Genomic DNA, 56,481 nt, shown 5'->3' on the forward strand with positions numbered 1-56,481 from the left:
ACGGCCGTTTCTTGCGCAAGCTGATCCAGGCCGAAGGCGAGCGTTATCCGGAACTGTTTGCCGAATGGCGCGAACAGGGCCCGGGCCGCACCTGGTCGGCGCTTGCCGCGCGCTTCGCCCGGCTTGCCTTCGCCGGGCATCTCGCGATCGGCGACCCCGACGTCGCGGCGCGTCAGTTTCTCGCCCTCGTCAACGCCGAACTTCAGATCACTTTCATGCTGGGTGGGATGCCGACCGAGGAAGAAGTGCTGCGCTCCGCCACCAACGGCGTGCGGACCTTTCTCAGCGCCTTCGCCAGGAAGAAGTCGCCAGCCGGCGAACAGGCGGCGCTCGTTCACGCCTGAACGATCAAATCGCCGGCACCCCCTCTTGGCCTCACGCCTTTGCGCCTATATGCGGTTTACGCCGCGCTCAAGCTTGATTACAGCTATGCGGACGATTCAACGGAACCCGACCATCACATGGCCGACGACCACATCCGCTACGACATTCTGGCCCAGGAGGCTCTGCGCGGCGTCATGCGCAAGGTCCTGGCCGAGGTCGCGCGCACTGGCCTTCCGGGCAATCATCATTTCTTCATCACCTTCCTGACCGGCGCGCCAGGCGTGCGCATCTCGTCGAGGCTGCGCGAGCGCTATCCGGAGCAGATGACCATCGTCATCCAGTTCCAGTATTGGGATCTGAAGGTGACGGATGCCGGCTTCGAGGTCGGGCTTTCCTTCTCCGACGTTCCCGAAAAGCTCGAAATCCCCTTCTCCGCCGTGCGCGGCTTCTACGATCCGTCGGTCAATTTCGAGCTCGAATTCGACGTCAAGACGGAGAACGCCGAAGACGAGGCTGCCGCTCCGGCGCCCGAGCCGGTTGCCGTCGTTCCGGAGAAGAAGCCCGAAACGAAGAAGAAGGCCGCCGAGGCCGAGAAGAAGCCGGCGGCCGCCGAGACCGGCGGCAAGGGCGCCGACGTCGTCTCGCTCGACGCCTTTCGCAAGAAGTAGCGCGGCGTCATGGGCGAGGTCGTCAATCTCCGCCAGGCCCGCAAGCAGAAAGCGCGCATCGACAAGGAACGCCAGGCGAGCGAGAACCGGGCACTGCACGGCCGCTCGAAGACGGAGCGCGAGCGTGACCGGCTGACGTCGCAGAAGGCCGAGAAATTCGTGGCCGGCCATCGCCGGGAAAAACCCGACGACCCCGGCAAGCGCTGAGTCCTGCAATGGCCGCGGTCGAAAAACGTTCGGTAACGATCCGCGGTCACCGCACCAGCTTTTCCCTGGAGCAGCCCTTCTATGACGACCTCATCGCGATCGCCGAGCAGCGTTCGCTGTCGCTCGCGGCCCTGGTCGCCGAGATCGACGAGACGCGTACGCGGGACGCGAACCTTTCGTCCGCGCTGAGGCTCTATGTGCTGGCCTGGGCGAAACGCGGCGGTAACGCGACCTAAATCGCGCTGTCGCTGACGCCTTGGGGCGCCTTGCGCTTTACGCCGAAGCTGAGCAAGGCGGTGCGGTCGCGCTCCTCCGCCTGCTTTTTCGACCTTACCCGCATCATGTCTTTCCAGCCGATATAACCGATGAGCCGTTCATCCTCGCGTGAGACGACCGGCAGGTGCGAGATATTGGCGTTGAGCAGCTTGTCGGAAAGCGCCTCCAGATATTCGTCCGGATAAGCGAGTGTGATCTTGCTGCCGGCGAGCAGTTCGCCGAGGGTCGCCTTGCGGTGCTTGCCGTTACGGCGCCAGCGCAGGATCGCCGGCGGATCGATGACGCCGAGCACATGTCCCGCTTCATCGATCACCGGGAAGCTCGGATGCCGGGTGTCCGGCGCGGTCAGGAAGGTCGCCGCGCCATGCAGCGTCATCGTCGCCGGCACGCTCTCGACCTTGGTCGTCATCACCTCCTTGACCCTGGTCAGGGCGAAAGGATCGACGCGGTATTCGCGCACCAGGTGATGCCCGCGCCGCGCCACTTTCTCGGTCAGGATCGAGCGCTTCATCAACAGCACTGTGACGGCATGCGCCGTAGCGCAGGCCGCGATCAGCGGAACCAGCACATGCGTGTTGCCGGTGAGCTCGGTGGCGAAGAAGGTCGCGGTGAGCGGCGCGCGCATGGTGCCGCCCATGGTCGCCGCCATCGCCAGCAGCGGCCAGAAACCGGGGCTCGCTTCGGGCAGGATGCCCGAGAGCACCGCGCCCATCGCGCCGCCCATGATGAGCAGCGGCGCCAGCACGCCGCCCGAGGTTCCCGAACCCAGCGCGACCGACCAGATGACGGCTTTCACCACCAGAAGCAGCAGCGCAGCGGTGGCGACCGTGCGGCCGTCGAGCATATTGGCGATGTTGTCGTAACCGACACCAAGCGCGTGCGGCTCGATCAAGCCGCCGATGCCGACCACCAGGCCGCCGATCATCGGCCACCACATCCAGTGGATCGGCAGCTTCAGGAAAGCGTCCTCGCAGGCATAGACCAGTTGCGTCAGCAGTCCTGAAAGCAGCCCGGCGGCAATGCCGACCAGCACCCAACCGCCCAGCCCGGCGATCGATGCCTCCATGGTGCCGGAGAACGGAAAGATCGGGCCTGGCAGGTGCAGCAGAGTGCGCTCGACTTCCGCGACGATCGCGGCGACGGCGACCGGGATGAAGCTGCGCGGCGTCCATTCGAACAGGAGCAATTCGACGGCAAGCATGATGGCCGCGATCGGCGTGCCGAACACCGTCGTCATGCCGGCCGCGGCACCTGCCACCAGCAGCGTCTTGCGCTCATTGTCGCTGACCGGCAGCGTCTGCGCGATCAGTGAGCCGATGGCGCCGCCGGTCATGATGATCGGGCCTTCGGCGCCGAAGGGTCCGCCCGAGCCGATCGAGATCGCCGAAGACAGCGGCTTCAGCACCGCGACCTTGGCGTCGAGCCGCGAGCGCCCGAGCAGGATCGCCTCGATGGCCTCGGGAATGCCATGGCCGCGGATCTTTTCGCTGCCGAAGCGCGCCATCAGGCCGATGATCAGCGCGCCGATCACCGGCACGATCACTGCGGCGAGCCCAAGGGGCGAGTCCTCGAGCTTGAGTTCGGCCAGAGAGAACTGCCCGAAATAAGCGATGTTGGTGGCAAGCCTGATAAGCTGGAGGAGCACGATGCCGGCGAAGAGCCCGGCGGTCGCCACCACCACGGCGATGGCCGCGATGAGCAGCACACGCGGATCGGTCGTGAAGTCGCGAAGATGGCCGTTGCCGGCGTGAGCGGATTTCATTTTGGGAGCCTGAACTTTCTGGCGGCGCGAAGGCCGTTTCGTTTTCCGGTGGCCTCATATCGTAACACGATATAAATCTTCAAGCCGTTTTCGATCCCTGCTCCGCGTCATTTTGGACAGGGATCGCGACAACCTGTTGAGCTTTTGCGGGAAAGGACCATAAGTCAGGGAATGACGCCGCCGAAATCACGCCCAGCCATCAGCCAGGCCGACTACCAGCGGCTGTCGCAGTTCCGTTACCTGATCCGCCGCTTTCTCGAATTCAGCCAGGTCCAGGCCAATGAGGCGGGCCTCACGCCGCGCCAGCACCAGGCGCTGCTGGCGATCAAGGGATTTCCAAGCGGCGGACCTGTGGCTGTGGGCGATCTCGCCGAGCGGCTGCGCATCCGCCACCACAGCGCAGTGGAGCTGGTGAACCGCCTTGCCGAGGCCGGTCTGGTCACGCGCGATCAGGACAAGAGCGACCATCGCCGCGTCTTGCTGCAGCTCACTCCTTTGGCCGACGATCGCCTGGCAGACTTATCGGCCGCGCATCTCGACGAGCTGTCGCGCATCGAGCCGATGCTGCGGCGCCTGCTCTCGCGCCAGGAAGAGTCGTAGGCTCCCCGGGATATTCGGACCAGTTCCGCCACGCGCGCGGCGTAAAGCTCAACCGCCGTCGAGCGACTTCAACAGATTGTCGATCGTGAACGGATTGGCCTTAGGCTTCGGCGGTGCCGGGGTCGAACCGTCGTTGACGCCGGGCAGCGACCCATCGACCTTCCGTGCTTGCTCGGCCGCCTTGCGTGCTGCGTCCAGCCTCGCCTGCTCCGCCTTCTTGCGATCGGCCTCGGCCTGTGCCTTGGCTGCCTCGTCCGCGGCCCGCTGCTCTGCCTCGGCCTTCGCCTGCGCATCGGCCTGGGCCTTGGCGTCGGCTTCGGCCTGGGCCTTGGCGTCGGCTTCCGCTTTTGCCCTCGCCTCTTCGTCGGCCTTGGCTTTTGCCTCGGCTTCAGCCTGAGCCTGGGCTTCAGCCTCGGCTTTCGCCCTGGCTTCCGCCTCAGCCTTCTGCCGCGCCTCTTCCTCTTGCCGGCGCAGCTCCTCGGCCGCCCTGTCGCGCTCCGTCTGCAGCGCCGCGTAATAGCGCGCCTCGCGCCGCAGCCGCTGCTTCTCGAGCAGCGCCGCCTGCATGGCCTCGACCCGCTGCTGTTCCTTCTCTAGCGCGCGCTGCGTCAGGAATTGCGCCAGCGGACCGCTGTCGAACTGAAGCGCGGACGCCCCGAGGGGGCCGGCCAGGCTGAAATTGACGGCAGGCTCCGAGCCGACCAAAGCCTCGTCGCCGGGGTGATAGGTCAATGTCCCCTTCGCCGTGACGGTGCTCGTGTTGAGATCGGCGGTCACGTCCGCGGACAGACTTGCGCCAGGATTGTCGAGGCTGATCGGCGGCGCTCGTAGCGTGCCGTTGGCGACGGTGAAGGCCACATCCGCGTCCCCCGCGGCAAAGCTGCCCTCCCCGGCGATCTGCGGCACGAAATTCGCCGTCTTGGCAGCGTCGATATCGCGTCCGATCGCATCAGCCTTGGCGATGATGGCACCAAAGCCGTCCGGATTGATGCCGTCCACTTTCAATCCCTTCAGCGCCGCGGTGCCCGATCCGGACAAGGCGGCGATCATGGCATCGACCGATTTGCCGCTGGTCGACAGCGCCGCCGAAAGATCGCCGCGGCCGCCGATACCGGCGCCGGGCAGAACCGCGGAAAGATCGCCGCCGGCGAGCTTCATCTGGCCGGAGAACAGGCCGGTGCCCTCCGTGTTCTTCAAATCGAACAGGCCGGTTAAATCGCCGCCATAGAGCTTCGCCTTCAGGTCGGAGACGTGGATGCCTTCGCGGTCGAGCTTGAGCGACAATGAAGCGTCATGCGCCGTGGCGAAGGACCCGACGGCGAGCGCAGAGGTGTTGAGATCGAGATCGGCGTTGAACGGCAGGGCCGACTTCTGGCTGAACGGCGTAGTCGGCCATCCGCCCTTGGCCGGAGCGAAGGACTGGTCGCCGAACAGCGAGACCGCCAGCGGATCGAGGTCGAGCTCGTCGAGCGCCAGCGCTCCCGCCAGATGAGGCAGCCCGTCCTTGGCATCGATGTTGACGTCGCCCGACACTGCCGCCTTGTTGATCGAACCGGTGAGGCCGCTCAGCACCAGGAGCCCGTTGCCGAAATCGGCGTCGGCCGCCAGCGACGTCGATGTTCCGGTTCCCATGCCGGGCAGACCTACCCCCGTCGTCATCAGCCACGGCTCGATATCGGCAGCATTGAGATTGACCTTGCCCTTGGCGGTGGGGCCTTGCGCGGTATCGGCGACGGTCCCGTCGAAGCTTGCCCTGAAATCGTCGGCCGTCAGGTTGAAGCTGGTGGCGAGACCGCCGGCGACCGAGCCCTTCGCCGAGACGTCGGTGTTCGCGTGGCCGAGCATGCCGAGCGGCAGCGCCGGCAGGCCGTAAAGCGCAAGCAGCGTTGTGGCATTGTCGTTGCCGGCGTTGAAGGTGATCGACACCGGCGCCTGGGAGAGCTTGTCCGCCGTCCCCCTGCCGGAAAGCGAGGCCGAGAAGGCCGAACCGCCTGCCTTGCCCTGGGCTGAGAGCGCCAGGCCGGTGGTGCCGTCGCCATTGTCGGCGGCGCTGGTCAAGAGATCGATGCGCGCGTCCTGAAACAGTTCGGGATAGGCGGCCGCACGGCTGGCCAGTCCCTTGAGCACGCCATTATCGGGATAGTGCTGGGCCGCGACATCGATCAGCGGCTTCAAATCCACAGCCACCACGGACGCGTTGAGCTTGCCTGTCGGACTCTGCGGGAAATCCTTGATGCGGCCCGTGGCGCTGATCGAGGCGCCGGCCAGGCCGCCGATCGAAAGCCGGTCGATCTCGAGCAGGCCCTCGCGCAGCCGCAGCGCCGTGTCGACGGTGTCGGCGCTGAGCCCGCCCGCGCTCACCGGTCCCGCCTTGATCTGGAAATCGAGATCGCGATCGGAAAAGCGGTTGGCGCCCTTGTCGCTGATGAAGATCGAGGCGAAGGCCGCAAGCCCATCCAGGTCCATCTCGCCGCCGGTAAGCCGCATCAGCACCGATGGCCTGGCGCCGTCCGGCTGGCTGGAATCGATGTTGCCGGAAAATTTCGCCTTGCCGAGGATGAGTTCGAGGTCGCTGAAGGACTGTCGGTTCTCACTGAGATCGACCTTGGCCTTGAAACCTGCCGCGGGCAGCCTGCGGATGGCCTCGTCGACATCCTTCGATAGCCACGCGGCAAATCCGGAAGGCTGCCCGACGGCCAGCAGCAACGAGCCGGTAAAGCCGAAATGGTCCTCGACGCTCAGCATGCCGTCGGCTTCGAGCGTCGTGCGGCCCGGCAGCGTCGCGGCAAGCGACTTCACCGACCAGCCGCCTGCGACCGGCTCGGCCGACAGCCGCACGTCGCGCACCGTCGTGTCACCGGCCACCACCGCCGGCAGCCGAACCTCGAGCGTGCCCGGTATGGTCGGCTTCGGCATATGCTGCAGCGTCTGCTCGAATGCCGCGATGCGCTGGTCGAGCGTGAAGCCTGAGCCGGTGGCTCCGCCGACAGCTTCGTCGAATTGCACCTGGGCTCCGCTCGCCTCGACCGCGAAATGCGGCTTCAGGCCGAGATCGACCGAGGCCTTGCCATCGGCCGTATAGGGATTGTCGAGCGGCCCGGTCTCGAAACGGAACTCGTCGACATTGAGCTTCTGGTGGTCGAGCGCGAACTTGCCGTTCAGCCGGAAGCCAGGGTCGGGCTTGCCGGTGCTGATCTTGACCGGCTCGCCGTCATTGCCGCGCAGCTCGACCGAATTCCTGTCGACATCGTTCTTGTCCGCACCCGAGATCTTGAACTGGCCGGAATAGACAGCGGCGCCCTTGACGATGCCGGCATTGCCGTCGGCTTCGATGATCAGCGGATAGGCATCGGGATCGGCTTTCAGCCTGAGCCGCATCTGGCCGTCCGGTTCCACCTTGCCGGTCGAGGCCGAGACGTCGGTGCGCAGGCCATCGAAGCGCAGCGTTCCGTCCATGCGCCATGGACCGGTGAGCGCCTTCGCCGAAATGATCGAGTTGATCTCGGAGATCAGATGGCTGCGTCCGCCCGCGGCATGGCGAAGTTCGATCTGCCCGTCGGTTACCGACAGCTTTTCGATGGCGATCTGGCCGGGTTCGAAGGGCGTCGACGGCCGGATCGCCCAGTCGACGGTGCCGTCGCCGGCGACATCGATGATGGCTTTGGGATGCACCAGCCGCATGTCGAAGATCAGCACCTCGCCGCGCAGGAACGGCGCGAGCTCCGCATCCATGGAAAAGGTCTCGACCGTCATCGCGGGCTTGCCTTGCGGCCCGCCCGCAACCTCGACATTCGAGAAGGTCACCGACGGAAATGGCAGCAGCCGCGCCGTCGCATCGCCCTTTACCGTCACCTTGCGGCCGAGGATGGCGCTCGCCTCGCGCTCGAAATCGCCGCGGTAGCCCGTCCAGTCGACGAAATACGGCACCACCAGCGCCGCGCACAGCACCAGCACGAACAGGCCACCGAAAATCACGAACAGGCGTGCGAGCATCTGTTTCCCGGGTTCAAAGTAAGCCGCACTCTACCCGCATCCGCGTGTCGATAAAGAGGCAATTCAGCGCCCGGCGGCCGCCAATGTCTCCAGTTGCGCGATCGATCGCGGTCAGGATATCTCTTTTGCCGATCTCTGCCCTTTTGGTCATGTCCTTGGCCGCGACAATCTGAACCCAACACGGAGCCGTTCGGTCGCCCGGGGCAGAACGAGTTCGGCACCTTTTCATCGGCTATACGCGCCATCTGTGGGTGATCGAGAAAATGCCGCAGCGCATGTATGTCGGCGAGCCCCGGCGCCTATGACCGGCTGCTCGATTTCTCCACCCCGCACACCGACACGACCTTCTTCGCCGACGCGCCCGATGCTGCAGAAGCTGGTCGAAGGGGCAGAGGATAAGCGACAGCAGGGGCGCTACGACCAGGCGGTCATCCGTTCATGGCTTCGATCAAAGACTTCAGCACCGCTCCTCTTCGCAGGCTTATCTGGAAATCCCTCGCGATGAATTCCAGGGTCGAATCCTGAAACGTAAGAATGAAGTGCCGACAGCCGGAAAACAGCTCTGTCATGTGGCGCGGGTGAACCCGGTTGGCTTCTTCCAGGGAAGCAGTCCACGACGAATTGACGACTTCGAACGCGGAATATGGTCGCAGACCAAGTTTATAGAGACGATGCCCGCTGAGCGCCTCATCGTTTGGCGGACCGAACTGCAGCGCAACATATGGGGCCACCGCCAGGATTGCCACTGTTTCCCCTTCCGAGGTGGCCGAGACTGAGCGCGGGTTCGTGCCGTCGAAGGACGGATCCGGGCTGTTGACGAGATAGGCGATCAGCAGGCGTTCTTCATCCGCGAAGACATGCGGCAGCGGGGCGCCGGCCGACAATAGCGGCAGGTCGATAGGTAAAAGCCTTTCGGCCACCACCATCGCTAGTGACCGCCGCCAGGCAAAATCTTGCCCGGATTCATGATGTTGAGCGGATCGAGCGCCTGCTTGATCGTGCGCATGATATCGACGCCATGGCCGAGCTCGTGGCGCAGGAAGCCGACCTTGCCCTGACCGATGCCGTGCTCGCCGGTGCAGGTGCCTTCCATGGCGATGGCGCGCATGTTGAGCCGGGCGACGAATTTTTCCGCAAGCGCGATCTCGGCCGGATTGTCGACATCCATCAGCACCAGCACATGGAAATTGCCGTCGCCGGCATGGCCGACAATGGGTGCGATAAGCCCCATCTCGGCGATGTCGGCCTCGGTCTCGGTGACGCATTCGGCAAGCCTGGAGATCGGCACGCAGACATCGGTCGACAGCCCTTTGGCGCCGGGGCGCAGCGTCAGCGACGACCAGTAGGCGTCGTGCCTGGCCTTCCAGAGCTTCGTCCGCTCCTCCGCGACACTGGTCCACAGGAACGGTCCGCCGCCATTCTCCTCGGCGATCATCCCGAACGTCTCGGCCTGTTCGGCGACACCCGCATCGCTGCCGTGGAACTCGACGAACAGGCACGGGCTCTCCGGATAGTCGAGCTTGGAATAGTTCTTCATCGCCCGCATCTGCAGCGCGTTGACCAGTTCGATCCGCGCCACCGGAATGCCCATCTGGATGGTCGCGATCACCGTGTTGCAGGCCGCCTCCAGGCTCGGAAACGGGCAGAGGCCGCCAGAAATTGCTTGCGGAATGCCCTGCAGCCTCAGCGTCAGCGAGGTGATGACGCCGAGCGTGCCTTCGGAGCCGACCAGAAGCCGCGTCAGGTCGTAGCCGGCCGAGCTTTTCTTCGCCCGCTTGCCGGTCGTCACCGTCTCGCCGTCGGCCATGACGGCGGTCAGCGACAGCACGTTTTCGCGCATCGTGCCGTAGCGCACCGCGTTGGTGCCGGAAGCCCTGGTGGCCGCCATGCCGCCGAGCGACGCATTGGCGCCTGGATCAATCGGAAAGAACAGGCCGGTGTCGCGCAGGTGCCTGTTGAGGTCCTCGCGCGTCACCCCGGGCTCGACGGTGCAGTCGAGGTCCTGCGGATTGACGGATAAGATCCGGTTCATGCGCGACGTATCGATGGAAATGCCGCCGCCCGGCGCATTGGTGTGGCCCTCGAGCGAGGAGCCGACCCCGAAGGCGATCACCGGCACGCGGTGCGCGGCGCAGGCGCGCACGACCTCCTGCACCTCCGCGGTCGTCTCGACGAAGGCGACGCCGTCCGGCGCCTGGGTCGGGATATAGGTGGTGGTGTGCGCGTGCTGGCCGCGGATCGCCTCGCCGGTCTGGAAGCGCTCGCCGAAGCGCTGCTTGAGGATGCCGAGCACCGCGGCGATGCCTTCCTCGTTGCGTTCTACGGGGTTGAGGTCGCTCAAAGCCATGAATTCCTCCGCGAATGGACCAGCGGCCACTCTTGTTATGCAGCTATGGATGATGCCTAAAGCAATTCGAGGAAAAGTGTGAAGCAGTTTTCCGTCTGCAATTGCGCCACTAGAAACAATCTCACCAGCACGCCCTGCCCAGCAACGATCAAGGAACATCAGATGACGATCCCCGCACCGATCATTTCCGGCCCGATGACGATCGAGGAGGAGTGGATCGACTATAACGGCCATCTCAACATGGCCTACTACAACGTGCTGTTCGACCGCGGCTCGGATCAGGCGTTCGAGCTGATGGGCATGGGGCCGAATTACGCCAAGGAGCGGCGCCTCACCATCTACACGGCCGAAGTTCATGTCTGCTACGTGCAGGAGTTGCACCTCGACCATAAGGTGAACGTCTCGTTCCAGCTCATCGACCACGACGAAAAGCGGCTAAGAGCCTATCAGGAAATCCGCCATGTCGACGGCTGGCTGGCGGCGACCTCCGAGCAGCTTGCGCTGCATGTCGACATGGACGGACCGAGAGTGGCCCCCTTCCCCGCCGACGTGATGGCCAGGTTGGAGGCCGTGCGCGCCGCCCATGCGGCGCTGCCGATGCCCGAGCGCGCCGGCCGCTCGATCGGCATCAAACGCAAGGGCGCTTGAAAACCCGCCCGCCCGCGTTAACCTTACCAAGGTTTTAACGTGAACAAGTCGTTTGAGTCCGTTGAACGACTCACCGGCGCGTTCGAAAACCGCCCTACCGGGTTGCGCACGGGGCGGCTGGCGGAATGCGGTGCGAGGACAGTGCATGAAAACCGACATCAAGGTCGAAGTGGAGCGCTTGGCGGCCGATCCACGCATTACCGACTATGATTTCTGGCGATCGCTGAAGAACGTCAACAATGAGATCTTCCACATCGCCAATAACAACGAACCTATCCCGTTCGACATGATCCGCTGGCGCGCGATTCTGAAGCAGGCGCGCATGAAACGCGGCCACGCCTGAGCCCTCACTTTTTCCTGAACCCGCCCAGAAGCGAGCGCGGCTCGACCGGTGATGACTGGATGATGGCGGTGTTGGTCATCGCATAGGGAATGATCCGGTCGATCACGCGCTCGAGCTCGCTCACCGAGCCGACATGGGTAAGCGCGATGAAGCAGTCCTCGCCGGTCACCCGGTCGCATTGCGCGATTTCCGGCAGCTCGCGAATGATGTCCGCCACCACGGAAAGCTGTCCCGGCACCGGCCTGATTCTGAGCCATGCCGATAGCTTCATGCCGAGAGCGGCTGGATTGATCCTGACCGTGTAGGCCTCGATCACGCCGTTCTCCTGCAGTTTGCGGATGCGCTCCGCCACGCTCGGCGCCGACAGCCCGACCGCGCGCGCCAGTTCCGCCGTGCTGATGCGCGCGTCCTTTTCCAGGAGCCGCAGGAGCTTCAGATCGATCGCGTCCAGATCGGCATTTTCACTTCGAAGGTTTTTCAAGTCAAAACTCTTCCATCACAAGGCGAACGGGCCACCTCGCCGTTTATTGCGCATATGGTCGGCGAGTTTCGCCTGCGATAATGCTCGCATGAAAACGCAAACGCAAATCCCAGCTGCAAACCGGGCTAGCGGTGACACCGATGCGCCTCACGCCCTGGCCGGCCCCACCGCACTTGCCAGAACGGCCGACGCGTTGCCGCCTCATGTCTGGTTCTGCGTCAGCGCCGTGTTCCACTATCTCGGGCCGGCCTTCGCCGTGCTGCTTTTCGCTGAGGTCGGCGTGCTCGGCATGGCTTGGCTGCGCATTGCCACCGCCGCCCTCCTCTTCGCCCCGTTGACAAGGCCCTGGCGCGTTTTCGCGTACGCCGATCGCGGTCGGCGCCTGCTGCTGCTGGCCTTCGGCATCTGCCTGGCGCTGATGAACTGCTCGTTCTATCTGGCGCTCGACCGCCTGCCGATCTCGCTGGTGGCGGCGATCGAATTCGTCGGCACGATCGGGGTGGCGCTGGTCGGCCTGCACAGCCGGCGCAACTTTGCGGCGCTCGCCGTTGCCGTGATCGGCACCTTGCTGCTCATCGATGTGAAATGGTCGAGCGATCCCATCGGCTTGTTCTGGGCTTTTTTGAATGGCGCCCTCTTCGTTGGTTACATCGTGATCGGTCACCGCGTCGCCCAGGCGGGCTTCGGCATCGCCGGCCTCGGCGCCGCCATGGCGGTCGCGTTCCTGATCGTACTGCCCATCGGCCTTCGCGAGGCGCTGCCCGCCTTCTCGTCGCCGCAACTGCTCATGGCTGCAATCGGCGTCGGCGTCTGCTCCTCGGTCATCCCCTATATTTGCGACCAGCTCGCCATGGCGCGGCTGCCGCGCGCGAGCTTCGCGCTGATGCTCTCGCTCCTGCCGCTCACGGCAACGCTGATCGGCGTCATCGTGCTGCGCCAGGTGCCAAGCCTCACCGACTGCATCGGCATTGCCCTGGTCATCGCCGGCGTCGCCTTTCACAAGCCCGCGGCAAGCATGTAGACCGCTCGATTATGTCAGCTTCTCCTTCAGGAAAGCGACCGTCCGCCCCCAGGCGAGGTCGGCGGCCTTCTTGTCGTAGCGCGCGGCCGAGGTGTCGTTGTTGAAGGCGTGATTGGCGCCCTCATAGACATAGACCTTGTATTCGACATGCGCGGCGTCGAGCGCCTTCTTATAGGCATCGATGCCGGCATTGGTCCGGCTGTCGAGACCGGCGTAATGCAGAAGCAGCGGCGCCTTGATCTTCGCGGCGTCCTCGGCCTTCGGCTGCATGCCGTAATAGGCGACGCCGGCGCTGAGATCGGGCGCATGGACGGCAAGCTGGTTCACTGCCCCGCCGCCCCAGCAGAAGCCGACCGCCCCGACCTTGCCGTTGCCGTCCTTGAGGTTCTTGAGATAGGCGACCGTCGCCACACCGTCGGCCGCGACTTGGGCGGCGTCGAGCTTGGTGAACATGTCGCGCGCCTTGTCCTCGTCGGGCGGCGTGCCGCCAAGCGGCGACAGGAAGTCCGGCGCCAGCGCGACGAACCCCTCCAGCGCCACGCGTCGGGCGACATCGCGGATATGCGGGTTCAGTCCCCGGTTCTCGTGGATGACGATGACGGTGCCGAGCTTGCGCTGCTGATCGGCCGGCTTGACTAGATAGGCTTTCATCTCGCCGCTCGAGCCGGGATAAGCGATGTCCTCGCCCTTAACGCGGCTGTCGTTCTCGGCAATGATCGCCGCCTTTGCGGAGTTGGCCGCCAGCATTGGCGCGATTGCGGCCGCGGCGGCGCCCGAGCCCGCCAACTTCGTCAATTGCTCCATGAAGCGGCGGCGATCGAGCGTAAGATGCGTATATTCGTCATAGGCATCGATCATCGCTTGCGTGATGACAGGCTGCGCGATGACGGACTTGGCAACGGGTTCGGTCATGGCTCTCCTCGACGACAATGGGGGACGATTTCGTGGTCGACCCGCAAGATAGGGTCAAGATCCATACGGTCCAGCCATGCGCGGATGACGGTTCGGAGAGCTTCGGCTCGCCTATCACATTTTGGTCATTTCCGAAGCCTTGATGGTGCTGTCACATTAGGCGTCAAAGCTGCCCGGGCGGCTTTGATCCGAACGACGAAAGGGGAATCCCATGAACGTCCAGGACATCATCAGCACCGTTGCCTCGAGGGCCGGCCTCGACGAGCCGACCACTGAAAAGGTTGTCGGTACCATCTTTTCCGTGCTGGAGCATGAGGCGGAAGGCACCAGCATTTCATCCTTCTTCGACCAGATCCCCGGCGCCGGTGCGCTGGCTCAGAAATATGACGTGATGGCCGCCGGTGCTGCCAATTCGGGCGGCGGGCTTCTCTCCTCGTTGCAAGGGGCGCTTGGCGGCGTGCTCGGCGAAAAGGCCGGCGCTCTGATCAACGGCGTCGCCGTCCTCAAGGCGTCCGGCCTCGACATGGCGCAAATCCGGCAGGCCGGCGAGACCTTGATCAAGCAGGCGGAGACCGCCGCCGGTCCCGACCTGACCAACCAGGTGCTGGACCAGGTGCCCAGTTTGCGGGGCCATCTCGGACTTTGAAGCCTGACGCTGCCCAGTCTTATTTCGGCAGCGTATACGCCATCACATAGTCACCCGGCTTGGTGCCGACCGAGCCGTGGCCGCCGGCGACGATGAGGACGAACTGGCGGCCGTCGGCCACGGTATAGGTCATCGGCGTCGCCTGTCCGCCCGCCGGCAGCCTCGCCTGCCAGAGCTGCCTGCCGGTGGTGAGGTCGTAGGCGCGCAGATAGTCGTCGACTGCCGCGCCCAGGAAGGCGACGCCGCCCGCGGTGATCATCGGCCCGCCTATGCCGGGAACGCCGACCTTGAAGGGCAAGGGCAGCGGCGTCATGTCGTAGACGGTGCCGTTGCGGTGCTTGTAGGCGATGTTTCCCGTCTTGAGATCGACGCCGGCGACATAGCCCCATGGCGGCGCCTGGCAGGGAATGCCGAGCGGCGACAGGAACGGCCCCATCACCACCGCGTAAGGCGCGCCCTCGTTGCGGTTCAGTCCCTGCTCGCTGCCCTTGGTGTCGCCCGGCGGCGGCACGTCCGCGCGAGGTATCAGCTTGGACGTGAATGCCAGATAGGTCGGCATGCCGAACATCACCTGCCGCACCGGATCGACCGCGACGCCGCCCCAGTTGAAGACGCCGAAATTGCCGGGATAGACCAGCGAGCCCTGCAGCGAGGGCGGCGTGTAGCGGCCCTCATAGCGCAATCGCTTCAATTCGATCCGGCACGCCAGCTGGTCGAACATGGTGATACCCCACATGTCGGCGCCGGTCAGCGGCTTCGGATTGAAGGAGAGATCCGAGGCCGGCTGCGTCGCCGAGGCCTGGTCGCCCTCGATCGCGCCACCTGGTGCCGGCACTTCCTTCACCGGAATGATCGGCTCGCCCGTGCGCCGGTCGAGCACGTAGAGATCGCCCTGCTTGGTCGGCCCGACCAGCGCCGGCACGACGCCATTCGCTGTGGTGATGTCGACCAGCGACGGCTGCGCCGGCACGTCCATGTCCCACAGATCGTGATGCACGGTCTGCCGCACCCAGCGCAATTGGCCGGTGTTGAGGTCGAGCGCGGTGATCGAGGAGGAGAACTTCTCGACATTGGCGGTGCGACCCATGCCAAGCTGGTCCGGCGTCTGGTTGCCGAGCGGCACGTAAAGCAATCCCAGCTTCTCGTCGGCGCTCGCCGTCGACCACATGTTGGGCGAGTTGTGGGTGTAGGTTTGCCCAGCGGGCAGCGGCGTCGTCACGTCCGGATTGCCGGAATCCCAGTTCCATAGCAGGGCGCCGCTGTCGACGTCGAAAGCGCGGATGACGCCCGACGGCTCCTCGGTCGAGTAATTGTCGTTGACCGCGCCGCCGACGATGATCTTGCCAGCGACGATCAGCGGCGCCGAGGTCGAATAATAATAGCCCGATTTCGGATAGGGCATGTTGGCCATCAGGTTCAGCGTGCCGCCCTGGGCGAAGGACGGACACACCTGCCCGTTCGCGGCATCGAGCGCGATCAGCCGGGCGTCCGACGTCGGCAGGTAGACGCGCTGCGCGCAAGGCTGACCGGCGGGGATCTTGGCATCGGCATAATAGGAAACGCCACGGCAGGTCTGGTGCTGGCGGTTGCTGTCGAGCTTGATCTTCGGATCGTAGCGCCACTTTTCCTTGCCGCTCGCGGCATCGATGGCGATGGCGAAATTATGCGGCGTGCAGATGAAGAGCGTGTCGCCCACCTTTAGCGGCGTCACCTGATAGGTCGTCTCGCCGACATCGTCGGGGCCTTTCACGTCGCCGGTGCGATAGGTCCAGGCGGGCTGCAGCCTGGCGACATTGTCGGGCGTGATCTGGTCGAGCGGCGAATAGCGCTGGCCGAAAGGCGTGCGGCCGTAGAAGTGCCACTCGCCGGCCGGCATGTCGCCGCCGAGATTGGCCGCCGTCGCCAGCTTTTCGGTGCCGAGCGTGCCGTCGATGTCGTGAGGATCGGCGGTCATCGAATAACCGGCGACCGCGAGCGAAGCCAGTACGGCGAGGATCAGCGGCGCGCGTCCGTCCGGCCCTTGCAGGCCTCGCCTTGCCCATGGCGTCAAAAGCCACAAGGCGACGAGCACAATGACGCCGCCACGCGGACCGAGCTGCCACCAGTCGAAGCCGATTTCCCACACCGCCCAGCATAGCGTGGCGAGCACGAACAGCGCGTAGACCCAGAGCGAGGTCGACCTGCGCCTGAAAAGCAGCCAAGCGGTGACCAGGAAGACCAGGCCGGCGATCAGATAATACCAACTGCCGCCCAGCGCGATGAGCCAGATGCCGCCGCCGCCGAGAATGAGACCGATAAGGAAGAGGACAAGGGAGGTGAGGGTGACAGCCAAGACGGTACTCCTTCGACTGTTGCGCGCTTTGGAGCAATTCCAGGAAAAGCGTGGAGCGGCTTTCCATTGGGAGTTGCGTCAAAACAAAGATGGAGCGGTTCGCCGTTCGGGAAACAGCAATCCGCTCCAGTGCGTCTCTCAGCGACGGCACGCCGCCCCTGCCCTGCCGGCAGCTTTCCCTTGCCCGCTCCGGCTGTCAAGTTGGCCCGGGACACGCGAAACTAGAACAAAACGTAGACAGTTCTGGTCTTTCGCTCCCGAATCACTACATTCGGGGGGCGATGTCGGGCTTTTCCGAAGACATGCCTTTTTTCGATGAACCGAATGCGCGGCCCGCTGCGGCCCCATCCGGCATAGCCGCGCGCGCCATGGCGGCGCGCAGCGGCCAGAACAGCGCGCCCGATTACCTGAAGGGCCTGAACCCGGAACAGCGGCTCGCGGTCGAAACGACCGAAGGCCCGGTTCTGGTGCTCGCCGGCGCCGGCACCGGCAAGACGCGGGTGCTCACCACCCGCATCGCCCACATCCTTGCCACAGGCAGGGCCTTCCCCTCGCAGATCCTCGCCGTCACCTTCACCAACAAGGCCGCGCGCGAGATGAAGCAGCGCATCGGCTTCCTGATCGGCGAAGGCAATGTCGAGGGCATGCCCTGGCTCGGCACCTTCCACTCGATCGGCGTCAAGCTCCTGCGGCGCCATGCGGAGCTCGCCGCGGCTGAAGTCGGATTTCACGATCCTCGACACCGACGACGTAGTGCGGCTGATCAAGCAGCTGATCCAGGCCGAAGGACTGGACGACAAACGCTGGCCGGCCAAGACCTTCGCCCAGATGCTCGACAACTGGAAGAACAAGGGCCTCGGGCCCGACGAGATTCCGGAAGGCGATGCGCGCAGCTTCGGCAATGGCAAGGGCCGCCAGCTCTACAAGGCCTACCAGGAACGGCTGCAGACGCTGAATTCCTGCGACTTCGGCGACCTGCTCTACCATCCGATCCGCATCTTCCGCGCCTATCCGGACGTGCTGAAGGAATACCACCGCAAGTTCAAATACATCCTGGTCGACGAGTACCAGGACACCAACACCGCGCAATATATGTGGCTGCGGCTGCTGGCGCAGAGACCTACCTCCCCCTCGATGGGGGAGGTCGCGCCGCGGAGCGGCGCGGGTGGGGGTGGCAGCGCAGGCGCCAGTCACCCCTCCCCCTCGCTTCGCGACGACCCTCCCCATCGAGGGGAGGGTAAGGCGCGATCGGCCGAAACCCGTGCCCCCGTTAACATTTGCTGCGTCGGCGACGACGATCAGTCGATCTATGGCTGGCGCGGCGCCGAGGTCGACAACATCCTGCGCTTCGACAAGGATTTTCCAGGCGCCACCATCATCAGGCTGGAACGCAACTACCGGTCGACGGCGCACATCCTTGGCGCTGCCTCCCATCTCATCGCCCACAATGAGGGCCGCTTCGGCAAGACGCTGTTCACCGACCGCGACGACCCCGAGGACGACAAGGTGCATGTCCATGCCGCCTGGGACTCGGAGGAAGAAGCCAGGGCGATCGGCGACGCCATCGAGGCCTATCAGCGGCAGAAGCATAATCTCAACGACATGGCGATCCTGGTGCGCGCCTCCTTCCAGATGCGCGCCTTCGAAGACCGCTTCATCACCCTTGGCTTGAACTACCGCGTCATCGGCGGCCCGCGCTTCTACGAGCGCCTGGAAATTCGCGATGCGCTCGCCTTCTTCCGCGTCGTCGCCAACACCGGCGACGACCTCGCCTTCGAGCGCATCGTCAACGTGCCGAAGCGCGGGCTCGGCGAAGCCACCATCCGCCAGATCCACGACACGGCGCGCGCCATGCGCGTGCCCATGCTGGAGGCCGCGGCGACGCTTGCCGAAAGCGACGAGCTGAAGCCGAAGCCGCGCGCCGCGCTGCGCGAGGTCGCGGCCAATTTCGAGCGCTGGCAGAAGGCGCTGGAGACCACGCCGCACACCGAACTCGCCGAAACCATCCTGGAAGAGAGCGGCTATACCGACATGTGGAAGAACGACCGTTCGGCGGAGGCGCCCGGGCGGCTGGAAAACCTCAAGGAGCTGATCCGCTCCATGGAGGAGTATGAATCGCTGCGCGCCTTCCTAGAGCATGTCGCGCTGGTCATGGAAGCCGAGCAGGGCGAGTCGCAGGATGCCGTGAGCATCATGACGTTGCATTCGGCCAAGGGTCTCGAATTCGAGACCGTTTTCCTCCCCGGCTGGGAGGAAGGGCTGTTCCCACACCAGCGCGCGCTGGACGAAGGCGGCCGCTCCGGCCTGGAGGAGGAACGTCGCCTTGCCTATGTCGGCCTGACGCGGGCGAAAAAGAACCTGCACATCTGGTTCGTCTCCAACCGCCTCATTCACGGCCTGTGGCAATCGACGATCCCGTCGCGCTTCCTCGACGAACTGCCGGAGACGCATGTCGATGTCGCCGACGGCGGCAACTCCTATGGCGGCTACGGCAATCCCTATGGCGGCGGCTCATTCGCCTCCGGTCGCGGCGGCGGGCGGCAGAACCCCTATGGCGCCTCACGCTTCGACAATATCGGCGCCAAGGACCAGGGCAGCTTCTCCAACACCTATGCGACGCCCGGCTGGCAACGCGCGCAGGCGAACCGCACCGAGGCTACCGACCGCAATTGGGGCACCCGCTCCGGCCATCAGGTCGAGCGCATCGGCTATGGCGAAACCGATAGTGGCTACGGCGCTGGCCGCACCTCGGTGAAGGGCCGCACCATCGAGGGCGAGTTGGTCGCCAAATCCGTCGCCGACACGCCATCCGCCTTCAATGTCGGCGACCGCGTCTTCCACCAGAAATTCGGCAATGGCAACATCGCGGCAATAGACGGCAACAAGCTCACCATCGACTTCGACAAGGCTGGGCAAAAGCGCGTGCTGGACGGGTTTGTCGCGCCGGTGTGACCGGTTTCCTCACCTGTACCTTGCCTGGTTCCACTTATGGCCGAGCAGCGACAGGATGATGATCAGCCCGTTGAAGAACTGCACGTAGAAGCCGCTGAGACCCGCCGCCACCACGCCGGTCTGGATGAATGAGACGGTGACCGCGCCGATTGCGCCGCCGACGACGGTGCCGATGCCGCCCCAGGTCGGCGTGCCGCCGACGAACACCGAGGCCAGCACCGGCAAGAGATAACCGTCGCCCGCCGTCGGCCACCAGGTGAAATTGATCATCACCGAGAAGGTGCCGGCGATGGCAGCACCGATGCCGGTGAAGACGAACACTTTCACCCGCACGCGCTTGACGTCGATGCCCATCTGCCTGGCGCTGTCCGGATTGTCGCCGACCACCTTCACCTGCGCGCCGAAGCGGTGCCGGTTGTAGAGCAATGCCGAGAAGACGACGAAGGCGATCGCCCAGAATATCTGCACCGGGATGCCCATGAACTGGCTGGAGAAGATCTTGTAGGCTGCGCTGTCGGCAAGGCCGGTCAGCGCCGTCGACTTGCCCTCGTTGATGATCTGGATCAGGCCGCGCAGCAGGAAGTTCATGCCGAGCGTGGCGATCAGCGACGATAGCCCGCCATAGACGACCAGCGATCCGACCAGGAAGCCGAGCAGCGTGCCGGTGACGAGCGCTGCCGCGATGCCGAGGAACGGATCGTAGCCGGCCTGCACGGCGATCGCGAAGACCCATGAGGCGAAGCCCATGGTGGCCGGGAACGACAGGTCGATCTCGCCGCAGGTGACAACGAAGACCAGCGGCACAACCACGAACAGCGCCACGGGAAGCGTCGTCAGCACCGAACTGTAGAGATACCAGGTGGTAAAGACGGTCGGGTTGGCGATCATGAACACCGCCATCATGACGATGAACACCGCGAGCGTGCCGAGCGCCGCACGGTTGTCGAGCACGAAGCCGCGCAGCCAATTCTCGGAGGGATGGCTCCACTCCTTGGCCGATTCCTTGGCTGTCGGGCCGCTTGCTCTTCCGAGAGGCGTCTGCAGATCGGGTTCCATGGCCTTGCTCATTGCGCTCTCTGCTCCGCGTCCTCATGCAGCCCCGGCAAGCCGTCGGGATGCGCGATATCTTCCATGAAGTCGATGAGGTCGTCGGCCGACTTGACCTCGCTGCGGTCGGCCGTCAGCGCCACCTTGCCGCGGTCGAGCACGACGAAGCGGTCGGCGATATCGAAGACATGGTGGATGTTGTGGCCGATGAATAGGATCGAGCGGCCGCTCGCCCGCACCTGGCGCACGAAGTGGAAGACTTTTGCCGTCTCTGTCAGCGACAGCGCCGTCGTCGGCTCGTCGAGGATGATCAGTTCCGCCTGCTTGTAGATGGCGCGCGCGATCGCCACGCCCTGGCGCTCGCCGCCGGAAAGCTGGCCGACGATGGAATGCGGCGTGAACACTTTCGAGGTGAAGCCGATCTCGCGCATCAGCCGGCTCGCCTCCTCGATCTCCTTACTGACCTTCAGCCAGCCCATGAAGCCGGTGAGTTCGCGGCCCATGAAGATGTTGCGCACGATCGTCTGCTGCACGGCCAAAGCCCGGTCCTGGAACACGGTCTCGATGCCGGCCTCGCGCGAGCGCGCCGCGCTCCATCCGCTGACGGCTTTGCCGCGCACCAGGATCTCGCCGCTGGTCGGCTTGACCACGCCGGACAAGATCTTGATCAGCGTCGACTTGCCGGCGCCATTGTCGCCGATCAGCCCGACCACCTCGCCGCGGTCGACGCTGAGATTGACGCCGCCCAGCGCATAGACCTGGCCATAGGATTTCTTGATGTCGCGCAGTTCGATGATGCGTTCGCCCATGCGATCCTCGCTTGAACTGTCTGTCTGCCGGCCGCTTGCCGGTGGCCCAGCCGGCCGGGCATATTCCCGGCCGGCAGTCTGGGAGGTTAGCGCAGCGCCTGCTTGGCGAGCTCCGAGACGACCTGATAATTTTCAGGCGTGACGAAACCGGCGCCGGTGTCGACATTCATCGGCGCCAGTCCGAGCACCACCTGCTGGCAGAGGCTGAGGATCGGCAGATAGCCCTGCAGGAATGGCTGCTGGTCGGCCGTCAGTTGCACCCAGCCGCCCTTGAAACCCTCGACGATCTGCGGGCTGGTGTCGAAGCCGAAGTTGAAGATGTCGCCCGGCTTCCGGCCCGCCGCCTGCATATAGGTCGCGACATTGCCCAGCATCTGGCCGCCCGGATAGCCGACTGCCTTGACGTCGGGGTGGTTGAGCAGCGCCGCCGTGATCACCGGGATGGCGAGGTTCGGATCGGACGCCCATTCGCCGCTCGGCGGCGAGGACAGCTGGATCACCTCCACGCCCGCCTCCTTCAGGGCCGCGACCGTGCCGCGTTCGCGCGCGCCGCGGTTCTCGTTCTCGAACGGGCCGATCATGATCGCCTTGTCGCCGGCCTTGAGCTTGCCGAGCTTGAACGCTTCGGCGCCGAGCGCGCGGCCCTGCTGCTCCTGCTGCGCGCCGACATAGCCGCCGCCGAACGCTTCCACCACCTTCGGCACCGGCACATTCTGGTACATCATCTTGATGCCGTCCTTATGCGCCTGCTCGGCCAGCGGCATGATCGCGGCGTCGCCCGGATGGCCCATCATGGCGATGCCCTGGGGCTTGACCGCGACCGCCTCGCGCAATTGCTGCACCATCTTCTCGACATCCCACTGCGAGAAGATGTAGTCGACCTTCGGCCCGAGATCGGCGGCCGCCTGCTTGGCGCCATTATAGACGATGGTGCCGAAGGCATCGCCCTCGGCGCCACCGACGAAGAATCGGATATGCACGTCCTTGCACCATTGCGCGTCGAGCGCTCGTGCCGGCAAGGTGGAGATCGAGGCGCAGAGCGCCGCGGCGGCCGCCACAACGGTCGAGCGCAGAACAGTCCTTCTGGTTGTCATGCTCATGCACGTTCCTCCCTTTTGTTCCCTCGCGATCAAGGGTTTTCGACAATGATTTGGCTCGGCCGGCTCCTCCCGCCGACCGTTACTCAAGTCGGATTGGGCAGGTAGCTGTTCCCTCCCCGGCATTGCTTCAGATAATCCAGCGCCCGCGCCTGCCCGGTGATCTCGAGGTCGCCGCGATAGACCGGGTCATGCCAGCCCTCGATGTCGATGGCGCCCTTGTAACCGGCCAGCCGCAACTCGCTGATCACCCGCGTCCAGTCGCTGTCGCCGAAACCCGGCGTGCGCATCTGCACGAAAGGCAGGCGCCCGAACACGCCATGCTCGCGGATCACGTCCCAGCGCACGGTCGCGTCCTTGCCGTGGACATGGAAGATGCGCGGCGCCCATTTGCGGATCTGCGGGATTGGGTCGATGAGATAAACGAGCTGGTGGCAGGGCTCCCATTCGAGCCCGAGATTGTCGTTTGGCAACTCGTTGAACATCAGCTCCCAGGCGTCCGGGTTATGCGCGATGTTCCAGTCGCCGCTCGCCCAATTGCCGTCCATGGCGCAGTTCTCGAAGGCGATGCGCACGCCCTTGTCAGCCGCGCGCCTGGCCAGCGGCCCCCAGACCTCGCGGAAGCGCGGCAGGCTGTCCGTCAGCTTCTTGCCGCGGATGCGGCCGGTGAAGCCGCTGACCAACGAAGTGCCGAACAGATGCGCGTTGTCGATAACCGTCTCCCAGGCCGCGAGCACGCCGCGATCGACCTCGCCGCCTTCCAGCGGATTGCCGAAAACGCCGATCGACGACACCGACACATCGGCATCGCCGATCGCTTCGCGGATTTCGCCCGCCAGGCGCTTCAGGTCCTTGCCGCCCAGCGTCTGCCAGAAGAAGGGCTGGATGCTCTCGAAGCCGAGCGGCAGGATTTGCCTGACATAGGCCGCCGGATCGTCGAGATTGGCCCGCACCATGGTGCCGATCCTGATGTCGAGAAGCGGGTTTGGCATCATTGTGCTTCCTTAGCGATTGCCACGCGCCGCCCGCTCTCCGCGCTTTCGATCGCGCCGAAGACCATGGCCAGGCTTTTGATGTTGTCGGCGCCGCGGGTCTCCGGCTCTGTGCCGGTTTCGATCGCGCGCATGAAATCCTGGATGATGCCGAGATGTCCACCCACCCGATCGGCAGGGTCGAGCGCCGGCACCTCGATGGCTTGCGTCTTGTCGATGATCCCGTCGCGGCCGGTCGCAACCACTTCGGCCTTCAGCCCGTCATGGCCGTCCCACAACAGGCTGCCGCGCTCGGCGACGATGCGCCAGCTGCCTTCCCAACTGGTGCGGAAGCCATCGGCGCACCAGGAGCCGGCATAGGTGAAGACCTTGCCGCCGCCGAGGTCGAAGACGGCGCTTGCCGACGAGCCCTGCCGGTACCACGAATTGGCCGGCTCCCATTCCTGGCAATAGACGCTGGCCGGCTCGCCGGCGACCATGTAGCGAGCGGCGTCGAAGGTGTGGATCGCCATGTCGAGCAAAAGCACGTGGTGCATCTCCTCGCGAAAGCCGCCGAAATGCGGCGCGATGAAAAACTCGGCATGGATGCTGGTCGGCTTGCCGATGGCACCCGAGTCCAGGAAGCGCCTGATGCGCCTGACATTGGCGACATAGCGCCGGTTCTGAACGACGGCGTGGACGCGACCTGCACCACGCGCCGCTTCGACGATGGCACGCGCGTTCTCGGGGCTGTCGGCCAGCGGCTTTTCGGTGAGCAGATGGCAATGATGGGCAAAGGCCGAAAGCGCGACCTCGCGGCGGGCTGCCGGGACCACGACATCGAATACGGCGTCGGGCTTCGTCTCATCGAGAACGGCGTCGAGGCTGGTGCCTATCACTGCATTGGAGAGCTCGTACTCGCGCGCCCTCGCCTTCGCTCGCTCGGCATCGAGGTCGACAAGGCCGGCAATGGCAAGCCCGTCGATCCGCCTTGCGGCATCGAGCCAGTGCTTGCTCATGGCTCCGCACCCGACCAGGACGACCTTCATCATCCAGCGCTCCTCCTCGGCTCGGCCCCTCCAGGCCGAGTGTCACGGCATCAACGGCATCACCGTAAACGTTTTTCCGTAAACGTTTACGAGAACACACCCGATGGCTTAGAATGTCAATCGGCTGCGCGCAAAAATCGTCCCGAAGCCTTGGCCTGAGCGGCAGCCGGTGCTAGCCAAGGCAGGGGGAGAACCGTCCTTGGCGTCCAGCATCCACGACCTTGCGCGTCATTTGAACATCTCGATCGGTACCGTATCGCGGGCGCTGAACGGCCGCGCCGACGTCAGTGCAGACACGCGCCAGCGCGTCCTGGAAGCGGCAAGGGCGCTGAATTATTCGCCAAACCAATCCGGCCGCAGCCTGAGGCAAGGCGCCACCCATTCGATCGCCTTCATGCTGCAGCCGCATCCGGGTGACCAGCAATATGGCGAACCCTTCTTCATCCCGTTTCTGACCGGCCTGCAGGCGCGACTGGCTGAAAGCGGGCTCGACCTGATCGTGGTCATGGGCGCGCCGGGCGACTATCAGCAGGAGCGCCTGCGCCGCGTCGTCGAGACCCGCCGCGCCGACGCGGTGGTACTGGCCTGGACGCGCCGCGAGGACGAACGCATCGACTACCTGACCGAGAGAGGCTTTCCCTTCGCAACGCTCGGCCGCAGCCGCTCGGGCGGCAAGGCCTACCCTTCCCTCGACCTCGATTTCGAGAAGGCGGGCAGCGATGCGGTCGACAGGCTGGTCGCGCGCGGCCACCGCCGCATCGCCGCCATTCGCCCGGCGCTCAACCTCAATTTCGGCTATCTCTTTCTAGACGGCTATCGCAAGGCGCTGAAGCGGCACGGCATCGAGGTCGATCCCGGCCTGATCGCCGACGGCTTCATCAACGAGGCTGGCGGCTACCAGGTGACGCCGCGCGTGATGGTCTCCAAGGACCGGCCGACGGCCATCATCTTTAACAATGACGCGATGGCGCTCGGCGGCTGCAAGGCGCTGGCTGAGATGGGCATCCGGCCCGGTCACGACATCGCGGTGACCGTCATCGTCGACACCCCGCTCTGCCGCTATTTCTCGCCCGCGCTGACCGCCTTCCGTCCGGCATTGGAGCCGATGGGCCGGAGGCTGGCCGAGATGCTGCTCGCCGCCCTTCCCGCCTTCGCCGGCCCCGAAGGCACGCGCATCATCCGCGAGGTCTGGCCGCTGGAGCTGGTCGCAAGAGAGAGCGATTGAGGCGGAAGCGCCTTCCCTTCTCCCCTATGGGAGAAGGTGGATCGGCGCGTTAGCGCCGAGACGGATGAGGGGTGTTCCAGCGGAGTGAGACGTCAGCTTTCCCTGGAGCACCCCTCATCCGGCCGCTTCGCGGCCACCTTCCCCCAAAAGGGGGAAGGTGAGTCCCAGCCTGTCACGCAACCATCACGTTCACGTCCTAGACCGCTCGACGGCAAGGGCAGGCCGCAGCGTCGATGCCGCGCCCTTTTGAGCCAATGGCCGCTCTGCTCGTCAAGAAGGGGATATCGATGAAACACCTCAACCGAACCGTCGCGCTCGGCGCGGCGCTTGCTCTGTTCACCGCCATGACGCCGGCGCTCGCCGATGGCGTCGCCTATGTCAACAAGGGGCTTGTCGGCGTCGGCCGCATTCCGGCCAGCCAGAAGGACAAGTTTGGCGAGACTTTCGGTTCGGGTTCCGGCATGGCGATCGACACCAAGTCCTGGGCCCGCGACGGCGAGGGCTACAAGGGTTCGCTCTGGCTGCTGCCGGATCGCGGCTACAACGTCGTCGGCACCACCGATTATCGCCCGCGCCTCAACACCATCTCGATCGAACTGACCCCGACCGCCCCCGGCGCGGCGCCCGCCACCGGACAGGAACAGACCGGCGTCAAGGCGACGCTCGCCGACACCATGCTTCTGACCGACGATAAGGGCGCCGATGCGACCGGACTCGATCCGCTCAACGGCGTGCGCGAAGCCGCCGGCGACATGCCGATCCTGCCGCAAGCCGAAAACGGCAAGCTGGCGCTGGACGACGAGGCGATCGTGCGCCTGCCCGACGGCACCATGTTCATCTCCGACGAATATGGTCCGAACATCTACCGCTTCTCGGCCGAGGGCCGGCTGATGTCGGCGACGCAGCCGCCGGCGGCGCTGGTGCCGATGCGCCACGGCAAGCCGAACTTCGCTTCAGACAACCCCGGCCCGGGCGCGGCCGAGCCAGATCCGAAGGATCCGGAGACCGGCCGCCAGAACAACCAGGGCCTCGAAGGCATGTCGATGACGCCGGACGGCAAGTTCCTGATCGCCGTGCTGCAGTCGGCGGCCCGCCAGGACGGCGGCGATTCCGGTTCGACCCGCCAGAACACCCGTGCGCTGGTCTATGACGCCTCCGATCTCGCCCATCTCAAGCTGGCGCATGAATATGTCGTGCCGCTGCCGGTGTTCAAGGACGCCAAGGGCAAGACCAAGGTCGCCGCGCAGAGCGAGATCGTCGCGCTCTCCGCAAGAGCTTCCTGATGCTGGCGCGCGACTCGGGCAACGGCCAGGGTCTGAAGGACGCCGAGTCGGTCTACCGCAAGATCGAGATCGTCGATCTCTCCGCCGCGACCGATATCGCAAACGGTCCGTTCGATGCCGCCGACAAGCCGGTTGCGCCGAAGGGCGTTGTCGATCCGTCGGTGACGCCGGCCAAGCTGACCCCGTTCATCGACATCAATGACAAGGGCGAGCTCGGCCGCTTCGGCCTGCACAATGGCGCGCCGAACGACAAGAACAACCTCTCGGAGAAATGGGAAGCGATGTCGCTGGCCTCGGTGCTCGACCCGAAGCTGCCCGATGACTATTTCCTGTTCGTCGCCAACGACAACGACTTCCTCACCCAGGACGGCTTCCAGGTCGGCGCGCCCTATAAAGCCGAGGACGGCGCCGACGTCGACACCACCTTCCTGGTCTATCAGGTCACCCTCCCGGGACTGTCTGGGAACAGCCTCGCCGCGAACTAGTTCTGCTCCGGTCGTGCCGAACGGCATGTGACCGAGCGCGGAAGGGATGCATGAGCGTTAGGCCCGCGATAGCATCGCGGGCCTGATTCATTTTCGGTGCCCGTTATGGATGACGACAAGCCCGCTCGAAGGCGGACCCACGACCTGACCAGCGGCCCCATCCCGCGCACGCTGCTTCTGTTCGCGCTTCCGGTGCTGGGCTCCAACGTGCTGCAGTCGCTCAATGGCTCGATCAACGCGGTCTGGGTCGGCCGCTTCCTCGGCGAGGCGGCGCTGACGGCGACCTCCAACGCCAATCTTGTGCTGTTCCTCATCCTCGGCACCGTCTTCGGCATCGGCATGGCGGCGACCATCCTGGTGGCGCAGTCGGTCGGCGCCCGCGATCTGCCCGAGGCGAAGCGCATCGTCGGCACCAGCGCCACCTTCTTCTTCCTCGTCTCGGTGCTGTTCGCCGTCTGCGGCTGGATTTGGATCGACGCCATCCTGACCGGGCTCGGCACGCCGGCCGATGCCTTGCCGCTGGCACGCGCCTATCTGCGCATCATCTTCGTCGCCGTGCCGACGATGAATCTCCTGTCTTTCGTTATGACCGTGCTGCGTGGCGCCGGCGATTCGCGAACCCCATTCTTCTTCATGGCGCTGGCGGTCGTGCTCGACGTCGTGCTCAATCCCCTGCTGATCCGCGGCATCGGCCCTTTCCCCGCGCTCGGCATCGCGGGCTCGGCGGCGTCGACGCTGATAGGCCAGACGGTCAGCGTGATCGCCATCCTGATCGTGCTCTATGCGCGCCGGCACCCGCTGCGGCTGGCGGGTAGCGATCTCGCCTTGCTCAGGCCCGATCCGGCGCTGCTGCGCATCGTCGTCTTCAAGGGCGTTCCGATGGGCCTGCAGATGATCGTCATCTCCGCGGCCGCGCTCACCGTGATGGGCATCGTCAACTCCTATGGCTCCCAGGTCGCGGCCGCTTACGGCATCGCCGCCCAGCTCTGGACCTATATCCAGATGCCGGCTCTCGCGATCGGCGCCGCCGTCTCCTCCATGGCCGCTCAGAATGTCGGCGCCGGCCGCTGGGACCGCATCGGCAAGGTCGCGGCCTCGGGCGTCGGCTTCAACCTTGTGCTGACCGGCGCGCTGGTGGCGCTGCTTTTCGCCTTCGACCGCCCGGTGCTCAGCCTTTTTCTCAGCAATGACAGCACCGCGATCGACATCGCCGCTCATATCAACAAGGTGGCGTCCTGGTCCTTCATCCTGTTCGGAATCACCATCGTACTGTTCGCCACGGTGCGCGCCACCGGCGCCGTCATGCCGCCGCTCATCATCCTGATCATCTCGGTGTTGATCATTCGCACCGGCTTTGCCTATTCCATGCGCAGCGTCATCGGCCAGGAGGCGCTGTGGTGGAGCTTTCCGGCCGGCTCCATTGCTTCGCTGGTGCTGGCCGCAGCCTACTATCGCTTCGGCCGCTGGCGCACGATGCATACGATCGACGACCGGCCGGCGGCAGGCGAGCCGCCCGATACGGGGCTCGGCGTGCCGCGCCAGCGCGCGCAACTCCTGCCGGAAGCCGAATAGCTATAGCAATTCCAGGAAAAGTGCGCAGCGGTTTTCCGTCCGGAATTGCGCGAAAACAAAGAGTTAGAGCGGTTTCGCGATTCTATCAAAACGCTGAACCGCTCTAAGACCTACCGCGCGTATTTGGCGCCAAAGCCAAGCGCCACCAGCGAGAAGACGATGATCATGCCCGCAAAGGCCACGCTTGCCACGGTGGCGTTGGCCAGGCTCGACAGGACGCCGATGCCGATCACCGGCAGCGCGTTGCCGCAGAAGCAGCAGATGAAGAAAGCCGAGACCACCTCGGCGCGACGGTCGGCCGGCGCGATCTGGTTCACCACCTGCAGGCCGCCGCGATAGCCGAGCGCCGCCGCCATGCCGCAGACCGCCGTCGCCTCGATCATCAAGGCCATCGAGGCATAGACCTGCGCGGCCACGACCAGCGCCACGGCCGGGATCATCAGCGCCAGCGCGGCAAGCATGGTGGAGCGGGCGGACAACCACGCGGTGCCGACAATCGTCACTGCCGCCACGATCGACAATTCGAAGAACAGGCCGCCGGCCTCGGCGTGATTGGTTGCATGGAGCTGTTGCGCCAGGATGCTCGGCGCCAGCGCCGCGTAGAAACCGACCAGCGCCATGGCGCCGAACCCGGTCACCGCGGGCGCGACGAATTGCGCGCGGATATCGTCGGGCACCGAAAGCCGTGGCCGCAGCGAGACATCCGACAGCCGCCCCGAATTGGAGACCGTTTCCTGCGTGCGCCAGATCAGCACGGTCGCCAGCGCAAGCAGCACGAGGTAGACGGCAAATGTCAGCCTGAGCGGCCAGGGCGCATATTGGGCGAGCAGCCCCGCCATGAGCGCGCCAACCCCGAGACCGATGAAGTTGGTGCTGGTGGCGATGACGGCGGCGCGCGACTTGTCCTTGCCTTCGATCAGTTCGGCAAGCCAGGCGGTGCCCGCTCCCGCGCCGACGCCGATGCCGAGGCCGCTCAGAATGCGGGCGATGTCGAGCCAGGCGAGATTTTCGGCGAAGAGGAAAAACAACGCGCTGACCACGGCAACACCCATCGCGGCGAGCGCGGCGGGGCGGCGTCCGACGACATCCGACACCCGGCCGAAAAACAGCAGCGCCGCCAGGTTGCCGACGACGTAGACGGCATAAACCAACGTAAGCGTGATCTGCGAGAAGCCGAAGGCCTGCTTGTAGATCACGTAAAGCGGCGTCAGCGCGGTGCTGCCGGCGAACAGCGCGGCGATCATGGCCGCGACAGCGGTCATCGCGGCGCCCCCGCCAAGTTCATTGTCACGCGTCAGGGTTTGAGCGTAGCTGGTCATGGCGAACTCCGAGGGTTGCAAGCCCAACGCCTATGTAATGGCGCCGTTCCAACCAGCGAACGCCCTCCTGACAGTTCTGGCAGGATGGTCAGCCGCTGTATCCTCCCGTAACGTCAATCAATCTGTGAGGGAGGAATCATGGGCAAGGGACGCGTCGAGGCATTCACCGATGGCGTCGTCGCCATCATCATCACCATCATGGTGCTGGAGTTGAAAGTGCCGCATGGCAAGGATTTTTCAGCCCTTTTGCCGCAGTGGCCGATCTTCTTCTGCTACGTGCTCTCCTTCATCAATGTCGGCATCTACTGGAACAATCTGCACAACATGTTCCACACGGTGCAGCGCGTCGACGGGCGCGTGCTCTGGGCCAACCTGAACCTTCTGTTCTGGCTTTCGCTGATGCCGGTGACCACCGCCTTCATGGGCGAAAACGAATTCGCTCCGGCGCCCGTGGCGGTTTACGGCATCGACCTCGCGCTTTGCGCCATCGCCTATACCATCCTGGTTATCAAGCTGCGCCATCTGCACGGCGCCGACACGACCTTTGCCAAGGCGGTGGGCCACGACAACAAAGGCAAGGTCTCGCTGGCGCTCTACATCGCCGCCATCCTGCTCAGCTTCTTCAACCAGTGGATCAGCGTGGCGATCTATGTGCTTGTAGCGGCCATCTGGTTTGCACCCGACAGGCGCTTCGAGAGACTGATCGAAAAATAGAAATTTACTTGCGCATCGCCTTGAGCTTCTCGGCCGCCGAGGCGGCAAGGTCGGCATAGCGCTCCTCCAGCCGCTCGGCCGCCTTGATGATCGGGAAGTCGTGGCCGAATTTCTCCAGCGCCAGCCGCAGCTTCTCGGCGAAATCCGCCTGGTTCTCCAGCGCCGCGAACAGTGTTTTCACCTGCGCCTCGCTAATATCGGGATTGGCGAGCATCTTCGGCACCTCGCGGGCCATCTGGTCGCCATTGGCGGTCTGCTCTTTCAGGATTCCGATCCAATCGGTCAAATACCGGGCTCCTTTTTCCGGACAGCATGCGCGGCAGACGCAGCGATGGTCAACCCGTCGCGACTGCAAGTCGTCAACTCATTGCGACTGTAAGTCGTCAACCCGTTGCGACTGTAAGTCGTCAACCCGTTGCGACTGTAAGTCGTCAACCCGTTGCGACTGTAAGTCGTCAACCTGTTGCGGCTATTGCCTCGGCGGCGTCCGGCGTTAAGTTCGGCCCGACCCGAACAAGGATGGAAATCATGACCAGCGACACCGAAATCCAGACCGCCCTGCCCGCTTTCGCCTCCGGCAATGTCGCCGTCATCACAGGCGGCGCCAGCGGCATCGGCCTTGCCGCCGCGAAACGGTTCGCCGGGCTGGGTATGAAGACGGTTCTTGCCGACATCGGCGGCGTTCGCCTCGATCAGGCCAAACAGGCGGTCGCTGCGATCGCCGGCGACGATGCCGTCCTTCCGATTCCCACCGACGTATCCAAGGCCGAGGAGGTCGACCGGCTGGCGGAGCTCGCTTACGGCGCCTTCGGCGCGGTGTCGGTGCTGATGAACAATGCCGGGGTCGGCAACAATCCGGGCAAGCCCTGGGAGAACCGCGACGCCTGGAAGCGGCTGCTGGACATCAATTTCTGGGGCGTCGTGCATGGCGTCGAGGCCTTCGCGCCGCGCATGCTCGCCGCCGGGAAGCCGGGTCTCATCATCAACACCGGCTCCAAGCAGGGGATCACCACCCCGCCCGGCAATCTCGCCTACAACGTCTCCAAGGCCGGCGTGAAGACTTTTACCGAAGGGCTGGCGCATGCGCTCCGAAACGAACCTGGCGCGAAAGTGTCGGCGCATCTGCTGATCCCCGGCTTCACCTATACCGGCCTGACCGAGGGCGCGACGGAAAAGCCGGCTGGCGCCTGGACCGGGGAGCAGGTGATCGACTTCATGCTGGCATCGCTGATCGACAACGACTTCTACATTCTCTGCCCCGACAACGAGGTGGCGCGGCCGATCGACGAAAAACGGATGGCCTGGGCGATGGGCGACATCATCGAAAACCGCCCTGCCCTCTCGCGCTGGCACCCGGAGCATAAGGATGCGTTCGCGGCCTTCATGAACCGCTGACGGCCGTCTCAAGCCGCCGCTTTCTTCTTGGAGGCGCTCTTCCCGGCCGCGGTCTTCTTTGTGGCCGCGCCGGCGGTCTTGGGCGCATGCTTGGTGCCGTTCTTTCCGGCAACGGCCTTGGCGGCCTTTTCGGCGATCTCGCGGTCGTGCCGTTTTGCCGCCGCCTCGCATTTCGAGCGGATTTCCTCGACTTCGGATTCCGTCAAATGTTCGATGCCGATGAAATGATTGTGGGCGCGGCTGACCCTGATCAATTCGTCCAGCTTGGCCTGGATCGCCGCGCCGTCGCGATTCTGCGTGTTCTGGATCAGGAAAACCATCAGGAAGGTGACGATGGTGGTGCCTGTGTTGATGACCAGTTGCCAGGTGTCGGAAAACCCGAACATCGGGCCGCTCAACGCCCATGCAACCACGATCAGCACGCAGATGGCAAAGGTAGCCGGCAGGCCGGCCAGATGCGCGACCTGGTTGGCTATCCGCGTAAAAGCTTTCTCGATCATGCAAGTCCCTCGAACCGTGGATGCGCAGGCATTTGCCAAGAAACAAGCTGCCGCCCGCTCCGGTTCCCAGGGACCTAAGTTTCATGTCTGGGCGCGGTTGCAATCGGCTACACGCAGAAAGCGCTGCTTCGCGAAAAAACACCTTATCTGTTGTTTGCGATAGTGCCGGTGCAGGCCGAAAGCCTGTTCCTTCCGCTTCACGGCGGTTTACCTCCAAGCCCCTTCCGCTGCGCCACCCCCGCATGGCGGAAGGGGCAGCACTTCCCGGCAGCGAAGCGTAGCATCAAGACAGCGCCGTCATGCGTTCGACGGCGTTCACCTGTGTGTCAGAGAGTGTTGTCTTCCCAGCGATCGAGAAATGCCTCGATCGGCATAGTCTGCATGTCGGGGATTGCGCTCGCCAGTTTCTCGGGCGCCCAGTCCCACCAGGCGAGGGCTTCGACGCGCGCCGCGACTGTGGCGGAGAAGCGCCGGCGCAGCGGCTTTGCCGGAACCCCGGCCACGATCGTGTAGGGCGCGACGTCGTGCGTCACAACCGCATTGGCGCCAATGACGGCGCCATTGCCGATCGCGACGCCCGGCATGACGACCGCGCCATGGCCGATCCAGACATCGTGGCCGACATTGACCGATTTTGCCTGTCGGCGCGCACGGAATTCGGTGTCGACGCCCAGCCAGCGGAAATACTCGTTCGGCCGGTAGCTGACCTTGTGCTGCGTCAGCCGCTCGATCGGATGCTCGAGCGCGTTGATGCGGCTGTTGGCGGCGATCGAGCAGAACTTGCCGATCGTCGTGTAGATCGCCTCGGAATGACGTTCGAAATAGGAAAAGTCGCCGACGCTCACCTCGCGCAGGATCACCCGCTCGCCGATCGAGGCATAGCGGCCGAGCTTGCATCCCTTCAGCTCCGCGGTCGGATGGATACGCGGCTTGGCGTCCTTGAGGACGAGGTTTTCAGGACGGTTCATGAGGCGGCTTTACGCCGGCGGGGATGGCCCCGCAAGCGCGACTTGTCCCCGGCCAAGCCCTGTCGGGAGCCTATCGCGGCTTGCCCTTGGTCCACACCACGTTCTGGCCGTAGAGCGGCACGGTCGTGATCGACATCTTCGCCGAGCCGTTCTGCACCTGGCGCGAATGCGACAGATAGATCAGCGTCTCGTTCTTCTTGTCGTAGATGCGGTTCACCACCTGCTTTTTCCAGATCAGGCTGAGGCCCTGCTTGAAAACCTCCTCGCCGCCCTCGCTCATGTCGATGTCGCCGATGGTGATGGGCCCGGTCTGGCGGCAGGAGATCGAAGAATCGGAAGGATCCTCGAACCAATTGCCCTTGTGCAGCCGGTCGATGATGCTGCGGTCGAAATAGGCGACATGACAGGTGACGCCGTCGACCTTCGGGTCCTTGATCGCGTCGACCATGATGTCGTTGCCGACCCAGTCGACACCCACTTTACCCACTTCGTCAGCCATGGCCGCGCCGGCGCTCAGGGCAAGACAGGCGGCGAACAAGCCGATCAGTTTTCGCAAGGAAGCCTCCTCGGTTCACGTTTTGCCGATGTCAGGTGGGACAGGATCGTGGCGTTTGCAAGCCGATCGGCCCGCCTGGCCGCTTGCGGCAACGCGACATCTTTGCGCGGTCGGCGCCAACCCGTTAAGACTGTCGCCAAACTGGCTTTCAGCCAAAGCAATGGCGACGGACATTCACTGATGATGCGCTCAATCCTGATCGGCATTCTCGTCCTGATGGCGGCGGGCATCGGCTGGCTGACATTCGACTGGTACCGGGGCCATTATGGCGGCGAGCCCTACGGCGCACCCTTCACCCTGGTCGACCAGAAAGGCGCGCCGATCACCGAAGCCGCCTTCAGGGGCCACCCGAGCGTCGTGTTCTTCGGCTTCACCCATTGCCCCGAAGTCTGCCCGACGACCCTGTTCGAACTGGCCGGCTGGCTGAAGACGATGGGCGACAGCGGCAAGAACCTCAACGCCTATTTCGTCACCGTCGATCCGGAGCGTGACACGCCGGAGACGATGAACTCCTATGTCAGCAACTTCTCCGACCGCATCACCGGCATCACCGGCGATCCGGACAAGGTGCACGCCATGGCCAAGGCCTTCGGCATCTATTGGAAGAAGGTCGACACCGGCGACGGCGACTACACGATGGACCACACGGCCTCGGTGCTGCTGCTCAACGCCAAGGGCGATTTCGCCGGCACCATAGCCTATGGCGAGAGCGCCGACGCCGCCATCGCCAAGCTGAAGCGGTTGGCAGCCGGCGGACAAACATGATCCCGAACCGAAGGTCAGCGAAGGCAAAAAGTGGGAACCGGTTTTCGGAAAAGATCATGTTCAAACAAGGGTCTTTCCGATGAGCCAGACCAGGCTCCACCTCACCGCCAACAAGGTCGAGGCCGACCGCATCTTCGCGGCGCTGGACGCCGCCTTCGAGGATGACGGCCTGCCGCTTGCCGTGCTGGAGCTCGACGAGGAAAAAGACATCCACGAAGTGTCGCTCTATGCCGATGGCGACGTCGATCCCGTCGAAGCGCAGGTCAGGGATATCCTCGCCGGTCTCGGCCTGCCGAAGCCTGTCGAGCGCGAGATCCTTCCCGATGTGGACTGGGTGTCGCGGTCGCTGGAAGGCCTGAAGCCGGTGCGCGCCGGCCGCTTCCTCGTCCATGGTTCGCACGACCGCGCCAAGCGCCACGCCGGCGACCTCGCCATCGAGATCGAGGCGGGCCTTGCCTTCGGCACCGGACATCACGGCACCACCGCCGGCTGCCTCGAAATGCTGGAGCAGGTGGTGCTGCGCGAACGGCCGCGCAACGCGCTCGACCTCGGCACCGGCAGCGCGGTGCTTGCGATCGCGCTGGCCAAGCTCGCGCATATCCCCGTGCTGGCGACCGACATCGATCCGGTCGCCGTCCGCGTCGCCGCGGCCAATGCCCGCCTCAACCACGTCAAGGCGCTGGTCGAGACGGTGATGGCGCCGGGCTTCCATCATCCGATCTTCGCCAGGCGCGCGCCTTTCGACCTCATCGTCGCCAACATCCTGGCGCGACCGCTGATGCGGCTGGCGCCCGAAATGGCCAGGCACATGAGGCTCGGCGGCTCGCTTGTGCTCTCCGGCATCCTCGACCGGCAGCGCGACGCGGTGATCTCGGCCTATGTCGGCCAAGCCTTCCGCCACGTGCGTACCTTGCATCGCGAAGGCTGGGTGACCATCCACCTCAAGCGCTAGACGAGATTGCACCCAGCCCAATCTGGCCCTGCCGAAATCGATTCCGGTTTTCAGGATCATGCGCTACGGTCGCCGCGAGCCACTCGAGGGAGCCAGAAATGTTCCAGACCTTTGATTCCGCAGGCGATCCGGCCGTCGGCAAGCCGCGCGTGGCGCTGCTGCGGCAATGGCTGGCTGAGAATGGCCTGGACGGCTTCATGGTGCCGCGCGCGGACGAGCATCAGGGCGAATATGTCGCCGACCGCTCGGCACGGCTTAAGTGGCTGACCGGCTTCTCCGGTTCGGCCGGCATCGCGGTCGTGCTGCGCGACCGCGCCTTCATCTTCGTCGACGGCCGCTACACGCTGCAGGTGCGGGGTGAGGTCGATCTTTCGATCTTTACCGTCGAAAGTCTCATCGACAATCCGCCGGCCAATTGGATCAAGGACAATCTCGGCAAGGGCGCAAGGCTAGGCTTCGACCCTTGGCTGCACACGATCGGCGAGATCAAGGCGCTGAAGGCGTCGGCCGAGCAGTCAGGCGCGACTCTGGTACCGCTCGACAGGAATCCCATCGACATCATCTGGAAGGACCAACCGGAACCGCCGCGCGCGCCCGTCGAGATCCATCCGCAAAACCTTGCCGGAGAGCTGGCGAAGGACAAGCTGGCGCGGCTGGCGAGGGCGATCGAAAAGGATGCCGCCACCCATGCGGTGCTGACCGACCCCTCCTCGATCGCCTGGGCCTTCAACATCCGCGGCGGCGACGTGCCGCATACGCCGCTGGCGCTCGGCTTCGCCATCCTCGCCGCCGACGGCAAGCATCAGCTGTTCATGGACCCGCGCAAATTCTCGCGGCAGGTCGCTGCCTATCTTACCCAGCTTGCCGATCCGCATGATCCGGGCGAATTCGAAGCCGCGATCATTGAGCTCGCCAAGGGTGGTGCGAAAATCGCGCTCGATCCGGTACTGGCTGCGGAGAAGCTGCGCATGCTGGTCGAGGACAACGGCGGCAAGGTCGTCTTAGCGGCCGACCCGGCGCGTATTCCCCGCGCCACCAAGAACCAGGACGAGATCGCCGGCAGCCGCGCCGCGCACCGCCGCGATGGCGCAGCGGTCGCCAAGTTGCTGTGCTGGCTCGACCGCCAGAAGCCCGGCACGCTCGACGAAATCGCCGTCGTCACCAAGCTGGAGGAAGTGCGCCGCCAGACCGGCGAGGAAACGCAGATGCCGCTGCGCGACGTTTCCTTCGACACGATTTCCGGCGCCGGCCCGAATGGCGCGATCATGCATTACCGCGTCTCGCGCGCCACCAGCCGCAAGCTTGAGAGCGGCGAACTGTTCCTGCTCGATTCCGGCGGCCAGTATCAGGACGGCACCACCGACATCACCCGCACCGTGCCGATCGGCCAGCCGACCGAGGAGATGCGCGAGCGCTTCACGCTGGTGCTGAAGGGCATGATCGGCATCTCGACGCTGCGTTTCCCCGCCGGGACGCGCGGCTCGGAGATCGACGCGATTGCCCGCATGGCGCTGTGGAAGCATGGCTGCGACTTCGCCCATGGCACCGGCCATGGCGTCGGCTCCTATCTGGCCGTGCATGAAGGCCCGCAACGCATCGCCCGCACCGGTACCGAAAAACTGCTGGCCGGCATGATGCTGTCCAACGAGCCGGGCTACTACAAGGAAGGCGCCTACGGCATCCGCATCGAGAACCTGATCCTGGTCACGCCGGCGGAGCAGATCGAGGGTGGCGACATCGCGATGCATGGCTTCGAGACGCTGACGCTGGCGCCGATCGACAAACGTCTCATCCGCACCGATCTGCTGCACCGGGACGAGTTGCAGTGGCTCGACCGCTATCACGCCCGGGTGCTGGCCGAGATCGGTCCGATGGTGGACGGCGAGACGCTCGCCTGGCTGGAGAAAGCCACCGCGCCATTGCCGCACGACGCGAAGATCTGATCCTTCGATAGGTCGGCGCTGCCCCTCATTGCCCTGCCGGGCATTTCTCCCAGTAATTGACGGAGAGAAAGGCGCTCTCGCTGATGGTTTCGCCAACTACCAGCGTCGCAGAATGGACGCCGGCGTTGCGGCCAGCCTCTTCTCCCCGTCACGATCGGGGAGAAGGTGCCGGCAGGCGGATGAGGGGCGGCGCCGGCGATTCATGATAAGGCTATCCGACAAACTGCCGCGCGACGATCAACACCGCCGCGCCCGCCAAAAACATCGCCATCAGGCCGCCGCGCAGCGATACCAGAACAGCGACGATTAGAGCCGCCCATTCGGCCGGTCCGGCATGCAGCAGCTCCGGCGCGACGAGGGTCGTTAGCACGGCTGCGGGCACGGCGTTGAGGCCCGCTTCGACGCGCGGATGGATGGTCTCGAAGCGCGAAATGACGAGATGGCCACCAACGCGGGTGAGATAAGTGGCAACGGCGCCAGCCAGGATGATCCAGAAGGTCGTGCTCACGGCCGCTTCCCTATTCCGCTATGATGCGGCGGCAGGATCACCGCCAGCAGTACGCCGGCGATCGCGCCGATCGAGACATGCCAGGGCGAGCCGACGGTTCGATACGCGATGATCGAGGCGATGGCGCTGGCGGCGACGACAGGCGCCCAAAGCGGCCGCTTGCGGAAGCCGAGAACAAGGCCGAGGAAATAGATCGGCAAAAGGAAATCGATACCCAGCGCATGCGTGTCCGGGATCATCTTGCCGAACACGGCGCCCAAGCCGCTTTCGATCACCCAAAACACGTAGACCGGCAGGCCGAGCCCCAGATACCAGACGAAGCCGACGGGACGGCCGGACTCGGCCCTCGCTTCGGCGATGGCGAATTGCGGGTCGGTCAGGATGAAATAGCCGGCTGCCTGCTGCAGCAGCGGCCAATGCGCGATGCGGCGGCCGATGCCGGCCGAATAGAGCACATGGCGGAAATTCACCGCGAAGATCGACAGCACGATCAGCCACGGCGCGACATGCTGGCCGACTAGCTCGATGCCGACCATCTGGCTGGCGCCGCCAAAGATCATGGCGCTCATCAGGAACGCCTCGAGCACCGAGAGGCCATTGTCGACGGCAATCGCGCCGAACAGGATTGCGAATGGCGCCGAGGCGACGACGACCGGCATCGACAATCGCACGCCGTCCCAGAAATCGCCGCCCGTTCTGCCCTCAGAGATCGCTTCCGCTGTCATTAAGCCACTCCTTGAGCGGCCTCATTTAGGAGCGTCGTCCTCAATGTCACACCAATTCGCTTGACGCAGCGATCAGCAGAACTGATCGCCGCCGTTAGGCCTTGACGACCGTCCCTTGGATCGCCCTGCCCCAGTCGAGCAGCGGCTTGGCGCCAAGCGTGAAGTCGACGAGATCGTTGACCAGCGCCGGCGAATGGATCGTCGCCGGATCGATGTCGTGCCGGACCACGAAATGCCGGCTCCGTACCGCCTGGGCGAGATCCTCGTCACCGATATCCTCGAAGCCGCGCGGCGCCCGCTTCAGGCGGTCTTCCGCATCGAGCTCCAGGCCGGCTTTCTTCAGCGATGCGACCATGGCGCGGAACGTGGCCGGCTTGGTCACGATCGCCTTGCGCATGGCCTGCAGCAATTCGGGCGCCGGCTGCCACCAGGCAACGCCGGCAAAGCAGCGCTCGAGCCCGATATGCACATAGAAGACACCCTGCTCCATCTTGGTGCCGTCGGGCGAGAGGATCGCCGACAGGTGCCGGTTGTATGGCCGCTTGTCTTTCGAGAAGCGCACGTCGCGATTGATGCGGAACAGCGACCTCTTGCGGTCGCCGCGCAAGCCGAGCTTTGCCGCCTCGAAACGTTCGCTGAGCGTCTCGACCAGATCGCAGAACGGTTCGTGCAACTCGCTCTGGTAAAGATCGCGATTTTCCTGGAACCATTCCCGGCTCTGGTGGAAATCGAGCGCCTTCAGGAATGGGATGGCCTTCTGCCCAAACCCCTTGAACGCGCTCGCCATCAGCCGCCCCTGCCGATGCGCTGCAGCCAGGTGTCCTCGTCGATCACCTCGATGCCGAGATCGCTTGCAACCTTGAGCTTCGAGCCGGCGCCGGGACCCGCCACCACAAGGTCGGTCTTGGCAGAAACCGAGCCCGCAACCTTGGCGCCGAGCCGCTCCGCCATCGCCTTGGCCTCGGAGCGCGTCATTTTTTCCAGCGAACCGGTGAACACCACCGTCTTGCCGGAGACTTCGCTGCCGGCCGAGATTTCCACGACATAGGGTTTCGGGTGAACTTGCGCGAGCAGCGAGTCCAGCACGTCGTCATTGCGCTCATTGCCGAAGAAATCGCGCAGCGCGTTGACCACCGTGTCGCCGATGCCGTTGATCGATGGGAAGACGCTGTGCGGATCCTCCGCCTTTGCCGTTTCCTTGCCCACGCGGATCAGTTCTTCGATAGTGGAGAACTGGCGGGCAAGCACGGCGGCCGTCGTCTCGCCGATATGGCGGATGCCGAGCGCGAAGATGAAACGGTCAAGCTCCGGCTCGCGCCGCGCATCGATGGCGGCGAACAATTTGTCGAGGCCTTCATAGTTGCGCTGCTCGACGCTGCGCACATTCTTGCGCGTCTTGCCCGAGGCTTCCTCGCGCAGCCGCGCCTGCTCCTCGCGCCGCTCGGCCAGCACCTTGGTGACGGCGGGGCGGCGATCCTTCAGCGTGAAGATATCGGCGGCCGTCTTCACCAGCCCCGAATTGAAGAAGAGGTCGATGTTTTCCGCGCCCAGACCCTCGATATCGAGCGCGCCGCGCGACACGAAGTGGCGCAGCCTCTCCACGGCCTGCGCGGCGCAGATCAGCTCGCCGGTGCAGCGGCGGCGTGAATCCTCCTTGCCCGTCTTCTCGTTGATCTCGCGCGTCGCCGGCGAGCCGCAGACCGGGCAGGTATGCGGAAATTCGTAAGGCACGGCATTGGCCGGCCGCTTGTCGATGACGACGCTGACGATCTGCGGGATGACATCCCCTGCCCGCTGGATCACCACCGTGTCGCCGATGCGCACGTCGATGCCGTCGCGGATCGGCTGACCGTTGCTGTCGAAACCTTTGATGTAGTCTTCATTGTGCAGCGTGACATTCTCGACCACCACGCCGCCGACCGTCACCGGCGCCAGCCGCGCCACCGGCGCCAGCGTGCCGGTGCGGCCGACCTGGATGTCGATCTTCTCGACCGTCGTCATCGCCTGCTCGGCGGGGAATTTGTGGGCGACCGCCCAGCGCGGCTCGCCGGTGACGAAACCCCAGCGGCGCTGCAGCTCGAGCTGGTCGACCTTGTAGACGACGCCGTCTATGTCGTAGCCGAGCGAGGAACGCTGCTCCTCGATCCGGTGGTAATGCGCGATGAGTTCGTCGATCGACCTCGCCCGCACCATCAGCGGGCTGACCTTGAATCCCCACTCCTTGAACTTCTGCACGGAATCGTACTGGGTCGGGGCCGGATCCGCCGTGGTATAGCCCCAGGCATAAGCAAAGAATTTGAGATTGCGGCTGGCGGTGACCGACGGGTCCTTCTGGCGCAGCGATCCGGCCGCCGTGTTGCGCGGATTGACGTAATCCTGCCCGCCCACAGCCGCCGAGCGCTGCTTCAGCGCCTCGAATTCGGCATAGGTCATGTAGACCTCGCCGCGGATCTCGATGATCTCCGGCCAGCCCGAGCCCTGCAATTTCTTCGGGATATCGGCAATCGTCTTCAGATTGGCGGTGATGTCCTCGCCCACCGCGCCGTCGCCGCGCGTCGCGCCCTGCACGAACAGGCCGTTTTCATAGCGCAGCGAGGCCGACAGCCCGTCGATCTTCGGCTCAGCCGTGAAGGCGATGTCGAGGTCCTTGTCGCGGTCGAAGAAACGCCTTCCGCGCTCGATGAAATCGGCGACGTCCTGGTCGGTATAGGCCTTGGCGAGGCTGAGCATCGGCACCGCATGCCGGACCTTGGCAAAGCCTTCCGCCGGCGGCGCGCCGACCCTTTGCGATGGCGAATCCTCGCGCACGAGATCGGGAAAACGCGCCTCGATGGCGAGGTTGCGCCGCGCCAATGCGTCATATTCGGCATCCGAGATCGTCGGCGCGTCCTCGGTGTGGTAGCGCCGGTCGTGCTCGGCGATCTCCGCCGCGAGCCGCTTCAGCTCCTCCGCGGCCTCGCTTTCGCTCAGCGATTCGACTGATTTTTCCGACATGAACGCGGTCCTCGAATTATGGCGGGCCACTATAAATCAGGATTCGCCGGCAGGGAGATGGTCTGTGGAAAAATCATTGGCCGAGAGCAGGATACAGCCATCTGCTGACTCTGCCTCAGAGCCGGTAGAATCAAGCACTTAGGATGTATATTGAGATTTCAACTCAGGCCGCGGTTCGCAGGCCGGCCTCACCATCAGCACATCCTAAGCGGCGGCAGTATTCTCGCGCAGAAGCCGCTCGGCCGCGGCGCGCGCCTCGTCGGTGATGACGGCGCCGGCCAGCATGCGCGCGATCTCTTCCTGGCGCGCGGCGCGGTCCATCTCGGCGATGCCGGTGGCGACGCGGTCCTTGCCGCCGGACTTCGAGATCAGGAAGTGCGTCGCGGCGCGCGCCGCAACCTGCGGCGCATGCGTAACCGAAAGCACCTGCACGCGCTTCGACAGCCGCGCCAGCCGCTGTCCGATGGCATCAGCCACCGCGCCGCCGACGCCGGTGTCGATCTCGTCGAAGACCAAGGTCGGCGCCGAGCCGCGATCGGCAAGCGCCACCTTCAGCGCCAAAAGGAAGCGCGAGAGCTCGCCGCCGGAAGCGACCTTCATCATCGGCCCCGGCCTGGTGCCCGGATTGGTCCGCACCCAGAATTCGACCTGGTCAATGCCCTCTTCCATGCGGCTTTCGGCATCGCTTCCCATCTCGACGATGAACTCGGCCCGTTCGAGCTTGAGCGCCGGCAGTTCCGCCATCACCGCCTTGGTCAGCCCCGCCGCCGCCGCGTGGCGCAGCGACGACAGCTGCGCGGCGGAAATATCGTAGGCTTCGCGCCCGGCGGCGGCCTGCTTCTCCAGCGCATGCAGCCGCTCCTCGCCGGCATCGAGATCGGCAAGGTCGGCCACCATCGTGTCGCGCAGCTGCGCAAGGTCGTCGACCGCGACATTGTGTTTGCGCGAAGCGGCGCGCAACGCAAACAGCCGCTCCTCCGCCTTCTCCAGGCGCTGCGGATCATATTCGGTGGCGCGAAGCGCAGCTTCCACGCCGGACTGCGCGGCATCCAGCGAGATCATCGCCTCGTCCAGCGATTTCACCACATCGTCAAGCAGGCCGGGCGCTTCGCCCGATTTGCGCTGCAGCCGCCGCAACAGGCTGGCAAGCTGCGGCAGGGGCGAGGAGGGTCCCGACAGCACATCCTGCGCGTCATGGATCTCGGCGGCGATCTTTTCCACACGCATCATCTGCGCGCGCAGTTCCGCAAGCTCGGTTTCCTCGCCCGGCTGCGGATCGAGCTTCGCGAGCTCGGCTACGGAAGCGCGCAGATAATCGGCCTCGCGCGCCGCCGCCTCGACCTTGGCGCGATGCCGGGAAAGCTCCTGCTCGCAGTTTCGCCAGTAGCGCCAGGCTTCGCCCGTGCCGCGCACGGCGCCTAGATGGCCCCCGAAACTGTCGAGCAACTCGCGATGTGCGCCGGGATCGACGAGGGCGCGCTCGTCATGCTGGCCGTGGATCTCGACCAGCGCGCGGCCGACATCGCGCATCAGCGTGACGCTGGAGGGCTGGTCGTTGACGAAGACGCGCGTGCGGCCGTCCGCCGTCTGCACGCGGCGCAGGATGATGTCGCCATCGTCCTCGATGTCGTTCTCGGCGAGCAGCGTGCGCGCCGGATGGTTGCGCGGCACGTCGAACACGGCAATGACCTGGCCTTGCGCGGCGCCGTGGCGGACAAGCGAAGCGTCGCCGCGCGCGCCGAGCGCCAGCGACAAGGCGTCGAGCAGGATGGATTTGCCGGCGCCGGTTTCGCCGGTCAGCACCGAAAGCCCAGGCAGGAAGTCGATGTCCAGCTTCTCGATCAGGACGATATCGCGGATCGACAGTCTGGACAGCATCGCAAGCTTCAGGCGCCGGTAATCAGCTTCCCGGCCTTGGAGATCCACGATCCGGCATTTTCGCGCGGCTCAAGCCCGTTGCTCTGCAGGAGCTTGTAGGAATCCTTGTACCACGGGCTGTCCGGATAATTGTGACCAAGCACCGCCGCTGCTGTTTGTGCCTCAGAAGTCAGGCCCATCGCATAATAGGACTCGGTCAGGCGCGCGAGCGCCTCCTCGACATGGCGGGTGTTTGAATAGGTTTCGACCACGGTGCGGAAGCGCTTCACGGCGGCGATGTATTCGCGGCGCTCGAGATAATAGCGGCCGATCTGCATCTCCTTGCCGGCAAGCTGGTCATTGGCGAAGCGGATCTTGTCCTTGGCGTCGGCGACATATTCGGAATTAGGCCAGCGCGTCACCAGATCCTGCATGGTCTGGATGGTCTGGCGCGCCTCCTTCTGGTCCTGAGTGACGTCCTTGATCTGCCGATAATAGCTCAAGCCGATGATGTATTGCGCGTAGGCGGCGTCATCGGTCGACGGATAAAGCGTCAAATAGCGTTTCGCGGTGCCGATCGCCTCGTCGTATTTGCCGGCGCGATAGTCGGCGAAAGCGCCCATTACCATCGATTTGCGCGCGAATTCCGAATAGGGATGCTGGCGGTCGACGGCGTCGAATTTCTTGCTGGCCTCGTCGAGGCGGCCGGCATTCATGTTGGCCAGACCCTGGTTGTAGAGAACGTCGGCCGGTTCTGTCTGGTCGACATAGGTCGCCAGATTGACGTCCTTCTCGGAGGACATGCAGGCCGACAGCACGAGCGCGGGAGCAACCACCGACAGCGCCAGCAAAACACCACGACGCGGCGCTACCGATTGACCAACTCGCGAAAAAAACATGTTTGGATTCCGCCCCTTCGGCGTCGTTTCGGTCCGGGCCGAAGCCATAAACCATTATCCCCTTGCCCGGCAACGCTATGTCCGGCCAATCGCACATTTTTGTGGCGGCCTGACGCCACGCCCGCGGTTGCGCAATTTCAGCGATTCGTGATGCAATCGTGCAACACAGGCCCGCCTACAAAGCCAGAGAACGGTTAAGAATCAGATCACCCAAGGTGCGTAGACCGGCCGGCTGACAGCGATCATCTCGGCGACGCGGCCGCGCTCGCGGCGCCGGGTCTCGACGATCTCGAAGGCCGTGTGGTCGGAAAGCAGCCGGCGCAAGGCAGAGGCGTTCATCCGGTGGCCACCGCGATAGGAGCGGAAGCAACCGATGAAGCGAGCGCCGGCCAGCGCCAGGTCGCCCATCGCATCGAGCGTCTTGTGGCGGGCGAATTCATTGGGATAGCGCAAGCCCCCGACATTGATGACGCGGTTGTCGTCGCCGATGACCAGCGAGTTCTCCAGCGATGAGCCGAGCGCGTAGCCGGCGGCCCAAAGCCTCTCGACGTCCTTCATGAAGCCGAAGGTCCGCGCCCGCGCAATATCGCGGCGGAAGATGTCGGGATTCATGTCGGAGGCGAACTGCTGGCGGCCGATCGCCGGGCTTTCGAAATCGATCTCGACCTCGAATCGCGTGCCGTCATAGGGGCGGAACTCCGCCCAGGACGCGCCGGCTTCCACGCGCACCGGCTTGACGACGCGGATATAGCGGCGCTTCACCGCCAGCGTCTCGATGCCGGCCTGGTCGACGGCTTCGACGAAAGCCATGGCGCTGCCGTCGAGAATCGGGACTTCCGAACCGTCGATCTCGATGACGAGATTGTCGATGCCGAGGCCGAACACCGTCGCCATCAGATGCTCGACCGTGCCGATATGCTCGCCGGCCGGATCGCCAAGCATGGTGCAAAGATCGGTGGCGCCGACTTCCGCGACCAGGGCACGGAACTCGCGGATCTGGCCGCCATTCGAAAGATGGAAGACGATGCCCCTATCGGCGTCGGCCGGCAGAAAGTGAACGGTGACGGTGTTGCCGCTATGAACGCCGATGCCAGTCAGCGTCGCGCGCGATTTCACTGTCGTCTGATAGTCGTGCAAGAGTAACCCCATACCGCCCAAAATGCCTGCGTCCGCTCAATCGGCCTTGGGTATCTTGCAGCCAGGTGCTGGCCTGGCGCTCGCATAGGATGCGGCAAAATAAGCAAGAGCATGCGGCTCTGTGTGATCGGCAGGCAGGGCTACTCCCCGAATCCCGGCAAACCGACTTTAGTCCGCGGCGAAGATAATGGCCTGCCTTGGAGACTCCAAATCACGGTTTCTTACCCCGTGTAACCACGGGAACGCGTCAGAAAATTCCTCCAAGCCTTTGTTTTACAAGTGATTTTTGAAAAGTGGCAGGCAGACGATTTCTCGTCTGCCTGTTAACAACCATTATATATCGTTAACGATCGGCGGTCCGCCCTATCGGTCAGTTGGCCTGGCGGCGCAGGAAGGCCGGAATCTCCAGCTGGTCGTCTTCCTGGACCGTGCGGGCCTGCGGCGTCAGCCGGCCCTGATCGTCGAGCTGGCCACGGCGCGGCGCGTAGAGCTGCGGATCCTGGCTGGCGAGGCGGCGCATCTCGGGCGCGGCCTGGCGCAACTTCGGCTCGCGCGGCTGCGCCGGCTGGAGCCGGGCCGGCTCTTCCTCGCGCCGGGTAAGGCCGTTGGTCAGTCGCTTGATCAGCCCCATCGGACCGCTGTTCTCATGGTCCGCAGGCCGGGTCTTGGCTTCGACCTCGGCCCTCACCACCGGCGGAAAGTCTTCCACGCGGGGCATGCGCTGCGGGGCCGCGGCCACCGGCTGCGGCATCTCGCGCTGCGGCGCGGGCTGCTGCATGACCTGCTGCGGCACCACCGGCTGCGGCTGCGGCTGGGCCGGCGGAGCCTGGAAGATCTTGCTCTGCGGCCGGAAGTCGTCGACCGGCGCGGGCCGCGGCTGGGCCATGGCGGCGGCGTTCGCCTCGGCGAGCTGGATCGCCTCCGCCACCGGATCGACCGCGCGCGGCTCGTAGGCCTGCGGCTGAACCGGTGCGGGACGGATTTCAGCGGCCGGAGCCGCCGCCGGGCGGGCGGCCGGCTTCTGCGGCGCGCGGATCGAGATCGGCGCAGCCGCGATTTCGGCCGCCGACTTGTCGATGCCGGTGGCGACGACCGACACGCGGATCACGCCTTCCAGCTCCTCGTCGAAGGTGGCGCCCAGGATGATGTTGGCGTCCTGGTCGACCTCCTCGCGAATGCGGGTCGCGGCCTCGTCCACCTCGAACAGGGTGAGGTCGCGGCCGCCGGTGATCGAGATCAGCAGGCCCTTGGCGCCCTTCATCGAGGTTTCGTCGAGCAGCGGGTTGGCGATGGCGGCTTCCGCCGCGGCCATCGCGCGGCCCTCGCCCGAAGCCTCGCCCGTGCCCATCATCGCCTTGCCCATCTCGCGCATCACCGAACGGACGTCGGCGAAGTCGAGGTTGATCAGGCCTTCCTTGACCATCAGGTCGGTGATGCAGGCGACGCCCGAGTAGAGCACCTGGTCGGCCATGGCGAAGGCATCAGCGAAGGTGGTCTTGTCATTGGCCAGCCGGAACAGGTTCTGGTTGGGGATGACGATCAGCGTATCGACGCATTTCTGTAGCTCCTCGATGCCCATGTCGGCCGTCTTCATGCGGCGCTGGCCCTCGAAATGGAACGGCTTGGTGACGACACCGACGGTGAGGATGCCCTTCTCGCGCGCCGCGCGGGCAACGACCGGAGCAGCGCCCGTGCCGGTGCCGCCGCCCATGCCGGCGGTGACGAAGCACATATGGGTGTTGGAGAGGTGATCGATGATCTCGTCGATGCACTCTTCCGCCGCCGCGCGGCCGACTTCCGGCTGCGAGCCGGCACCGAGGCCTTCGGTGACATGCGCGCCGAGCTGGATCAGCCGCTCGGCCTTCGACATGGTCAGCGCCTGCGCGTCGGTGTTGGCCACCACGAACTCGACGCCGCGCAGGCCGGCTGTGATCATGTTGTTCACGGCATTGCCGCCGCCGCCGCCGACACCGAACACGGTGATGCGTGGCTTGAGCTCGGTGATGTCCGGCTTCTGCAGATTGATGGTCATTGTCTCCGTCCTTTGCCTTTCCCGCCGCCTCGCCGCTGCGGCCGCCTATGGGGCTGTCCCCGTCAAATTAAAAACTGTCTCTCAACCACTGACTCATGCGATGCAGTTTTCCGCCCGTTCCGGTCATCCTGAAACCGGAAAGTCCTTTCGCCGAATGGCTCTCGAAGCTCGCCATCTGCGGATAGATCATCAGTCCGACCGGTGTCGAGAACGCCGGTCCCTTGGCCGCTTCCGGCAGTCCCGCGACGCCCAGAGGCCGGCCGATGCGAACATTGCGCCCGAGAATGCGGCGCGCCGCTTCCGGCAGGCCGGCGAGCTGGCTGGCGCCACCGGTGAGCACGACGCGCTTGCCGACGGCATTGCCGTAGCCGGACTTGTTCAGCCGGTCGCGCAGAAGCTCCAGCGTCTCGTCGATGCGGGCGCGGATGATGCGCGTCATCACCGAGCGCGGGATCTGCAGCGGCACATCGCCCTCCTCGCCGATCGGCTGGATCGAGACGAGGTCGCGGTCATCCGCGCTGCCGGGCAGCGCCGAGCCATGCATCACCTTCAGCCGCTCCGCGGCATCGAGCGAGGTCGACAGCCCCTTGGCCATGTCGAGCGTCACATGGTTGCCGCCGATGGCGATGGCGTCACCATGGACAAACTTGCCTTCCGAGAAGACCGAGATGGTCGTCGTGCCGCCGCCCATGTCGATGCAGGCGGCGCCCATTTCGAGCTCGTCATCCACCAGCGAGGCAAGCCCGCTGGCATAGGGCGTCGCCACCATGCGCTCCACCGACAGATGCGAGCGGTTGATGCAAAGCTCGAGATTGCGCATCGGCGCGGCATCGCCCGTCAGCACATGCATGTCGACCCCAAGCGTATCGCCCACCATGCCGCGCGGATCGCGCATGCCGCGCTCGGCGTCGAGCGAGAAGCCGACCGGCAGCGAATGGATCACCTCGCGTTCGGCTCTCAGCGCTTGCTTGGCGCCGGCTGCGAGCACGCGCTTGATGTCGACCTCCTCGACCTGATGGCCGCCGAGATTGATGGTCGCCGAGAAGGCCTCGCTCTTAAGGCGGCCCGCCGTCATGTTGACGATGAGGGAATCGACCGTGAGCCCCGCCATGCGCTCGGCCGCGTCGACGGCAAGCCGGATGGCATGCTCGGCGCGGTCAAGGTCGACGACCACGCCCGACTTGACGCCCTGCGACTTCTGGTGACCGATGCCGATCACCTGGATGCGGTGTGAACGTCCGCGCAAAAGCTTGCCGTCCTCATTGGGCTTCAGCTTCGCCACCACGCAGCAAACCTTGCTGGATCCGACATCGAGCACGGTCAGCGTGCCCGACCGGCGCGAAGATGCGTCACCGCTGCCGCCAAGCCAGCTCATATCTTGGTCTCCGCCTTGCGCTTGGCCAGGTTCTTCGGCTTGTCGCTGAGCGCGGCTTCGCGCTGCGTCGCCGCCTCCGGCGAGAGCTCCACCACCAGCCGGTCGGAAAGCCGCATGTCGACGGCGGCGATGTCGCGCGTCAGCAACCCATTGTCATGGTCGATCTTGACCAGCTCCGCGATCGCCTGATCCTCGCCGTCTTCCGGCAGCTTGATCGTGATGCCGTTTTCCAGCCTCAGGTCCCAGCGGCGCTCGCCGACCCGGATGTAGCCTTTGACCCGCGCCGCGAGCTCGGGATAGCGCTTAATCTTGTCGAGAAAGGCCGGCGCCATCGCCGGCGCGCCCGCGCCGATGATCAGCGGAAGCAGCGCCTGCTTGCCGCCAGAGAACGGCGCGATCACCTCGCCAGACCGCTCGATGACCGAAACCGAAGTGCCCTGCTGCCAGAGCGCGAAGGGCTCGCGCTCCTGGATGCGCACTTCCAGCGTATGCGGGTAGATCTTGCGCACAGCCGCGCCCTCGACCCAGGGCAGCGTCGCGATGCGCTCACGCGCGGCCTCGGCATCGAAGCCGATCAGCGATGTCCAGCCGTCGAGGCCGAGCCGGTCCAGCACATCGATCTCGGAGGTCTGGCGGTTGCCGGCGACCTTGATCTGGTCGACGGCAAAGCCGGTGCGCGCCGTCACGCCCTGCACGACGCTGTCGGCATAGCCGCCGAGATAGGCGCCATAGGCGCTGCTCGATGCGATCAGCGCGGCGGAAAGGATTGCCGCCGAAAAGCGCGGCGCCTCGTACTCGCCGCCGCACAGGCGCGCCAGCAAGCGCACCGGACGGCGGAGCTGACGCGGCAACACGAAACGGTCGAATGACAGCGACATGCCGAACAGCGCGGACCGAGCCGCACCGCCGCCATTACCCTGTCCCCACCTCAACGCAGACACGAAGCATCCTCCACCATCCAACTCAACAAATCGCCGAACGAGTGTCCCGCTTGCGCGGCGATTTCAGGCACCAGAGACGTCGGCGTCATGCCCGGCTGAGTGTTGACCTCGAGCCAGACAACCTCGCCGTTTTCGGAGTGACGGTCGTCGTAACGGAAGTCCGATCGGGAAACGCCCCGGCAACCAATGGCAAGATGAGCCTTGAGGGCCAGTGTCTGTATTTTTTGGTAAATATTCGGTGAAATTTTAGCAGGGATTTCGTGTTTTGATCCGCCGGGAACGTATTTTGAATCGTAATCGTAGAAGGAATGCCCGGTCGGGATGATCTCGCAGACGCCGAGCGCCACATCGCCCATCACCGCGCAGGTCAACTCGCGCCCATGGATGTAGCGCTCGACCATGACAGTCTCGCCATATTGCCATTCGGTCGAGCCGATCACCTGCGGCGGATGCGACTGCCCTTCATGCACGATGACCACGCCGAAGCTCGATCCCTCATTGACCGGCTTGACCACATAAGGCGGCTTCATCGGATGCCTGTTCCGCACGGCGAAGCGGTTGACCACCTTGGATTCCGCCACCGGGATGCCGGACGCCTTGGCAATCTTCTTGGCCTGCTCCTTGTTCATGGCCAGCGCCGAAGCGAGCACACCCGAATGGGTGTAGGGAATTGCGAGATATTCGAGAATTCCCTGGATGGTGCCATCCTCGCCGAACGGACCGTGCAGTGCATTGAAGGCGACGTCGGGCTTAAGTTCGGCAAGCACAGCCCCGACATCGCGCGAAACATCGACGCGGGTAACTTGGTAGCCTTCACTCTCGAGCGCATCCGCACACGCCTTCCCCGAGGACAGAGACACGGGCCGTTCCGAGGAGAATCCTCCCAGGAGCACAGCCACATGCTTCTTCTTCATTCCCGTCACCCCTCTCACGCCGGGCCTGCAACCGATATTCCCGCACCGCATTTCCGAGCATTGAGTCCGAGTCTTCCGGCAGGTTGCCCCCCCAGACGGAAAACGCGGCTGAACGCGTCGAACGACTCAAATCAGGAAACGCTTTAGGGCAGAGAATCAGAGAGTTGATTCGCTGGCAAGTACCTATGATTCCGAGAGATTCACTTTCCGCGAAAACAAGCGAGAAAAGTGTGTTGTTGAGTCTTTGCGGCAACGGTTGACGCCGCCGCAGGGCACGGAAGTTCAAGTACTACTTGAACGTCACAGGGAGCCGAGATGTGGCGAGATTCAGGTCAGGCCGAGCCGCCATTCGCAGGCCGGTCTCACCTGAATATCAGCGCACCTCAAAGGAGCTGGCCGAGGAACTCCTGCACCGCGTGGCCCGGCCTGAAATTGCCAAGCCGCTTGATCTCCCAGTGCAGCCGGATGCCGGAATTCTCGAGCACCCGCGCCCGCACCGTCTCGCCGAGATATTCGAGGTCGTAGCCGGTGGCCGTGCCGGTGTTGATCATGAAGTTGCAATGCATAGGCGACATCTGCGCGCCGCCGATCATCAGCCCGCGGCAGCCGGCCTTGTCGATTTCCTTCCAGGCCGAACTGCCTTCCGGGTTCTTGAAGGTCGAGCCGCCGGTCTTCTCCCTGATCGGCTGCACCGTCTCGCGATGGTTCTGGACCGCATCCATCGCCGCCTTGATCACCGCCTTGTCTTCGGGAAACCCTTCGAAAACGGCTGAGGTGAAGATCAGCCCCGAAGGCGCGGATGAGTGGCGATAGGCATAACCCATATCGGCGTTGCTCAGCGTATGGAGATTGCCCTTGCGGTCCAGCGCCCTTACCTCGACGACCCGCTCGCGGGTCTCGACGCCGTTGGCGCCGGCATTCATCCTGAGCGCGCCGCCAACCGCGCCGGGGATGCCGTGGTAGAAATGGAAGCCGCCGATACCGGCTTCGTAAGCCACCGCGGCGACACGTTTGTCCGGCGTTGCCGCCCCCGCCTTGATCGTGGTCGGCCCGGTAGCCTCGGCCTCGCCGAAGCCTTTGGCCGAGAGCCTGACGACGAAACCGGAAATGCCGCCGTCGCGCACCAGAAGGTTCGAGCCGACGCCGACCACCATGACCGGTATTTCTTCCGGCACGGCGCGCAGGAAGGCAGCGAGGTCTTCCTCGTCGGCCGGCTGGAACAGCGCCTCCGCCAGGCCGCCGGCCCGGAACCAGGTGATCTTGTCCATTTCGGCGTTCGGCGTGACGCGGCCGCGCAGGCCGGAAAGCTTGTCGCCGAGCTTGTCGATCAGTTCCTGGCCGCGCATCATGAGGGCGTCCCCCCAAGTTCCTTGGGCAGCGCATAGGCCCATTGCGTGATGTTGCCGGCGCCGAGGAAGACGACGAAATCGCCAGGCTTGGCAAGCTCGCGAATGACGGGCGCGATTGCCGCCTGACCATCGATATAGCGTGCGTCGCGGTGCCCGCCGGAGCGGATGCGCGACACCAGCGCGTCGGACGTCACGCCTTCGATAGGTTCCTCGCCGGCCGCATAGACCGGCGCCACCATGACCGTATCGGCGTCGTTGAAGCAGACCGAGAATTCCTCGAAGAGGTCGTGCAGCCGGGTGAAGCGATGCGGCTGCGCGATGGCGATCACCCGCCCCTTGGTCGCGCTGCGCGCGGCCTTCAGCACCGCCGCGATCTCGACCGGATGATGGCCGTAATCGTCGAACACTTCGACGCCGTCCCAGGAGCCGGTGTGGGTGAAGCGCCGCTTGACCCCGGCGAATGAGGACAAGCCTTTCTTGATCGCCTCGGCCGACAGGCCAAGCTCATGCGCGACCGCGATCGCCGCGGTGGCGTTGGAGACATTGTGCCGGCCCGGCATCGGCAGACGCAGCCCCGCGATCGTCGTCACGCCGCGGCCCTTTCGGTCGCGGATCACCACGTCGAACTCTGACGCCGCCCCGTCCATACGATGGTTGGTGAAACGCACGTCGGCCTGCGCGTTCTCGCCATAGGTGATGACGCGCCGGTCCTCGATGCGGCCGACCAGCGCCTGCACTTCCGGATGGTCTGTGCACATCACGCCGAAGCCGTAGAACGGCACGTTCTCCACGAACTGGCGGAAGGCCTCGCGCACCTTGTCGAAGCTGCCATAGTGGTCGAGGTGCTCGGGATCGATGTTGGTGACGACGGCGATGTCGGCCGGCAATTTCAGAAAAGTGCCGTCGCTCTCGTCGGCTTCGACCACCATCCACTCGCCGTCGCCCATGCGTGCATTGGTGCCATAGGCGTTGATGATGCCGCCATTGATGACGGTCGGGTCGAGCCCGCCGGCCTCGAGCAGCGTCGCCACCATGGAGGTGGTCGTCGTCTTGCCATGCGTGCCGCCGATGGCGACGGCCTGGCGGAAACGCATCAGTTCGGCCAGCATCTCGGCCCGGCGCACGACCGGCAAAAGCTTCTCGCGCGCGGCTTTCAGTTCCGGGTTGGACTTCTTGATCGCGGTCGAAACGACCACGACTTCGGCGTCGCCGAGATTCTCGGCCTTGTGGCCGACAAAGCATTCGATGCCTTTGTCGCGCAGCCGCTGTACATTGGCGCCGTCGGCCTGGTCGGAGCCCTGCACCTTGTAGCCCAGATTGTGCAGCACCTCGGCGATGCCGCTCATGCCGATGCCGCCGATGCCGATGAAATGCACAAGGCCGATCGTCTGCGGCATCTTCATGGGCGCGTCCTCCTGTAGTCCGAAACCGTTTTGCCGGACGCAATAGCCTCTGTCAGATCGGCGAGCAACCGCGCCGCGTTCGGTTTCCCGGCCGAGCGGGCGGCGGCGGCCATGACCGCCAGCCGGTTCGGATCCTCGATCAACCCGCCGACGAGTTCGGCGATCCGCTCCGCCGACAGCGTCGGCTGCAGATGGAGCTCGGCCCCGCCGGCGGCGGCAAGGGCCGCGGCATTCGCCGCCTGGTCGTGGTCGAGCGCGTGCGGATAAGGCACCAGCAGCGCCGGCCGCCCGATGACGGCGATTTCCGAAACCGTCGAGGCGCCGGAGCGCGACATCACCAGATGCGCCGCGCCAATGCGCGCCGCCATGTCGGTGAAGAAGGGCGAGACCTGGGCGTCGACACCGAGATCGGCATAGGCCGCCTTCACCCGCGCCACATCCTCGGCGCGCGCCTGCTGGGTGATGACCAGCCGCTTGCGCTGGTCTGGCGGCAGCAGCGCGATCGCCGCCGGAACGGCATCGGAAAAGAATTGCGCGCCCTGGCTGCCGCCGAACACCAGGAAGCGAAACGGCTCGCCCTCGTTCGAAGCGACATAGGGCGCCTTGGCTGCCTCAAGGATCTGCGGCCTGACCGGATTGCCGGTGGTCACCGTCTTTGCGCCGGCGGCGCTCGCCCCTTCCGGCAGGAAGCCGCCGGCTATCGCATCGACCCGGCCGGCGAGCGCCTTGTTGGCGCGGCCCATGACGGCGTTCTGCTCATGGATCAGCGTCGGCACTCTTCGCCTTGTTGCCGCATAGAGCGGCGGCAGCGTCGGATAGCCGCCGAAGCCGACGACCACCTCCGGCTTGATCCTGGCGATCACCCGGCTGGCCTCACGCACACCCTGCCAGATTTTCCAGAAGGCCGAGAGCATGGCGACGGGGTTCTTGGAACCAAGCGTGGCCGAAGGGATCGTGTGAGTGTCGGCTGCCGGGAAATGGCGGGAATAGCGTTCGGCGCGTTGGTCGGTGGCAAGATGCACCTTCCAGCCGCGGTCGATCAATTCATGCGCGAGCGCCTCGGCCGGAAACAGATGTCCGCCCGTTCCACCGGCTGCTAGGAGGATAACACCCTTCGCCATCCTGCCTCATTCCGCCGGCATTGCGCGCTGCGAAAGGGCGAAGCCCATCTGCTTGCGCTTTTCCGGCCGCTTGCGCGTCAATGCGAGCACCATGCCCATCGAGACAGCGATGGCGATCTGCGAGGAGCCGCCATAGGAAATGAAGGGCAGCGTCATGCCCTTGGCCGGCATCAGCTGCAGGTTCACGCACATGTTGATGGCCGATTGCAGGCCGAAGACGGTGACGAGGCCTCCCACCGCATAGCGGGTGAAATCATCGTATTCCTTGAGTGCGATGCTCAAGCCGCGCAGCACGATGAAGGCGAAGATCGACATGATGAAGAAGCACATGATCAGCCCGAACTCCTCGCCGGCGACCGAGAAGACGAAGTCGGTATGAGCATCCGGAACAATGCGTTTGACGGTTCCCTCACCCGGCCCGACACCGAACCAACTGCCGTTGATCAGTGCCTCGCGGCCCATGTCGACCTGGAACGTATCGCCTTCGCCGGTCAAAAACTTGTCAATGCGCAGGGCAACGTGCGGGAATACCGAATAGGCGGCGAACAGGCCGCTCGCCCCGACGATGCCAAGAGCCACGATCCACAGCCACGGCAGGCCGGCCATGAAGAACATGACGCCCCAGGTGCCGGTCACCAGCATGGTTTGACCGAGATCGGGCTGCGCCACCAGAAGCGAGATAACCAGCGCAAGCAAAAGCATGGCGAACAGATTGCCGGGAATGTCGGGCTGGCGCTTGTGCTCGGCAAAGAGCCACGCGCAGATGATGACGAAGGCGGGTTTCAGGAATTCGGACGGCTGGATGGAAAGTCCGGCGAGCGACACCCAGCGACGCGCGCCCTTCACCTCGACGCCGATGTAGAGCACCGCCACCATCAGCACCAGCATGATGCACAGCATCACCAGCGACATGCGCCTGATCTGCCGCGCCTCCAGGAAGGAGACCGCAAGCATGACGATGAGCGCCGGGATGGTGAAGATGACCTGCCTGGTGGCGAAGTGAAAGCTGTCGAGGCCGATACGCTCGGCCACCGCGGGGCTCGCCGCGAAGGACAAAATGATGC

At 64.7% G+C, this 56,481-nt stretch carries 49 protein-coding genes and 2 pseudogenes (2 of these 51 running past the window's edge); 19 read left to right on the forward strand and 32 right to left on the reverse strand.

The window, feature by feature from the left end:
- The 4 genes from ACVMIM_RS25890 to ACVMIM_RS25905 form a co-directional block, all read left to right on the forward strand.
- A protein-coding gene (locus ACVMIM_RS25890) for a TetR/AcrR family transcriptional regulator (RefSeq protein WP_476115347.1) crosses the window boundary here: on the forward strand, positions 1-344 show its 3' portion. The gene continues 340 nt to the left of window position 1, outside the view; 344 of the gene's 684 nt are visible here — the last part of the coding sequence; its start codon lies beyond the left edge, outside the window; it ends in the stop codon at positions 342-344.
- Positions 345-461: 117 nt separating this feature from the next.
- Positions 462-992, forward strand: coding sequence for an SspB family protein (locus ACVMIM_RS25895; protein ID WP_040996203.1), 531 nt, complete (start codon positions 462-464; stop codon positions 990-992).
- Positions 993-1,001: 9 nt separating this feature from the next.
- Entirely contained in the window at positions 1,002-1,199 is a 198-nt protein-coding gene (locus ACVMIM_RS25900) for a DUF4169 family protein (RefSeq protein ID WP_040995716.1), read from the forward strand.
- A gap of 8 nt (positions 1,200-1,207) precedes the next feature.
- A complete protein-coding gene (locus ACVMIM_RS25905) occupies positions 1,208-1,435 on the forward strand; it encodes a ribbon-helix-helix domain-containing protein (RefSeq protein ID WP_040995718.1) in 228 nt (75 codons plus the stop codon).
- Here the strand turns inward: ACVMIM_RS25905 and ACVMIM_RS25910 are convergent.
- Positions 1,432-3,237, reverse strand: coding sequence for a chloride channel protein (locus tag ACVMIM_RS25910; RefSeq protein ID WP_476115350.1), 1,806 nt, complete (start codon positions 3,235-3,237; stop codon positions 1,432-1,434). The genes ACVMIM_RS25905 and ACVMIM_RS25910 overlap by 4 nt on opposite strands.
- A gap of 171 nt (positions 3,238-3,408) precedes the next feature.
- Here ACVMIM_RS25910 and ACVMIM_RS25915 point away from each other — a divergent pair, with 171 nt between their 5' ends.
- On the forward strand, positions 3,409-3,837 hold the full coding sequence (locus ACVMIM_RS25915) for a MarR family winged helix-turn-helix transcriptional regulator (RefSeq protein ID WP_476115351.1): 429 nt from the start codon (positions 3,409-3,411) through the stop codon (positions 3,835-3,837).
- 48 nt (positions 3,838-3,885) lie between these two features.
- Here ACVMIM_RS25915 and ACVMIM_RS25920 read toward each other — a convergent pair whose 3' ends face one another.
- The 3 genes from ACVMIM_RS25920 to ACVMIM_RS25930 all read right to left on the reverse strand — a co-directional run bounded on the left by ACVMIM_RS25920 (position 3,886) and on the right by ACVMIM_RS25930 (position 10,177).
- A complete protein-coding gene (locus tag ACVMIM_RS25920) occupies positions 3,886-7,830 on the reverse strand; it encodes an AsmA family protein (RefSeq protein ID WP_476115352.1) in 3,945 nt (1,314 codons plus the stop codon).
- A gap of 428 nt (positions 7,831-8,258) precedes the next feature.
- Entirely contained in the window at positions 8,259-8,756 is a 498-nt protein-coding gene (locus ACVMIM_RS25925; RefSeq protein ID WP_476115354.1) for a hypothetical protein, read from the reverse strand.
- A 2-nt stretch (positions 8,757-8,758) separates the two neighbouring features.
- Positions 8,759-10,177, reverse strand: a complete 1,419-nt coding sequence (locus ACVMIM_RS25930; RefSeq protein ID WP_476115356.1) for an FAD-binding oxidoreductase — start codon at positions 10,175-10,177, stop codon at positions 8,759-8,761.
- Between the two features lie 162 nt (positions 10,178-10,339).
- Between ACVMIM_RS25930 and ACVMIM_RS25935 the strand changes: the two genes are divergently transcribed.
- Together ACVMIM_RS25935 and ACVMIM_RS25940 are read left to right on the forward strand one after the other, a co-directional pair.
- Positions 10,340-10,825, forward strand: a complete 486-nt coding sequence (locus ACVMIM_RS25935) for a thioesterase family protein (RefSeq protein WP_040995732.1) — start codon at positions 10,340-10,342, stop codon at positions 10,823-10,825.
- A gap of 145 nt (positions 10,826-10,970) precedes the next feature.
- On the forward strand, positions 10,971-11,168 hold the full coding sequence (locus tag ACVMIM_RS25940) for a hypothetical protein (RefSeq protein WP_027168755.1): 198 nt from the start codon (positions 10,971-10,973) through the stop codon (positions 11,166-11,168).
- Positions 11,169-11,172: 4 nt separating this feature from the next.
- On the opposite strand, the gene ACVMIM_RS25945 is transcribed toward ACVMIM_RS25940, so the two are convergent.
- The gene (locus ACVMIM_RS25945; RefSeq protein WP_476115358.1) at positions 11,173-11,649 is read right to left on the reverse strand and encodes an Lrp/AsnC family transcriptional regulator; all 477 of its coding nucleotides are present in this window, start codon (positions 11,647-11,649) and stop codon (positions 11,173-11,175) included.
- Between the two features lie 88 nt (positions 11,650-11,737).
- Here ACVMIM_RS25945 and ACVMIM_RS25950 point away from each other — a divergent pair, with 88 nt between their 5' ends.
- Positions 11,738-12,670, forward strand: a complete 933-nt coding sequence (locus ACVMIM_RS25950) for an EamA family transporter (RefSeq protein WP_476115359.1) — start codon at positions 11,738-11,740, stop codon at positions 12,668-12,670.
- Positions 12,671-12,679: 9 nt separating this feature from the next.
- Here the strand turns inward: ACVMIM_RS25950 and ACVMIM_RS25955 are convergent, their stop codons facing one another.
- A complete protein-coding gene (locus ACVMIM_RS25955) occupies positions 12,680-13,582 on the reverse strand; it encodes a dienelactone hydrolase family protein (RefSeq protein ID WP_476115360.1) in 903 nt (300 codons plus the stop codon).
- A gap of 211 nt (positions 13,583-13,793) precedes the next feature.
- On the opposite strand from ACVMIM_RS25955, the gene ACVMIM_RS25960 reads away from it, so the two are divergent.
- On the forward strand, positions 13,794-14,228 hold the full coding sequence (locus ACVMIM_RS25960; RefSeq protein WP_476115361.1) for a hypothetical protein: 435 nt from the start codon (positions 13,794-13,796) through the stop codon (positions 14,226-14,228).
- Between the two features lie 19 nt (positions 14,229-14,247).
- On the opposite strand, the gene ACVMIM_RS25965 is transcribed toward ACVMIM_RS25960, so the two are convergent.
- Complete coding sequence (locus ACVMIM_RS25965; RefSeq protein ID WP_476115362.1) at positions 14,248-16,560, reverse strand: glucose/quinate/shikimate family membrane-bound PQQ-dependent dehydrogenase; 2,313 nt, start codon at positions 16,558-16,560, stop codon at positions 14,248-14,250.
- 368 nt (positions 16,561-16,928) lie between these two features.
- Between ACVMIM_RS25965 and ACVMIM_RS25970 the strand changes: the two are divergent.
- Positions 16,929-17,210 (forward strand): annotated as a pseudogene (locus ACVMIM_RS25970) (UvrD-helicase domain-containing protein); the annotation flags it as partial.
- Between the two features lie 46 nt (positions 17,211-17,256).
- On the forward strand, positions 17,257-19,512 hold the full coding sequence (locus tag ACVMIM_RS25975) for an ATP-dependent helicase (RefSeq protein WP_476115364.1): 2,256 nt from the start codon (positions 17,257-17,259) through the stop codon (positions 19,510-19,512).
- A 9-nt stretch (positions 19,513-19,521) separates the two neighbouring features.
- Here ACVMIM_RS25975 and ACVMIM_RS25980 read toward each other — a convergent pair whose 3' ends face one another.
- The 5 genes from ACVMIM_RS25980 to ACVMIM_RS26000 form a co-directional block, all read right to left on the reverse strand.
- Positions 19,522-20,580: an ABC transporter permease gene (locus ACVMIM_RS25980; protein ID WP_476115365.1), complete on the reverse strand. Its 1,059-nt coding sequence runs from the start codon at positions 20,578-20,580 to the stop codon at positions 19,522-19,524.
- Positions 20,577-21,368, reverse strand: coding sequence for an ATP-binding cassette domain-containing protein (locus ACVMIM_RS25985; protein WP_476115366.1), 792 nt, complete (start codon positions 21,366-21,368; stop codon positions 20,577-20,579). Before ACVMIM_RS25985 ends, ACVMIM_RS25980 begins: the two co-directional genes overlap by 4 nt.
- 86 nt (positions 21,369-21,454) lie before the next feature.
- The gene (locus ACVMIM_RS25990) at positions 21,455-22,468 is read right to left on the reverse strand and encodes a substrate-binding domain-containing protein (RefSeq protein WP_040995751.1); all 1,014 of its coding nucleotides are present in this window, start codon (positions 22,466-22,468) and stop codon (positions 21,455-21,457) included.
- Between the two features lie 83 nt (positions 22,469-22,551).
- Positions 22,552-23,460, reverse strand: coding sequence for a sugar phosphate isomerase/epimerase family protein (locus ACVMIM_RS25995; RefSeq protein WP_476115368.1), 909 nt, complete (start codon positions 23,458-23,460; stop codon positions 22,552-22,554).
- On the reverse strand, positions 23,457-24,488 hold the full coding sequence (locus tag ACVMIM_RS26000) for a Gfo/Idh/MocA family protein (protein ID WP_476115369.1): 1,032 nt from the start codon (positions 24,486-24,488) through the stop codon (positions 23,457-23,459). Before ACVMIM_RS26000 ends, ACVMIM_RS25995 begins: the two co-directional genes overlap by 4 nt.
- Positions 24,489-24,684: 196 nt before the next feature.
- On the opposite strand from ACVMIM_RS26000, the gene ACVMIM_RS26005 reads away from it, so the two are divergent.
- The 3 genes and pseudogenes from ACVMIM_RS26005 (at position 24,685) to ACVMIM_RS26015 (ending at position 29,050) form a co-directional block, all read left to right on the forward strand.
- Positions 24,685-25,710, forward strand: a complete 1,026-nt coding sequence (locus ACVMIM_RS26005; RefSeq protein ID WP_476115370.1) for a LacI family DNA-binding transcriptional regulator — start codon at positions 24,685-24,687, stop codon at positions 25,708-25,710.
- Positions 25,711-25,997: 287 nt separating this feature from the next.
- Positions 25,998-27,478: pseudogene (locus ACVMIM_RS26010) on the forward strand (esterase-like activity of phytase family protein).
- A 105-nt stretch (positions 27,479-27,583) separates the two neighbouring features.
- Complete coding sequence (locus ACVMIM_RS26015; RefSeq protein WP_476115372.1) at positions 27,584-29,050, forward strand: MATE family efflux transporter; 1,467 nt, start codon at positions 27,584-27,586, stop codon at positions 29,048-29,050.
- Between the two features lie 110 nt (positions 29,051-29,160).
- Here the strand turns inward: ACVMIM_RS26015 and ACVMIM_RS26020 are convergent, their stop codons facing one another.
- Complete coding sequence (locus tag ACVMIM_RS26020; protein ID WP_476115373.1) at positions 29,161-30,369, reverse strand: MFS transporter; 1,209 nt, start codon at positions 30,367-30,369, stop codon at positions 29,161-29,163.
- Positions 30,370-30,507: 138 nt separating this feature from the next.
- On the opposite strand from ACVMIM_RS26020, the gene ACVMIM_RS26025 reads away from it, so the two are divergent.
- Entirely contained in the window at positions 30,508-31,083 is a 576-nt protein-coding gene (locus tag ACVMIM_RS26025; protein WP_476115374.1) for a TMEM175 family protein, read from the forward strand.
- A gap of 4 nt (positions 31,084-31,087) precedes the next feature.
- Here the strand turns inward: ACVMIM_RS26025 and ACVMIM_RS26030 are convergent, their stop codons facing one another.
- On the reverse strand, positions 31,088-31,369 hold the full coding sequence (locus tag ACVMIM_RS26030; RefSeq protein WP_476115375.1) for a hypothetical protein: 282 nt from the start codon (positions 31,367-31,369) through the stop codon (positions 31,088-31,090).
- A gap of 242 nt (positions 31,370-31,611) precedes the next feature.
- Here ACVMIM_RS26030 and ACVMIM_RS26035 point away from each other — a divergent pair, with 242 nt between their 5' ends.
- Positions 31,612-32,478 (forward strand): SDR family NAD(P)-dependent oxidoreductase, encoded by an 867-nt coding sequence (locus ACVMIM_RS26035; RefSeq protein WP_476115377.1) that lies wholly within the window; start codon positions 31,612-31,614, stop codon positions 32,476-32,478.
- 8 nt (positions 32,479-32,486) lie between these two features.
- Here the strand turns inward: ACVMIM_RS26035 and ACVMIM_RS26040 are convergent, their stop codons facing one another.
- From ACVMIM_RS26040 to ACVMIM_RS26050, 3 genes are all read right to left on the reverse strand, one after another.
- The gene (locus tag ACVMIM_RS26040) at positions 32,487-32,978 is read right to left on the reverse strand and encodes a low affinity iron permease family protein (RefSeq protein WP_476115379.1); all 492 of its coding nucleotides are present in this window, start codon (positions 32,976-32,978) and stop codon (positions 32,487-32,489) included.
- Positions 32,979-33,304: 326 nt separating this feature from the next.
- Complete coding sequence (locus tag ACVMIM_RS26045) at positions 33,305-33,946, reverse strand: DapH/DapD/GlmU-related protein (protein ID WP_476115380.1); 642 nt, start codon at positions 33,944-33,946, stop codon at positions 33,305-33,307.
- Between the two features lie 70 nt (positions 33,947-34,016).
- Entirely contained in the window at positions 34,017-34,445 is a 429-nt protein-coding gene (locus ACVMIM_RS26050) for a CreA family protein (protein ID WP_476117366.1), read from the reverse strand.
- A gap of 237 nt (positions 34,446-34,682) precedes the next feature.
- Between ACVMIM_RS26050 and ACVMIM_RS26055 the strand changes: the two genes are divergently transcribed.
- The 3 genes from ACVMIM_RS26055 to ACVMIM_RS26065 all read left to right on the forward strand — a co-directional run bounded on the left by ACVMIM_RS26055 (position 34,683) and on the right by ACVMIM_RS26065 (position 38,162).
- Complete coding sequence (locus ACVMIM_RS26055; RefSeq protein WP_476115381.1) at positions 34,683-35,267, forward strand: SCO family protein; 585 nt, start codon at positions 34,683-34,685, stop codon at positions 35,265-35,267.
- A 79-nt stretch (positions 35,268-35,346) separates the two neighbouring features.
- Entirely contained in the window at positions 35,347-36,219 is an 873-nt protein-coding gene (locus ACVMIM_RS26060) for a 50S ribosomal protein L11 methyltransferase (protein ID WP_476115383.1), read from the forward strand.
- 98 nt (positions 36,220-36,317) lie between these two features.
- Positions 36,318-38,162, forward strand: a complete 1,845-nt coding sequence (locus tag ACVMIM_RS26065) for an aminopeptidase P family protein (RefSeq protein WP_476115384.1) — start codon at positions 36,318-36,320, stop codon at positions 38,160-38,162.
- Between the two features lie 211 nt (positions 38,163-38,373).
- On the opposite strand, the gene ACVMIM_RS26070 is transcribed toward ACVMIM_RS26065, so the two are convergent.
- The 15 genes from ACVMIM_RS26070 to ftsW form a co-directional block, all read right to left on the reverse strand.
- Positions 38,374-38,670: an AzlD family protein gene (locus ACVMIM_RS26070; protein WP_278048163.1), complete on the reverse strand. Its 297-nt coding sequence runs from the start codon at positions 38,668-38,670 to the stop codon at positions 38,374-38,376.
- Positions 38,667-39,395, reverse strand: coding sequence for an AzlC family ABC transporter permease (locus ACVMIM_RS26075; RefSeq protein ID WP_476115385.1), 729 nt, complete (start codon positions 39,393-39,395; stop codon positions 38,667-38,669). The genes ACVMIM_RS26070 and ACVMIM_RS26075 overlap by 4 nt, the downstream gene beginning before the upstream one ends.
- A gap of 94 nt (positions 39,396-39,489) precedes the next feature.
- A complete protein-coding gene (locus ACVMIM_RS26080; protein ID WP_476115387.1) occupies positions 39,490-40,182 on the reverse strand; it encodes a DUF2461 domain-containing protein in 693 nt (230 codons plus the stop codon).
- Complete coding sequence (ligA, locus tag ACVMIM_RS26085; protein WP_476115388.1) at positions 40,182-42,389, reverse strand: NAD-dependent DNA ligase LigA; 2,208 nt, start codon at positions 42,387-42,389, stop codon at positions 40,182-40,184. The genes ACVMIM_RS26080 and ligA overlap by 1 nt, the downstream gene beginning before the upstream one ends.
- A 204-nt stretch (positions 42,390-42,593) precedes the next feature.
- The gene (gene recN, locus ACVMIM_RS26090) at positions 42,594-44,267 is read right to left on the reverse strand and encodes a DNA repair protein RecN (RefSeq protein WP_476115389.1); all 1,674 of its coding nucleotides are present in this window, start codon (positions 44,265-44,267) and stop codon (positions 42,594-42,596) included.
- 8 nt (positions 44,268-44,275) lie between these two features.
- Positions 44,276-45,145 carry an outer membrane protein assembly factor BamD gene (locus tag ACVMIM_RS26095; RefSeq protein WP_040995787.1) on the reverse strand — a complete coding sequence of 290 codons (870 nt, stop codon included), beginning with the start codon at positions 45,143-45,145 and terminating at the stop codon, positions 44,276-44,278.
- Positions 45,146-45,346: 201 nt separating this feature from the next.
- Positions 45,347-46,294 (reverse strand): UDP-3-O-acyl-N-acetylglucosamine deacetylase, encoded by a 948-nt coding sequence (gene lpxC, locus ACVMIM_RS26100; RefSeq protein ID WP_476115391.1) that lies wholly within the window; start codon positions 46,292-46,294, stop codon positions 45,347-45,349.
- A 358-nt stretch (positions 46,295-46,652) separates the two neighbouring features.
- Positions 46,653-48,314 carry a cell division protein FtsZ gene (gene ftsZ, locus ACVMIM_RS26105; protein ID WP_040995791.1) on the reverse strand — a complete coding sequence of 554 codons (1,662 nt, stop codon included), beginning with the start codon at positions 48,312-48,314 and terminating at the stop codon, positions 46,653-46,655.
- Between the two features lie 67 nt (positions 48,315-48,381).
- Positions 48,382-49,689 carry a cell division protein FtsA gene (gene ftsA, locus ACVMIM_RS26110; RefSeq protein WP_040995793.1) on the reverse strand — a complete coding sequence of 436 codons (1,308 nt, stop codon included), beginning with the start codon at positions 49,687-49,689 and terminating at the stop codon, positions 48,382-48,384.
- On the reverse strand, positions 49,686-50,630 hold the full coding sequence (locus ACVMIM_RS26115) for a cell division protein FtsQ/DivIB (protein ID WP_476115393.1): 945 nt from the start codon (positions 50,628-50,630) through the stop codon (positions 49,686-49,688). Before ACVMIM_RS26115 ends, ftsA begins: the two co-directional genes overlap by 4 nt.
- Entirely contained in the window at positions 50,618-51,544 is a 927-nt protein-coding gene (locus ACVMIM_RS26120) for a D-alanine--D-alanine ligase (RefSeq protein WP_040995797.1), read from the reverse strand. Before ACVMIM_RS26120 ends, ACVMIM_RS26115 begins: the two co-directional genes overlap by 13 nt.
- A 383-nt stretch (positions 51,545-51,927) precedes the next feature.
- Positions 51,928-52,893: a UDP-N-acetylmuramate dehydrogenase gene (gene murB / locus ACVMIM_RS26125; RefSeq protein WP_476115394.1), complete on the reverse strand. Its 966-nt coding sequence runs from the start codon at positions 52,891-52,893 to the stop codon at positions 51,928-51,930.
- Complete coding sequence (murC, locus tag ACVMIM_RS26130) at positions 52,890-54,296, reverse strand: UDP-N-acetylmuramate--L-alanine ligase (protein WP_476115396.1); 1,407 nt, start codon at positions 54,294-54,296, stop codon at positions 52,890-52,892. Before murC ends, murB begins: the two co-directional genes overlap by 4 nt.
- On the reverse strand, positions 54,293-55,417 hold the full coding sequence (gene murG, locus ACVMIM_RS26135; protein WP_476115397.1) for an undecaprenyldiphospho-muramoylpentapeptide beta-N-acetylglucosaminyltransferase: 1,125 nt from the start codon (positions 55,415-55,417) through the stop codon (positions 54,293-54,295). Before murG ends, murC begins: the two co-directional genes overlap by 4 nt.
- A gap of 6 nt (positions 55,418-55,423) precedes the next feature.
- A protein-coding gene (gene ftsW, locus ACVMIM_RS26140) for a putative lipid II flippase FtsW (protein WP_476115399.1) crosses the window boundary here: on the reverse strand, positions 55,424-56,481 show its 3' portion. Its footprint extends 94 nt past the window's final position; 1,058 of the gene's 1,152 nt are visible here — the last part of the coding sequence; its start codon lies beyond the right edge, outside the window — the gene reads right to left on this strand; its stop codon occupies positions 55,424-55,426.

This window comes from Mesorhizobium sp. USDA 4413 (genome assembly GCF_056280365.1).

Bases quoted from the DNA above. Each gene is read 5' to 3' on its own strand.
- ACVMIM_RS25895 (WP_040996203.1), top strand. From the start codon at position 462: ATGGCCGACGACCACATCCGCTACGACATTCTGGCCCAGGAGGCTCTG.
- ACVMIM_RS25900 (WP_040995716.1), top strand. From the start codon at position 1,002: ATGGGCGAGGTCGTCAATCTCCGCCAGGCCCGCAAGCAGAAAGCGCGC.
- ACVMIM_RS25905 (WP_040995718.1), top strand. From the start codon at position 1,208: ATGGCCGCGGTCGAAAAACGTTCGGTAACGATCCGCGGTCACCGCACC.
- ACVMIM_RS25910 (WP_476115350.1), bottom strand. From the start codon at position 3,237: ATGAAATCCGCTCACGCCGGCAACGGCCATCTTCGCGACTTCACGACC.
- ACVMIM_RS25915 (WP_476115351.1), top strand. From the start codon at position 3,409: ATGACGCCGCCGAAATCACGCCCAGCCATCAGCCAGGCCGACTACCAG.
- ACVMIM_RS25920 (WP_476115352.1), bottom strand. From the start codon at position 7,830: ATGCTCGCACGCCTGTTCGTGATTTTCGGTGGCCTGTTCGTGCTGGTG.
- ACVMIM_RS25925 (WP_476115354.1), bottom strand. From the start codon at position 8,756: ATGGTGGTGGCCGAAAGGCTTTTACCTATCGACCTGCCGCTATTGTCG.
- ACVMIM_RS25930 (WP_476115356.1), bottom strand. From the start codon at position 10,177: ATGGCTTTGAGCGACCTCAACCCCGTAGAACGCAACGAGGAAGGCATC.
- ACVMIM_RS25935 (WP_040995732.1), top strand. From the start codon at position 10,340: ATGACGATCCCCGCACCGATCATTTCCGGCCCGATGACGATCGAGGAG.
- ACVMIM_RS25940 (WP_027168755.1), top strand. From the start codon at position 10,971: ATGAAAACCGACATCAAGGTCGAAGTGGAGCGCTTGGCGGCCGATCCA.
- ACVMIM_RS25950 (WP_476115359.1), top strand. From the start codon at position 11,738: ATGAAAACGCAAACGCAAATCCCAGCTGCAAACCGGGCTAGCGGTGAC.
- ACVMIM_RS25955 (WP_476115360.1), bottom strand. From the start codon at position 13,582: ATGACCGAACCCGTTGCCAAGTCCGTCATCGCGCAGCCTGTCATCACG.
- ACVMIM_RS25960 (WP_476115361.1), top strand. From the start codon at position 13,794: ATGAACGTCCAGGACATCATCAGCACCGTTGCCTCGAGGGCCGGCCTC.
- ACVMIM_RS25975 (WP_476115364.1), top strand. From the start codon at position 17,257: ATGCGGAGCTCGCCGCGGCTGAAGTCGGATTTCACGATCCTCGACACC.
- ACVMIM_RS25980 (WP_476115365.1), bottom strand. From the start codon at position 20,580: ATGAGCAAGGCCATGGAACCCGATCTGCAGACGCCTCTCGGAAGAGCA.
- ACVMIM_RS25985 (WP_476115366.1), bottom strand. From the start codon at position 21,368: ATGGGCGAACGCATCATCGAACTGCGCGACATCAAGAAATCCTATGGC.
- ACVMIM_RS25990 (WP_040995751.1), bottom strand. From the start codon at position 22,468: ATGAGCATGACAACCAGAAGGACTGTTCTGCGCTCGACCGTTGTGGCG.
- ACVMIM_RS25995 (WP_476115368.1), bottom strand. From the start codon at position 23,460: ATGATGCCAAACCCGCTTCTCGACATCAGGATCGGCACCATGGTGCGG.
- ACVMIM_RS26000 (WP_476115369.1), bottom strand. From the start codon at position 24,488: ATGATGAAGGTCGTCCTGGTCGGGTGCGGAGCCATGAGCAAGCACTGG.
- ACVMIM_RS26015 (WP_476115372.1), top strand. From the start codon at position 27,584: ATGGATGACGACAAGCCCGCTCGAAGGCGGACCCACGACCTGACCAGC.
- ACVMIM_RS26020 (WP_476115373.1), bottom strand. From the start codon at position 30,369: ATGACCAGCTACGCTCAAACCCTGACGCGTGACAATGAACTTGGCGGG.
- ACVMIM_RS26025 (WP_476115374.1), top strand. From the start codon at position 30,508: ATGGGCAAGGGACGCGTCGAGGCATTCACCGATGGCGTCGTCGCCATC.
- ACVMIM_RS26035 (WP_476115377.1), top strand. From the start codon at position 31,612: ATGACCAGCGACACCGAAATCCAGACCGCCCTGCCCGCTTTCGCCTCC.
- ACVMIM_RS26040 (WP_476115379.1), bottom strand. From the start codon at position 32,978: ATGATCGAGAAAGCTTTTACGCGGATAGCCAACCAGGTCGCGCATCTG.
- ACVMIM_RS26045 (WP_476115380.1), bottom strand. From the start codon at position 33,946: ATGAACCGTCCTGAAAACCTCGTCCTCAAGGACGCCAAGCCGCGTATC.
- ACVMIM_RS26050 (WP_476117366.1), bottom strand. From the start codon at position 34,445: ATGGCTGACGAAGTGGGTAAAGTGGGTGTCGACTGGGTCGGCAACGAC.
- ACVMIM_RS26055 (WP_476115381.1), top strand. From the start codon at position 34,683: ATGATGCGCTCAATCCTGATCGGCATTCTCGTCCTGATGGCGGCGGGC.
- ACVMIM_RS26060 (WP_476115383.1), top strand. From the start codon at position 35,347: ATGAGCCAGACCAGGCTCCACCTCACCGCCAACAAGGTCGAGGCCGAC.
- ACVMIM_RS26065 (WP_476115384.1), top strand. From the start codon at position 36,318: ATGTTCCAGACCTTTGATTCCGCAGGCGATCCGGCCGTCGGCAAGCCG.
- ACVMIM_RS26075 (WP_476115385.1), bottom strand. From the start codon at position 39,395: ATGACAGCGGAAGCGATCTCTGAGGGCAGAACGGGCGGCGATTTCTGG.
- ACVMIM_RS26080 (WP_476115387.1), bottom strand. From the start codon at position 40,182: ATGGCGAGCGCGTTCAAGGGGTTTGGGCAGAAGGCCATCCCATTCCTG.
- ligA (WP_476115388.1), bottom strand. From the start codon at position 42,389: ATGTCGGAAAAATCAGTCGAATCGCTGAGCGAAAGCGAGGCCGCGGAG.
- recN (WP_476115389.1), bottom strand. From the start codon at position 44,267: ATGCTGTCCAGACTGTCGATCCGCGATATCGTCCTGATCGAGAAGCTG.
- ACVMIM_RS26095 (WP_040995787.1), bottom strand. From the start codon at position 45,145: ATGTTTTTTTCGCGAGTTGGTCAATCGGTAGCGCCGCGTCGTGGTGTT.
- lpxC (WP_476115391.1), bottom strand. From the start codon at position 46,294: ATGGGGTTACTCTTGCACGACTATCAGACGACAGTGAAATCGCGCGCG.
- ftsZ (WP_040995791.1), bottom strand. From the start codon at position 48,314: ATGACCATCAATCTGCAGAAGCCGGACATCACCGAGCTCAAGCCACGC.
- ftsA (WP_040995793.1), bottom strand. From the start codon at position 49,689: ATGAGCTGGCTTGGCGGCAGCGGTGACGCATCTTCGCGCCGGTCGGGC.
- ACVMIM_RS26120 (WP_040995797.1), bottom strand. From the start codon at position 51,544: ATGAAGAAGAAGCATGTGGCTGTGCTCCTGGGAGGATTCTCCTCGGAA.
- murB (WP_476115394.1), bottom strand. From the start codon at position 52,893: ATGATGCGCGGCCAGGAACTGATCGACAAGCTCGGCGACAAGCTTTCC.
- murC (WP_476115396.1), bottom strand. From the start codon at position 54,296: ATGAAGATGCCGCAGACGATCGGCCTTGTGCATTTCATCGGCATCGGC.
- murG (WP_476115397.1), bottom strand. From the start codon at position 55,417: ATGGCGAAGGGTGTTATCCTCCTAGCAGCCGGTGGAACGGGCGGACAT.